Below are 57,671 nucleotides of genomic sequence, written 5' to 3'. Positions count from 1 at the left end.
GTCGATATTGGGGCGCTGGCGCCGGTTGATCGCCATGTCGAGGGCGTGGTCGACATGGTGCTGGACGCGACGGCCCGTTCGGCGGAGGCGGTGACCGAAGCCCGGCTGCGCGGGTGGCATGCGGCGCTTTTTCCGACCGGCTATTCCGGGATGTCGCGGATCACCGTCGGCGCGTGGCGTACGGATGCGAGCGGGCCGATGCAGGTGGTGTCCGGGCCGATCGGCCGGCAACGCATGCATTTCGAAGCGCCGCCTGCCGCGCGCCTGCCGAACGAGATCGAGCGCTTCCTGCGGTGGTTCAATGCGACGCCGGTCGAGCCCTTGCTGATCCGGGCCGGCCTGGCCCACCTGTGGTTCGTCACGCTCCACCCGTTCGACGACGGCAACGGCCGTATCGCACGCGCCCTTGGGGATCTGGTTCTGGCGCGCGCTGATCGGAGCCCGCAGCGCTTCTATAGCCTGTCGGCGCAAATCCAGCGCGAGCGCAATGCGTATTACGACGTGCTGGAGCGCACGCAGTGCGGTTCGCTGGACGTCACGGCATGGCTCGCGTGGTTTCTGGATGCGCTGGGCCGGGCCGTCGATCACGCGCACACGACGCTCGATGCGGTCCTGATCAAGGCGCGCTTCTGGCAGCGATGTGCGGGCCTCGCGATGAACGAACGTCAGGTCAAGGTGATGAATCGCCTGCTCGATGGTTTCGAAGGGAAGCTGACGACCAGCAAGTGGGCCGCCCTCGCGAAGTGCTCGCAAGACACGGCGCTGCGTGATATCGAGCAGCTCGTCGCGCGCGGTGTGCTGCATCGCTCGTCGTCCGGTGGCCGGAGCACGAGTTACGAACTGGTGCCATTCGACGGCTGACGGCTGACGCGTGCTTGCGCTGCCGGCGTTCGCGCGTGTCGCCAGCACGGCGTGCACATGCAAGGCCGAGGCATCGTGCGCGTGATCGGTGTGGATGGCGCGCCCGGTTCGGGTTACGCTTCGGCGGGCGGGGCGAGTGCCGCATGCCGCGCCGGGCATTTTTACCTCGAACGTTGCGGGCATGGCGTTTCTACAGGCCCGCGAACCAGCGACGATCCAGGCCATGACAACCCAGAACCGATCGAGTGCTCGCGCCGGCGAGCGAGGGCAAGCCGCGCTTCGCGGCCGGCATGCGTGGAGCGTGAGCCCGCGAGCCGCCATGATGTTGGCAATACTGACGATCGCGCCGATGGCCGCGCATGCGGCCGGCTTCGACTGCGCGAAAGCCGCTTCGCCGACCGAGAAGACGATCTGCGCGGACGCCGGGCTGTCGTCGCTCGACGGCCAGCTGGCGGCGGCGTGGAAGAAGACGCTCGCGAAAGGCGGCGATACCGCCGCGCTGAAGGCGGCGCAGTTGAAATGGCTCAAGCAGCGCGATCGCTGCGGCAACGATGCGTCGTGCCTGGGCGATCGCTATCGCGAGCGGCTCGCGAGCCTGAACGGCGAGCCGCTTGCGGCCGACCGCTGGCAACAGACGTGGTATCGCGACAGCGACAACCCGTCGTTCGGCGGCGTGCTGACGTTCACCGGCACGGCACCGCGTCTGCACTTCGAACTGAGCGGCAACAATGGCGCGAATACCGGCGGACTCGACGGCGATATCGACCTGCACGGCGAGCGCGGCACGTTTCGCCAGGATCGATGCCGGCTCGATTTCAGCCGCAGGGGCGGCCGCGTCCAGGTCGCGCAGCAGGGCCGCGATGCCGATTGCGGCGCCGGTGCGGGCGTCGTGTATTCGGGCGAGTACGTGACGGCGTCGAACGCGCAGGCGAGCCAGGCGGCTGACCTTGTGACGCTGAAGGTGCTGGCCGACGCGCACCAGAACGCGATCGCGCACACGCTGCTCGGCGCCGACTATCAGACGCTCGTCGATACGATCAACACCAGCGCGGACGAGCAGGATCTTGACGGCCTGAACGCCGACGTGAAGTCGTACTGGGTGCGCGGCATCGCGACGACGAACGCCGCGATCGTGATGCGCCGGGGCACAGAGTTGTGGATCGGGCTGCTCGTGTTCGATGCCCATGACAAGGTGCGCATGCGCTACTACTCGAACGTGCCGGCGTGGAAAAAGACCATGCCGAAGACCATTCGCGCCTGGCACGACAATCTCGACAAGACGCTGCCGATCGATTTGATGTGATCCGGCGGGCGGATGCGCTGTGCGTGACGAGGCCCTGGTCTTGGGCCAACGCGCTTCGCGATCGACGGCCGGCCATCCTGGCGACTGTCTTCAAGCTCGGCCGTGATGCGAGCGGCATCCGGCAAGATGTCCGCACCGGAAGCGATCTACCTCGCTGTCTCGGGGTGGGGCAAATTCGGCGGCGAACCGTGGGTTCACGATTCGCTGATCGCTGACAGCTGCCCGTCATTCGAGCGTATACGTCAGCGTGCCATATCCCAGTTGATCGAAGCCGCCGCTGTTGGGACCATAGTCGCCACCGCCGCCTTCCGGCGCGACCTTGCGGGCAAACGCCTCGACGTCCGGCGCGGAGAGCCCTTTCAGCACGACGTAGTGGTTATAGACGAGTGCCCATACAGGGCGCTCGTTACCGCGCGAATTCGACGAGATGACGGGCTGCGTGACATCGCTGTTCGTGTATTGCGTGTAAGGCACGTCCTTCCCGAGGTTGTATCGAGCGGCGTATTCCGCTGCGCGCAGGAACCGGTTGTCGTCATATCCGTAAAGATCGTCCCCTTGGCTCCAGGCCATCTGGCAGAACGCCCCGAGCAGCGCAATATCGAGCATGGCATGCCCCTGGTCGCGCCCGCTTTCCTGCAGCTGACCCAGCCCGTCCGGATACAACTTCCACACCACGTGTTCGATCGAGCCGTTGCCGGCGCCATGCCTGAAATAGTCGACCGCTTCGGCGTAGATGTCGTGGCGATCGGTCAGGATCCCGATCGCCAGCATGGACGCCATGTTGGCGAGATCCCAGTTGGCCCAGTAGTGGTCGATCCTTGCGCCGTTGTGCCGAACCAGGAAGTCGTGGTTCATCGGATAGAACACGCCGAGCATCATCGACTGGAAACGCCGGAAGTCGTCGGCGCGCCACAGCGGAGACGTGCGCAGGATTTCGCCCGCGTTCGCCAACTGGTAGCCGTAGATACCGGAAGCCAGGAACTTGTCGGAACTGCCGCCGATCGTCGTCAGCGTGCGCGACCACGCGTTCAGGACTCCTATCGCGTGTTGCGCGTAGGCGTCGTCGCCGGTGATCTTCCACCGAAGTGCAAGCGCGTAGGCCGCGGCGGCATCATTGAAGAGCGTCGCGTAATTTTCCGGGTGGTCGGGGTTTCGGCCGCGATAGATGGCCGGCTGCGGATTCGGCTTCCAGTCGAGCGACGCATGCCGATTGGCAACCAGGCGTTGCCAGCCGTCGAACCACGGCTGCCGCCGCGCGGCGACGCTCTCGCGCATGCGCGTGAAATCGCGCTCCGTATGCAGCAGGCCGGGGTGCACAAAAGGCGCGCCGGCCATCCGGGCGCCGGGCACCGTCTTCAGCTGCGTGCCGGTGTGCGATCGAGATGAAACGGTCGCGTCGGCAGGGTGCTGCGCCACGGCGGCGCACGCGCCCAGCATCGCCACGCAAAGAACGCAAAGCGTGGCTGCTGTTCGCAAGGACGGACGAAATGCCATATGGCTCCGATGATGGTCGCGCGGTCTTGCCGAAAAAGAATCGGCATGGATTCGAACCGGGACCGTCGCACGATGAACGGGCAGCCGGGAGAAAGCCGCCTTGCCGAGTATGAACGGTCATCGCGACGCGACGGTTGACAGTAAGCATGCCGTAAAGAATCGTTTGGATTCTTCGCATGCCTTGCGCCCGCCCGCTATCTCTTATGCAACTGCCGCCCCCCTCGAATGTCACATCCTGCGATCGATTTGGCGCGCATTGCATGTATCCGATCGCGGTTCAACAGCTAAGCTGTTACCGCACACCGGACCCCGTCCGGCCATCATCGACTTCTGGTGCACACCCATGGCACGCAACCTCACTTTCTCTCTGGATATCGCATGGCGCACGCTGCTGAAGGACTTCGGCGTGCAGCCCGACCACGTGCTGCGCAGGGCGCGTCTGCCTGAAGACCTGTTTCACCGCGCAGATCGCGGGCTCGACACGGACGAGTACTTCCGCTTCTGGCGCGCGCTGGAGCTGGAAGCGAACGACCCCATGTTTCCGTTGCGCCTCGTCGAGATGGTCTCGGCCGAGGTATTCGATCCGCCGCTGTTCGCCGCCCTGTGCAGTGCCAACCTGATGCAGGCGGTGCAGCGCCTGGCCAAATACAAGCAACTTGTGGCGCCCATGAGGCTCGAGGTCGACGTGGATGAGGCCGGATCGCTGACGGTGTCGCCGCGCTGGTTGTCGGTGCAGACCGAGTTGCCCTATTCGCTGCAGGTGGCCGAGGTCGCGTTCTTCCTGCGGCTGGCTCGCCTGGCCACACGCGAGCCCGTGCAGGCATTGCGGGTGGCTCTGCCACAGCTTCCGCCCGCTAGCTGTGCGCCGCGCTACCAGCGCTTCTTCGGCGTGCCCGTTCAACGTGGCGAGCGTCCGGCCATTACCTTTGGCGCCGCCGATGCCCTGCGCCCGTTCCTGACCGTGAACGAAGGCATGTGGCGCGTGTTCGAGCCCGAACTGCGTCGTCGGCTCAGCGAACTGGACGCCACAGCCACGATGGCCGAGCGCGTGCGTGCGGTGCTGCTGGAGCTGCTGCCCGGCAACACGGCCACCATCGAGAAAGCCGCCGAGCGCCTGGGGCTCAGCAAGCGCACGCTACAGCGCCGCCTCGAAGACGAAGGGGAGAATTTCCGCTCGCTGGTGAACACCACCCGGGAAAGTCTTGCCCGCCACTACCTCGGGAGCACGACGATGACTGCCGGCGAAATCGCCTTCCTGCTCGGTTTCGAAGATCCCAACTCCTTTTACCGCGCCTTCCTGGAATGGACCGGGCAGACGCCGGATACCGCGCGCAATGCCATGCGCCTGAACTGAGAACGACACTCATGACCCTGCAAGAGAAACAACGCAAAGTGCTGCTGGCAGGTGCCACCGGACTCGTGGGCGGCCTGATGCTGAAGGCCCTGCTGGCCGACCGGACTGTCTCGGAGGTCCATGCGCTAAGCCGCCGCCCGCTGGCTGTGCGCGACCCCAGGCTCCAGGTCCACCAGGTGGATTTCGGCCGCTTGCCCACGCTGGCGCAGGTCGACGAGGTGTACCTGTCCATGGGCACCACGATCAAGGTGGCGGGCAGCAAGGAGGCCTTCCGAGCGGTGGACTTCGATGCCAACCTGGCCGTGGCGCAGGCCGCATTTGCGGCGGGCGCGCGGCGCGTGGGGCTGGTCAGCGCAGCAGGGGCGAATGCCCGGTCGTCCATGTTCTATACCCGCGTCAAGGGCGAACTGGAAGATGCGCTCAAGGCCATGCCCTTCACGGCGCTGGTCATCGCGCAACCTTCGCTGCTGCTGGACTACCGGGACGGCCTGGGCCAGGCCACGCGGTACGGCGAGATCATCGCGATCCCCGTCGCCAGACTGCTCGCGCCGATCCTCCCCGGCGCCTACAAGCCCGTACACGCCGAGGCCGTTGCCCAGGCGCTGGTACGAACCGTTCCCACGTCCCGGGGCGTGGTGGTTCTGCCTTCTGCCGAGCTGGCCAGGCTGGGCGCCGCGCAGAATTGAGCGAGATGGGAACGCGTCGGCTGCGCGCAGGCCTGCCTTTGATGCTGGCGATCGACGTGCTGATCGCTCCGCCGATCGCGCCCGCGGGCATGGACGATGCCGAGGGCCGGGAAACGGCACGGCACCTGGGCTACGAGGCTGCCGTCGCGCAGTTGCCTGCCATCCGGTCGGTCTTGCAACGCCACGGCCTGGCAGCCCAGGTTGCACAGGCGCGAACGAAATTGCGCTGAGCCACGTTCAGGCTGGCGCCGATCGCCATCCCTCTGGCGCGCGTGGCGAGTTCGCTGCGCAGCGTGGCCCTCTATGGTGAAGGCATCTTCACTCCATGAGGTTTCGCGATGATCGCCCGACGCAATCTTCTTTCCGCCGCCCTGCTGATTGGGCTGCTGGCCAGCCAGACGACCTTCGCGCAGGACGGCTGGTCGCTCGCCAGGCAGGCCGATGGCATCAGGGTCTACGTGCGCAACGTCGACGGATCGCCGCTGCGCGAATTCCGCGGCGAGGTGCAGATCCGGGCTACCTCCGATGACGTCGTCAAGGTGCTGCGTGACGCCGATGCCTACCGTCAATGGATGCCCGACGTGGCCGCTTCCGAACTGCTCAAGGCCACCGACACCGAGCAGTTCCATTACCTGGACAACAAGGCGCCCTGGCCGGTCTCCAACCGCGACGGCATCTATCACTTCACCTACACGAAGGCCGGCGACGGCGCGGTCACCGTGCGCGTGGAGGCGGTCCCCGACTACCTGCCGTTGCGCGAGGGCAAGGTGCGGATTCCGCAGGCCAAAGGTCAGTGGAAGCTGGTGCCCGACGCGGAGGGTGTGAAAGTCACCTATCAGATGCATGCATCCCCCGGCGGCGCCATTCCCGACTGGCTGGCCAACCGGACAGTGGTGGACACGCCGTACGGGACGCTCAAGGCACTGCGCAGCCGTGTGCAGGAGGCCGGCCGATGACCATCGCGCCCCGTGCGGCGGCGCGGATCGCAAGCCGTTTGGCGCATGACGCGAGGCAAGCGGCCTGCTTTTCCTGAAAAGCTAGCGGCAACTCAACAAACGAGGTGCGGCATGTCCACCACAGGAAAGAGAAAAACGGCTTTGGTCACCGGCGCATCGTCAGGCATGGGCAAGGCCATTGCGCAGCGCCTGATCAAGGACGGCTATCAGGTCTATGTCGCTGCACGCAGTGTCGACAAGATGGACGACCTGGCGCGACTCGGCGCCGAGCCTCTGCGCATGGACCTCTCCAGGGACGACGAGATCGTCGATGGCGTCAAGTTCATCCTGTCCCGGACGGGCGGGGTGGACGTGCTGGTCAACAACGCGGGCTTCGGCCTGTATGGGCCGGTCGAGGAAATCGGCATCGACGAGGCGCGCTACCAGTTCGAGGTCAATCTGTTCGGCGCCGCGCGGCTCACGCAACTCCTGCTGCCGGCCATGCGCGCCCAGCGCTCCGGATACATCGTCAACATCACGTCGATGGGCGGCAAGATGTACAGCATCCTGGGGGCCTGGTACCACGCGACCAAACACGCACTGGAAGGCTGGTCGGACTGCCTGCGCCTGGAAGTGGCCGAGTTCGGCATCAAGGTCGTGATCGTCGAACCCGGCGTGATCGAGACGGGCTTCGGTGATGCCGCCACCGACAGCATCGTCAAGCGCTCGGCCAGCGGCCCGTATGGCCGCCTGGTGCAGATGGTGGCCAAGTCGATCAAGAAGACATACGGACACGGCACCGGTAGCGATCCGCGCGTGATCGCGGACGTGGTCTCCAAGGCCGTCTCCAGTCGCAAGCCGCGCACGCGCTATGCGGCCGGCAAGTTCGCCAAGATGCTGATCCGCATGCGCGTCTGGCTAGGCGACCGCATGTTCGACCGCATCATCCTCAGTCAGACGCGCTGACAGACCGTACGGCTTTTTTCCCCAACATGGAGGTATGCGATATGACATCGAAAGTCTGGTTCATCACGGGCGCCGCGCGCGGATTCGGGCGCATCTGGGCAGAAGCCGCGCTGGCGCGCGGCGACAGGGTGGCTGCAACGGCCCGCAACGCGGGCTCACTGGACGTGCTTGCGGAGCGCCATGGCGACCGCGTACTTCCCCTGGCCCTGGACGTGACCGATGCGCAGCAGGTTGCGGACGCAGTCACGCAGGCGCACCAGCATTTCGGGCGACTCGACGTGGTGCTGAACAACGCCGGCTACGCGTTGGTCGGCGCCATCGAAGAAGCCACGGTCGACGACGTGAAAGCCGAATTCGAGACGAATTTCTTTGGCGCGCTGCGCGTCATCCAGGCGGCGCTGCCTGTCCTGCGCAGCCAGCGCAGCGGGCATATCCTGGGCGTCTCCAGCGTAGCGGGCATCGTGGCCGGTCCCATTTCCGGCTTCTACAACGCCTCCAAGTGGGCGCTGGAAGCCCTGCACGACAGCCTGGCGCAGGAAGTCGCCAACTTCGGCATCAAAGTGACGCTGATCGAGCCCGGTGCCTACGCGACCGACTTCGCGAGTCCCGCGTCCCTGAAGATCTCCGAGGGGCAGGAGGCCTACGCCGCGCTGCGTCAGCAAGCGTTCGCGCGGGGTGCGGCCATGGAATTCGGCGAACCGCAGGCCACGGCGCAGGCCGTGCTGCAGGTGGTCGATACGGACAAGCCGCCGTTGCGTCTGTTCCTGGGCACCGAGGGCATGCCCGTCGTGCGCGCGGCCTACGCGGCGCGACTGGCCGAGTGGGAGCAATGGGAGGCCGTATCGAATGCGGCCCAGGGCGTCTCGATCCGCCAGACCATCGTCACCTGAGGTCATGGCGTGGCCGGTGCCATCGGCATGTCCGGCGGGTGCCGTCCGGCGTATTCGCGGGCTGAGGAGGCCTCGACGCTGCGCTGGCTGGCCCACCGCCGATCGCCAGCTGCTTTGCATGGAAGGGAAAGCCGCGACAGCCCTTTCGTGTGAGATGCCCCGCCGGCCGGCTATGACGCGTTCGTTACGTGACAATTGTCCACCAAATCGAGACAGCCAATCTTGTTGTGACGGATTGATGATTTTCGGTGAGACAGTAGACTGCACCCGTGCTTCGCCAGAACCGCTCCGCAGCGCGCCACGACGGCGCGACCGGACGGATTCTTCGGCAGCGGGCCGGCCGGCCCGCGGTTCGATCGTGCGAGGCGGGTTCGTTGTCGATCCGTGAGTTCGCCGTTGCGGCGGACGTCGGCACCGAATGCGTCAAACCGTCAAATCAAGGTGATTGCTATGCGTTACGTTTCGCTGGAGTCGAAGAAGGACGAGCTGCTGCTGGCGGCTCGCGTGCTGCTGATGATCCTGTTCGTGCTGTTCGGCTGGCAGAAGCTGAACGGCTTCTCGGGCACGGTCGCGTACATGGCGTCGACGGGTGCGCCGTCGCCGGAGCTGTCGGCGGTGATCGCGGTGGCGGTCGAGCTGGTCGGCGGCGCGCTGATCGCGGTCGGCTTCTATACGCGTCCGCTCGCGCTGGTGTTCGCGGTCTATACGCTCGCGACCGCGTTGATCGGGCATCGCTACTGGGCGCTGCAGGGCATGGACCAGTACCTCGCGATGATCAACTTCTACAAGAACATCAGCATCATCGGCGGGCTGCTGTTGCTCGCGGTGAGCGGGCCGGGGCGGTATTCGTTCGACCGGAAGTAAGCAGGCGCGAGAATTCGTGCTGCACGACGGGCCCGGTGCGTGGAAGCGCACCGGGCCCGTGTTTCATCATCCGCCCGTCGTCGACGGGCGAGCGAAATCGACATCGGTTGCCGGTTCTCGTATAGATTGGGGCCCCTCGTCCGCTTTCATCGTTGGCTACCGTGTCGCACCCGACCATCCTTCTCATCGGCGCGTCCGGCCTCCTCGGCCGTGCGGTTGCCGCATCGTTGTCCCGCGAAGCGTCGCTGACGCTCGTCGCAACCATCCGGAATCCGGACACCGCGGGCGCACGGCGCCTCGCATTGCCGCCGGACAACATCGTCCGACTCGACGTGCTCGATCAGCCGGCACTCGAGCGTCTGTTCGACACGCGCCGCCCGGCCGCCGTGATCATCTGCGCCGCCGAGCGTCGCCCGGACGTCTGCGAACGCGACCCCGCGGCCGCGCGCGCGATCAACGTCGACGCGCCGGCCCGCATCGGCGCGCTTGCCGCGCGCTACGGCGCGTGGACGCTCGGCATCTCCACCGACTACGTGTTCGACGGCAAGGCCGCACCGTACCGCGAGGATGCCACGCCGAACCCGCTGAACATCTACGGCCGCACCAAGCTGGAAGGCGAGGCCGCGTTGCTCGCCGCGTCGCCGCTTGCCTGCGTGCTGCGCCTGCCGTTGCTCTACGGCCCGATCGTCGACTGGCGCGAGTCGGCCGTCACGAGCCTCGTGCCGGCGATCGTCGCGTCCGCGCGAGCGGGCGCGGATGCGGTCGGCATGGACGCGTGGGCGATCCGCTATCCGACCTACACGCCGGACGTGGCGGACGTGATCCGCGACCTGACGCTGCGCCAGCTCGCGGGTTCGCCGGTCACGGGTATCCGTCATTGGTCGGGTGAGGAACCGATGACGAAGTACGACATCGCGCAACGGATCGCGGCCGCGCTCGGCATCGACGCCGCGCTCGCGCGAATCGACACGCCGGCCGATGCGACGCCGCGTCCGTACGACTGCCATCTGGATGCATCGCGCGTGCGCGCACTCGGGATCGATCATGCGACGCCGTTCGCGACGGGGCTGCAAGCCGTGTTGCGCGACGCGCCGCCGCTGCCGTAAGCGCGGCGCGCCGCAATGCCGCAACGTGTGGCAGCGGTCGGCGCCGGGGCGCGGCGGGACGTTACACCGCGCAACATTCCCGTTTGGCGGGAAGCGTCCGGGCCGCGAGGCGGCCCGTCCGGTTCGCCGATACCCTGGCGCATTCGAAAAATCACGCGAGCAAGCGAGAGCCGATCGCGGCGCGTCTTCGTATCGGATGCGATCGCGCGCGCGACCTCGTGCGTGCCCGTTCCCTGCCGACTGCTTTCTGGCCGAGTTGCCGGACGAAGCGGAACGTTACGTCATCCATATCGATATCGGCACGTTCCATGCGCCGTGGCTCGGGACGAGCCCGTCTGAATCGGGGTTGATCGTGTCACATGTCATCGTGGTTGCGTCCGCAACTGTGGGTTGCGGACGCAATCGTGGATCGATTCAGCAGTGCCGGCGACGTGCAGAGGATTTCGCGCTTACGACCCTACTGCGATTCGAGCCATGTGGCGACCGCATTGGCGTCGTCGGCATCCAGCGTATGAGCAACGGCTGTCATGACGGGGGAATTGGCACGTGTCTCGTTCTTGAAGAACTCGATCTGCCGAAGCAGATAGTTCACGTGTTGTCCGGCAAGCCGCGGGAACGCGCCGGCACCCTGGCCCTGCGGGCCATGGCACGACGCGCATGCCGGGGTCCCCCGGTGCGGTACGCCATGCTCGAAAATATCTTTCCCCCTGGCCATCAGCGCGGCGTTGCCTGCCTTGCCATGCACCGGTTCCTGATGCGAGTAATAGGCTGCAAGCGATGCAATCGTCGCATCGTCGAGCCGCGACGCAATACCCCACATATACTCGCGCGCATGCGTCTCGCCCCGCGTGTGCTCGCGGAAGCCCTTGAGCTGCACAGTGAGATATTCCGGTGTCTGGGCGCTTAAGCGCGGGAACATGGGTGATTCGCTGTGTCCCCGTGCACCGTGGCAAGTGGCACAGACCTGCCGAGCCAGTTGCTCCCCGTCCTCGGCGCGTGCGTGCGACGGGACGCCGCCGATCGCGATGACGATCGGTAGCAGTGACATTGGCAAGAAAAACATCTTGTTCATCTTTCTTTGCTTCCAGTCGAACCGCGGTACAGCCAAACAGCCGGTATCGGTCGCTTGCGTTGGTATCGATGTCTTCCATGGCGGCCTCATGCTTGCGTAGCGATACTGAATACAGTGTGAGAGCGCCGGAGACGGATATCTTGATTGAAGTCAAATACGAGTGTATTTTGCCGCTCGCCGCGGGTGCTTTGCCGGTCCATCGCAGTCGCCCGTCTTTCACACGATCGCGCTGACGGCGGAGCGCATCCGGACCTCGAAAACCAGGTGCCGGATCGATGACAAGCACGAGCGATTCAGTCGGCAGGGCACCTGTTCGAATCGGCCGACGCATGCCGACTTCGCGCGTTGCCGGGCCGGCACACTCTTTGATCTCCCTCAAGGCCGTCGCGTCGGCACACTTTGATGTCGAGCCGCAGCCGACCAAGATGGAAATTGTGGGCACTGGCTAACGGGCTCGCCGCGCAAGCGAGTCGATCGAGCGATCGCCAGTGCATTCCGCCTGTTTCCGTGAGGTCTGGTATGTCGTCGTTGGGGCCACGGGCCGCGATCACCGTCATCCTCCGTGAGCACGAGCGGCTGTCTGCCGTCGTCGAGGGCATGCGGCGCTATGTCCATCTGCTTGCGGCTGGCAAGCCCGTTCCGGGTCTCATGGTGTTCCGGGCGATGCTCTATTACATTCGAGAGTACCCCGAGCAGATACATCATCCGAAAGAGGAGCGCTACCTGTTTGCCCCATTGCGGGATGTGGCTTCCGAATTCGACGGCGTGATCGACGAACTGGAGACTCAGCACGCGCGAGGCGACGGGATGTTGACCAATCTCGAACACGCGCTGACCCGGTACGAGTTGAAGGGGGCGCCCGCATTAGCGGCACTGGTGGCGCTGGTGGATGAATATGCCGAGTTCTATTCGGATCACCGGTTTACCGAGGAGACGCTGATTTTGCCGGCCGCGAGACGTTTGCTGTCAAACGAGGACTGGGCGGAACTTGATCTCGCCTTCGGAGCCAATCGCGATCCATTCGACGGGGTCAAGCTCGAAGCCGATCTCGGCAAGCTGTTCTCGATGATCGTCAACGCGATTCCGGAAACGGAAGATTAGCGGTTCGCGCGTCAGTCTCGGCCGAGGCTCTCGACCGAGCCAGGATGCCGGCTCCGTGTGTGCGACGCGCTCAGCGTGCGTCGTCTGCAAACAGCCGGTGCTCGGGTTCGGCCTGCTCGGTATCGAGACATTGCACGCGCCAGCGACCGGCATCCGGCGCGTGATGGGCATGCGGGTACCAGCGTGCCATGCCGGATGCGCCGACACTCGGTGCTTTGGCATTGCCGGACGCGAAGCCGTCAAGGACGATGAGCGGACGGCTGGCATCGGGCACGGCAAGCCGGATGCCGTCGCCGGTCCGGGCAAGCGTCCCCCATGATGGCATTGCCATCGCGTAGTGGCCTTCACACGACCACTTTTGCTCGTCGAAATCAAGCCAGACGATCGCATACGCCGACGGGCCGGCATGCGCGAACGTGTCGAGATGAACGGTGATGCGCATGGTGTATTCCTGTGATGAGTGACTGCGACATCCGGTGAGAGGGCATGGGTCCAGTCTAGGTTTGGCCGTGCGCCCGGCCTTGACGCACGTCAACCGGTCAAGCGGCATGACGGCCGTCGGCGATCGCCGGCTCGACGACTTCCGTCGTGGCGCGCATGCGAAGGAGTGCGAGCGGCAGCGACTCGCCGCTGCATCACTGCGCGTACGCGGGCTACGACAAGCGCCGCGGCGGCTGCCGCCTGATCCTGACCAACTGCATCCGCCACGGGCCGGCGTCGCGGAACCGCGCCGCGCATCCGGATTTCCGCGGACATCTGGCCGGACCCGTCGGCCATGCAAGCGCGCCGAACGCCGCGCACGGTGCGAAGCTGCATGCGCGGATCGCGCGGGACGGGTGCCGCTTCGGCACGTGAAACGCCGCGCCGGCGTCGAGGCTCGCGGGCCAAGGCCGGCGAGTGTGCGCCGGACCGCAAAAGTCCTCGAACATGACGGATGCGCACTGCTATCATTCGCGCCATGCCGCGCCTGTGCCAGGGTGCGGCGCCAGGCGGCGAGGAGGTCGCCGCCGAAGGCTCGCCGCGCGTTCGAACGCGGCGCGCCAGGTGTTGCGTGCCGATGTCATGCGGTTTTCGACGATGGTGTTGCGTTCGGCACACTTCGAAACCCTTACAGATGCCGGCAAACGATTCACACATCGCAACACAGATTGGCGGAACTTCGTGATAGGTTCTGCCATCGGAGGTTTTTTGAATAAAAACATGCCCAAAGAGGATGAATACATGACCCAGGCTCTGCAGGAACTCGAAGCACAACTTCGGGACCTGAACATCAAGCTGTCGGAAGCCAAGCAGAAGGAGAAGCAAGCCGCACTCGCGGCATTCAGGGAGCAGGTCCAGCTGTTGGGCATCTCGCAGCAGGAAGTGCTGAGCGCCCTCGGCTACATCGTCCAGCGAAAACGCAAGGCGCCTGCCAAGTATTACGATCCGACGACCGGCCGCTCGTGGTCGGGCCGCGGCCCGCGACCCAAATGGCTCGAAGGCCGGGATCTCGATACGCTGCTCGTCGACCGCGAGGCCAAAACCTGGTGGCCCGGGGACGATCAGGGCTGAGTCAGCACCGCGCCGGCACCGCGCCGGTGCCGTTCGACCCGCGCCGGCCTCACCACTCCCGTTTCATCCCGTTCTTTCGGTGTCCCGGCCTGACTGCGGGATCGCCGGCTTCAACATCTTTCAAATTTATTACCGCCGCTGCCCGCTTCCGTTCCCGGAAGCGGGCAGCGCGGCGCTTTCTGCGTGCGACCGTGCACGGGCCCGTCATGCGCGGGAACAGGCCTTAGAATGTCGCCCGGACATTTCCGGCGGGACACCATGGCATCAAACATGAAATCTTCGGCGCTCGACGATCCGGCGGCGCCGCGCGGCGGGCAGGTCGGGGCGTACGCGTGGAAGGCGCTGGCCGGCTCGGCGATCGGCTACGCGATGGACGGCTTCGACCTGCTGATCCTCGGCTTCATGCTGCCGGCGATCACCGCGGCTTTGCAGCTGACGCCCGGGCAGGGCGGCGCGCTCGTCACGTGGACGCTGATCGGCGCCGTCGCGGGCGGCATTTTGTTCGGTGCCCTGAGCGACCGCTACGGCCGCGTGCGCGTGCTGACCTGGACGATCATGCTGTTCGCGGTCTTCACCGGCCTGTGCGCGTTCGCGCAGGGCTTCCGGGACCTGCTCGTGTATCGCACCATCGCGGGCATCGGCCTCGGCGGCGAATTCGGCATCGGCATGGCGCTCGCGGCCGAAGCGTGGCCGGCGAGCAAGCGGGCGCGCGTGTCGTGCTATGTCGCGCTCGGCTGGCAGGCCGGCGTGCTGCTGGCCGCGCTGCTGACGCCGCTGCTGCTGCTCCATATCGGCTGGCGCGGGATGTTCGTGGTCGGCGTGTTGCCCGCGCTGCTCGCGTGGGTGCTGCGCAACCGGCTGCACGAGCCGGAAGTCTTCGTGCGGCGCGCGACGCGGCCGCGCGCCAACGCGTTCCGGATGCTCGTCGCCGACGCGCGCACCGCGCGCACGAGCCTCGGCATCGTGATCCTGTGCTCGGTCCAGAACTTCGGCTACTACGGGATCATGATCTGGCTGCCGACCTTCCTGTCGAAACAGATGGGCTTCTCGCTGACGAAGTCGGGGCTGTGGACCGCGGTGACCGTCGTCGGGATGATGATCGGCGTCTGGACCTTCGGGCAACTCGCCGATCGTATCGGCCGCAAGCCGACGTTCCTGCTGTACCAGCTCGGCTCGGTCGTGACGGTCATCGCCTACGCGCACCTGTCGGACCCGACGGCGATGCTGTGGGCCGGCGCGCTGATGGGGATGTTCGTCAACGGGATGGTCGGCGGCTACGGCACGCTGATGTCCGAAGGCTATCCCACCGCCGCGCGCGCGACCGCGCAGAACGTGCTGTGGAATATCGGCCGTGCGGTCGGCGGCTTCGGGCCGGTGGCGGTCGGCGCGCTGGCCGCGCGCTACTCGTTCCAGACGGCGATCGCGCTGCTCGCCGGCCTCTACGTGCTCGACATGGTCGCGACGCTGTTCCTGATCCCCGAGCTCAAGGGCGTCGAACTCGCATGACGATGCGCGGCGCGCGGCCGGGTTTCGCATCCCGCTGCCGCGTCGCGGTTCAATTCAACGATTCATCACATCACCGGAATACACGATGCAACGCAACCACCGAACGATCGGCGTGATGGGCTCGGGCAAGGAACCGTGGCTCGCATTCTCCGAGCCGCTCGGCGCATGGCTCGCGCAGGCCGGCTTCAACCTGCTGACGGGCGGCGGCCAGGGCGTGATGCTGGCGGTCGCGCGCGCGTTCGCCGACGTGCCGGCGCGGGCCGGCCGGTCGATCGGCATCCTGCCGACGCAGGCCGATCCGCATGCGGGCTTCGTGCCGCTCGACGGCTACCCGCATCCGTTCGTCGAGATCCCGATCCTCACGCCGCTGCCGCGCCGCGAACCGGGCGCCGATCCGCACACCATCAACCGGAACTACGTGAACGTGCTGAGCAGCGACCTGATCGTCGCGCTGCCCGGCGGGCACGGGACCGCCGAGGAGATCGCGCTCGCGCAGCGCTGGCGCAAGCCTCTCATCTGCCTCGGGCCGGACGGCGCGTTTCGTGAGCTCGCCGCGGGCGCGACGTGCACGTCGTCGCTCGACGACGTGATCCGCTTCATCGACGCAACGTTCGCGGCGGCGTTGCCGCATGCGGAGCCGGCGCAGCGATAGTGCGGCCGCGGCCGGGCGTCAGTCGCCGGGTGCGGCTGCTGACGACTGCTGGTCGTCCAGCCCCGTCGAGCACGGCCCGTTCGGATCGGCCGTCGCGCGTCCGCGGCCGTTTCCCGAAAAGTGGGTGATCGTCGCGGGAGCGGGCGGCGCGTGCTGGCGATCTGTCGGTGCGGCTCGACTGGCCGTCCCGCGCTGGTCAGCGCCCCGTCTTCAGTTGCGCCCACAACCTGTTCTGAAGCCGGCGAATCTCGGGCGGCATCGGCTTGAGCAGCGTCATCTTGCTCAGCACCTCGTCGGCCGGATAGACCGACGGATCGCGCGCGATCGCGGGCTTCACGAACTGGCGCGCGGCCTTGTTCGCGGTCGGGTAGAACACCGCGTTGGTGATCCCCGCGTTGACCTTCGGGTCCTGCAGGTAGTTGATCCACTTCAGCGCGGCATCGCGGTTCGGCGCATCCTTCGGAATCACCATCATGTCGAACCACAGCAGCCCGCCTTCCCGCGGATTCGCGAAGCGGACCTCGTACGGACGCTTCGCTTCCGCCGCACGGCGATGCGCGATGCCGACGTCGCCGGAATAGCCGAACGACACGCACAGGTCGTTGTTCGCGAGATCGTTGATGTAACCCGACGAGTTGAACTGCGTGATGTACGGGCGCACCTTCTTGAGCACCTCGTACGCGGCGCGGTAATCGGCCGGATTCGTGCTGTTCGGATCCTTGCCCATGTACTGCAGCGTCGCGGCGAACACGTCGACGGCCTGGTCGAGAAACGATACGCCGCAGCTCTTCAGCTTCGCCATGTTGGCCGGGTCGAACACCAGCGCCCAGCTGTCGACCGGCGCCTTGTCGCTGAGCGCCTTCTTCACCGCCTGCACGTTGTAGCCGATGCCGTCGGTGCCATACGCCCACGGCACGCCGTACTGGTTGCCCGGATCGGCGTCGGCGACCATCTTCATCAGCAGCGGATCGAGGTTCGACAGGTTCGGCAGCTTCGTCTTGTCCAGCGGCTGGTAGACGTTTGCCTGGATCTGCTTGGCCATGTAGTTCGACGTCGGCACGACGATGTCGTAGCCGGAGTTGCCCGACAGCAGTTTCGCCTGCAGCGTGTCGTCGCTGTCGTAGTTGTCGTAGCGCACGTGCAGGCCGGTCTGCTTCTGGAAATTCGGGATCGTGTCCGGCGCGATGTAGTCGGACCAGTTGTAGATGTTCAGCTCGCCGGCGGCCCGGGCGTGTGGGGTGACGACGGCGGCGATGCCCGCGACGGACATCATGGCGGCGGTTGCGATGGTGCGGCGAAGGGTGCGGAGTTGCATGGCTTGTCGTTCGTATCGGGGGGCTCGGCGGTTGGCTGCTCGCCGCGCCACGGTTCAAGGGATGGACGTGTGCAACCGGCCGGCGCGCGAAACGAACACCGGCGGCGCATGATGATCAGGAGTCCGTTCGGTCTGCGCAGCGAATCGTGCCGACACGCAACGCGAGCCGATCCTGTCGTGAGTCACGCGACACGATGCGCAGGTCGAACGGAACGGAGGGGGGGCGCTAAGGCAGCAGCGACGCCACGTCGTCGGTGTGGATCGCGACGTATGCGCGCGCGGCGACGGCGTTGTGACGGCGGACGGAACGGCGGGACAGGATGGTGTAGATCGACAGATGCAGGCGAGGACTTTGCCGGCGGTCACTGTCGTCGGTGGACGAGATCGATGCACGCACGTTGCGCGCATCGCCTCGTCTCCACCGCACCAGCGGGCCACGGATTCTCACGATTGCTCTCGACCGGGTTGTTGAAAGTATTGAACACCTGGCGACTCGCGGACGCTGGCCGTTTCACGTGTCGATCGTCGCATTTGCCGCGCGGGGGCATCGGGACCGTCAAGCAAAACGAAAGCATGATGCAAAGCGAAATCGCCGAAACATCGCGTTCCCGTGAATCATCAGGTAAATCGCTGTAAGGATGTCTCCGGATTTTCCCTAGTGATTCGCGCGTCGACGGATCGGGTCGTCGAGCGTGAGCGCCGAGGCGTGCGTGACGTGTGCCGTTCGGGATGCGGTCGAAGTGATGAGAATATTCGACAGATTGCCGGCAGCTCACGCGACATGCGCGGTTCGCGGCCGGCGTCGCGCATGTCGGCCGCGGGGCGAAGCAACGCGCGTGCGGTCGTCAGGCGACCCGGATCCCCAGATTCTCGATCAGCATCGCGGCCTGGTCATACGAGATGGTCGCGCCGCGCAGCACGCCCGACGCGAGCAGCTTCGGCGTGCCGCCGAGCTCCACGTCGCGCAGGTCGGCCCCGTCGAACCGGGCGTCGTTCAGATGCGCGTTGCGCAGGCTGCCGCCTTCGAACACGGCGTCGCGAAAGTCCGTGCCGGCGAGATCGGCATCCGCGAAGTCGAGTGCCACGAGCCGCGTTTTCCGGAACGAGAAGCGGCGCAGGCTCGCGCCGACCAGCAACGTGTTCGCGAATTCGATGCCGAGCGACTTGCATTCCTCGAAGTCGGCGCCGGTCAGCCTGCATTCGTCGAAGCGCGCCGAGCCGAGCTTGCTGCGGCGCCAGCTCGTGTTGTTGAGATCGCAGGACTGAAACTGCGCGTCCTCGAGGTCGGCCGACGCGAAGCTCGTCTGGCGCGCGCGGCAGCGAATCCAGGCGGTCTGCGCGAGCGTCGCGCCGACGAACGACGCTTCCGCGAGCGCACAGCGCTCGAATCGCACGCCGCGCAAATCGAGCCGCGACAGGTCCGCACCTTCGAGATCGCAGTCTTCGAGACGAAGCGGCGCAGGCGAGCCTTCGACGAGAAGCAGCAGGTCGGCGCGATCGAGCGTTCGGCCGGAGACGGAAACTCCGCAGGTCGTCATGGGGTAGTCCGGTGTGAGTTGAAATGTTCGAGGCCGGTATCGGATGGTATCGGCCGGGCTGCGCGACATCGCGCGGGCGCCGCCGCTCAGCGCGCGGCCTTCATCCGGGCCGCGACCGGCTTGCCGGCCGGCTCGCGCTGGAACGTCCACAGGATGCGCATCTGCGCGCGCATCGCCTGCTCGTCAGCCGGAACCAGGCAGTACGCGAGCCCGATACGGCTGATCAGCGCGATGATGTCGTCGAGCGCGGGCACCCGAGCGCCGTGCACGGCGACGTATTCACGGTACGGCTTTTCGAGCACGCGCTGCCACATCGGCGCGATGTTCTCGACGATGTAGCCGAATACGTCGGTGGACAGGCTCGTGGCCAGATAGTTGTGGTGAAAGCCGCCGTGATGACGGTCGCGATAGCGCACCGCGAAGCACACGCTCTCTTCGCAGTAGGCCTCGAAGTCGTGCTCGAAGGCGGTGAGCGCGCGCTGCATCTCGTCGAAGAACTCGGCGTTCTGGATGCCGATCACGCCCTGGATCAGCTCCTTTTTCGTGCCGAAGTAGCGGTACAGCGTGCGCCGCGAAATGTTCGCGCGGCGTGCGACGTCGTCGATCGACAAACGGTCGATCCCGTGCTCGATCATCGCGTCGAGCGTGGCGCGCAGGATCGCGCTTCGCCCGTCATTGACGCTGTCCATCCTGCTGGCGTCGCCCCAGCGCAGTTGCCGATCCATACCTTTCCTCGTTGCCGTGCGTCGCGCGGCGTGTGCCGATGAGCCGATCGAATACCTCGGTTCGGAATTTTCGCACACGTTGTCACAAAAATGGAATTTGTGCCATTATGCGTCACAAAATAAGCAGTGTGTGACATAGCGCCGGGTGCATCGACCTGCCCGGTGTGTTCCCGGCACGGTCCGCCACGCAGTGCAGGGCTGCGCCTTTCGACTGGAAGGAGACGATCCATGACCGAATCATCCGCGCCGGCCACCCGGCATCCCGTTCACCGGATTCATGCCGCACCCATCGACGCGCGCTACGCGCGCGGCTGGCATTGCCTCCGGCTCGCCGACGACTACCGCGACGGCCGCGCGCACGGCCTGTCGATCTTCGGCACGCGCGTGGCGGTGTTCCAGGGCGAGGACGGGCAGTTGCGAATCCTCGACGGCTACTGCCCGCACATGGGCGCCGACCTCGGGCGCGGCCACGTCGACGGCAACGCGCTCGTGTGTCCGTTTCACGGCTGGTCGTGGGCCGGCGACGGCGCCTGCACTGCGATTCCGTATTCGCAGCGCATCCCGCCGAAGGCGCGCATCAAGTCGTGGCCGGTGATGGAGCAGAACCGCCTGCTGTTCGTGTGGAACGATCCGGAGGGCAATGGGCCCGATCCGGCGGTCGAGATTCCGCGCATCGACGCGTGTTTCTCCGATGCGTGGAGCGACTGGGCGATCGTCAAGTGGGTGATCGACACGAACTGCCGCGAGCTGATCGACAACCAGTCCGACATGGCGCACTTCGGCCCCGTGCATGGCGCGCCGATCGACTACTTCTGCAACACGTTCGCGGGCCCGGTGGCCTACCAGAAGCTGCGCGGCGGCAGCACGCGGCTGGCCGGCAGCGGCGGGTTGACGGCCGACTCGGCCTACTTCGGCCCGGCATACCACGTCACGCTGATGACGGGTGAAGCGCAGGGGCAGCCGCTCAGGTCGATCCTGCTCAACAGCCACGTGCCGATCGACACGAACAGCTTCGAGCTGCGCTTCGGCGTGATGGTCGAGAAGAATCCGGCGCTGACGGAAGAACGGAATCGCGCGATGGTCGACGGCTACGTGCTGGCCGCGCAGTCGGCATTCCGCGAGGACGTCGCGATCTGGGACCACAAGACGCGCGTCGACAATCCGCTGCTGTGCGAAGGCGACGGCCCGATCTATCGGCTGCGCCAGTGGTACCAGCAGTTCTACACGGACGTGGGCGAGCTGCCCGCGCGGCACGCGAGCGTCGAGGTGCACGAATACCGCGGCGAGCACGGCGCCTGGCGCCAGCTCGCCGACGTGCCGGCCGATGCGGCAAGCTGCCTTGCCACGATCTGAGCGGAGGCGATCATGTACGACGATCGACACGATTCGTTCGGCGACGCCACGTACGACGTGGTGGTGGTCGGTTCCGGCGCGGGCGCGATGACGGCGGCGCTGCGCGCGCATGACCAGGGGCTGTCGGTACTGGTGGTCGAGAAGAGCACCGTCTATGGCGGCACCACGGCGGTGTCCGGCGGCGGCATCTGGATTCCGTGCAACGACCAGATCGCCGCGCTCGGCGGCAGCGATTCGTATGACGAAGCAATCATGTATTTGCGCGACGTGGTCGGCGAGGATTTCGACGCGCAGCGCATCGATGCGTATCTCGACAACGGCCCGAAGATGGTCGCGTATCTCGCGAAGCACGCGCACACGCGGTTCAATGCGGTGCCGCGTTATCCCGACTACTACCCGGACCGCAAGGGCGGCAAGCCCGGCTACCGGACGATGGAGCCGGCGGCGTTCGATGCCGCGCGTCTCGGCGCGCATTTCGACACGTTGCGCGCGCCTTCGCCGGCGACGCTGATCGGCGGGCGCGTCGCGATGACGCAGATCGAGGCGCACACGATCCTCACGAAGGAGCGCGGCTGGCTGCGGCTCGCCGCGCGCCTGATGCTGCGCTATGCCACCGATTTCAAATGGCGGCGCCGCACGCCGCGCGACCGGCGCCTGACGCTCGGCAATGCGCTCGTCGCGAGCCTGCGCGCGGCGCTCGAGCAGCGCGGCATCGCGCTGTGGCTCGCAACGCCGATGCGCTCGCTGCACACCGATGGCGCACGCGTGAACGGTGTGGTCGTCGAGCGCGACGGCCGGCCGTTCGGCATCCGTGCGACGCATGGCGTCGTGCTCGCGTGCGGCGGATTCGAGGCGAACCAGGCGATGCGCGACCAATATCTGCCGAAGCCGACGCGCGCGGAGTGGAGCGCGGCGCCGCCGATCAACACCGGCGACGGCATCCGCGCGGGGCTCGCGCTCGGGGCCGACGTCGCGCTGATGGGCTTCGTCTGGGGCGTGCCGACGGTGCGCGTGCCGGGCGAGGAGAAGCAGCGCGGGCTGTTCGTCGAGCGCTCGGCGCCGCGCTGCGTGATGGTCAACCGGCTCGGGCGGCGCTTCGTCAACGAATCGGCGCCGTATCCGGACGTGATCCACGCGATGTATGCGGACCATGCGAACACGCAGGCCAACGTGCCCGCGTGGCTGATCTTCGATGCCGAATATCGCAAGCGTTATCCGTGCGGCGTGCTGCTGCCCGGCAGCGTGCAGCCGGACAGCAGGATCCCGCCCGGCTGGCTCGACTCCGTCATCTATCGCGCGGGCACGCTGGCCGAGCTGGCCGCGAAGATCGGCGTGGATGCGCAGGGGCTCGCGCAGACGGTCGAGCGGATGAACGGTTACGCGCTCACCGGCATCGATACCGAATTCGGCAAGGGCGGCAACCTGTTCGATCGCTATTACGGCGATTCGTCGTCGAAGCCGAATCCATGCCTCGGGCCGATCGAGCGTGCGCCGTTCTATGCGCTGCGGGTCGACCCGGGCGAGATCGGCACGAAGGGCGGCTTGCGTACCGATGCGCATGCGCGCGTGCTGCGTTCCGACGGTTCGGTGATCGACGGCCTCTATGCGCTCGGCAACACATCGGCGGCCGTGATGGGCAAGACCTACCCGGGCCCCGGCTCGACGATCGGGCCGGCGATGACGTTCGGCTATGTTGCGGCCGATCACATCGCGGCCGCGCGTTCCGACCGCTTCCTCTAGTCGAGGCCTTGACCTTGAAGTCGGGTTGAATCTTAGAGTGCCTGCTGACAGTAGCGAATCAGCAGGCCCGCACGTTGCCTGCGACGATCAATCTTCGACGAGAGGCAACGCAGATGGACAGGCGCTTTACACAGGTCGAATTCGGGCCACACAAGGTCGATGTGCCCGAAGGCGGGTACTACGACCGGTTCCGGATGAATCCGGATCTCGATGCGGTCGCGCGGGATCCCGCCGCGGGGAACATCGATTTTTTCCGTCGGATTCCGAAGCGTCAGGTCGCGTCGCGCGTGGGTCCGACCGCTGATCGACGTGCCGTCGCAGTCGCGGATGGGCACGAATACCATGGTCAATCTCGTCGACGGCATGTGGCACCAGAGTTCGGTGCAGACCAATACGCTATCGTTCGCACAGCGCGTGTTGCCGCGCGGCATCGAGCTGGTGCGGCACGGTGGGCCGCTGAGTCAGCTGCTCGACGGGCTCGGTGTATCCACCATCGTGCGGTTCGACGTGGTCAAGGATGCCCAGCTGGTGCTGAATCTGCCGACGCCATTGGGGAACGTTCAATGAACCCGTTCGATGAATCCGGCTGCTCGTAACCACCCGTTTCGGAGGAAGCATCGATGACCCAGCCGACCCGTGATCTGGATCTCGTCGTATTCGGTGCCACCAGCTTCGTCGGGCAGATCCTGACGCGCTACCTGTCCGAATACCTGTCGGGCAGCGGAGAAACGCTGCGCTGGGCGATCGCCGGCCGCTCCGAGGCGAAGCTCCGGCAGGTCAGGGGCGCGCTGGGCGCCGCATGGCAGGCGCTGCCGATCATCGTGGCCGATGCCGCCGACGAAGCGCGGTTGCTTGCGTTGTGCGAGCGCACGCGCGTCGTCGTGTCGACCGTCGGCCCGTACGCACTGTATGGCGAGCCGCTGGTGCGGATCTGCGCGCAGACCGGCACGGACTACTGCGATCTCACCGGCGAGACGCAGTGGATCAAGCGGATGATCGAACGGTACGAACCGGCGGCCAGGCAATCGGGCGCGCGCATCGTGCATTGCTGCGGTTTCGATTCGGTGCCGTCGGACATCGGCGTCCTGTTCCTGCAGCAGCACGCGCGGCGGCAGTGGGGCCGGCCGGCCACGCAGGTGAAGATGCGCGTGAAGACGCTGAAGGGCGGCGCGTCGGGCGGAACGGTCGCGAGCGTGATCAACGTCGTGCGCGAAGCCGCGGCCGATCCCGCGTTGCGCCGCGAACTGCTCGATCCGTATGCGCTGTGTCCGAACGATCATCGCTTTACGGTGCGGCAGCACGCGGTCCGGTCGGCGGAATTCGATCGCGACGGCGGCACGTGGATTGCGCCGTTCGTGATGGCGGCCATCAACGAGCGCGTCGTGCATCGCTCGAACGCGCTCGCGGACGATGCGTACGGCAGCCGGTTCGCGTATGACGAGGCGGTCATCACGGGCACGGGCTTCAAGGGCCGCCTCGCCGCGCTCGCGATGATGGCCGGCCTCGGCGCGTTCATGGCGGGCGTTCTCGTCAAGCCGGTGCGCAGCCTGATGGAGCGCTTCCTGCTGCCGAAGCCCGGCGAGGGGCCGAGCGTCGCCGCGCAACTGGCCGGCCGTTTCGACCTGCGCTTCTTCGGGCGCGCCGACGACGGGCGGACGCTGCGCGTGAAAGTCACCGGCGATCGCGATCCGGGCTACGGCTCGACCGGGAAGATGCTGGGGCAGGCCGCGCTCAGCCTCGCGCTGGATTGCAGCCGCGACGGCGAGAAGACCGGGCGCGGCGGGGGCTTCTGGACGCCCGCGACGATGTTCGACGAGCGCTTCGTCGAGCGCCTCGTGCGTCATGCCGGGTTGCGTTTCGAGGTGCTTTGAGCGCGTGGCGCACGCGTCCGGGTCGACAGGAATCGACGCGCCGCCATTTTGTCGGATGGCAGGACACATACCCATGGCCTCGATACGCTTGCCGAGGCAAACCGTAACCTTTAAGTGAAGTTCAAGGGCAAGCGTTTTTCGCCTTGCCTTTGCGCGGGCGCGCGTTGCCCATGACGAGGCCCGGAAGTGCCGGTACGGCGCGGAGTGGCTGACGTTCGCGTGCCGCGCGATTTCAGTCGTTCGCGCCGGCGCGCGGCGTCTTGCCGGTCCAGCGCCGGTACGCATGGCGGAAGCTGCGCGGCTCGCTGTAGCCGAGCCGCTCCGCGATCGCGGCGACGCTCAGCGCCGGCTCGTCGAGCAGCCGTACCGCCTCCTGGCGACGCACGTCGTCGAGCAGCGACTGAAACGTGATGCCGTCCTTGTCGAGCCGGCGTCGCAAGGTGCGCTCGGTCAGGTGCAGCGCGTTCGCGAGCGACGTCATCGACTTGAAGCGCGCGAGGTCGCGCGCCATCAACTCCTTCGCGCGATCGGCGAAACGCGTGCCGACCGACGCGGCCCACTGCCGTTCGAGCGCTTCGCATTGCCCGTGCAGCGCATTGAAGCTGACTTCGTTCGCGAGCCGCGGGGCTTCCGTGCCGTTCACGCTCGTGAACACGAGCCGGTTCTCGCCCGCATTGAACGTGACCGGGCAGTCGAAGTGGCGCGCGTAGTCCGCGCCGTTGCGCGGCGTGCGGCGGGCGAGATGCAGCTGCGCGGGCCATACCGGCTTGCCGACCAGATCGGACACGATCAGGCGCAGGCTCGACAGGCACATGTCGGTCTGGAACACCTCGAGGTCGGGTTCGCCGTTGTAGCGGCCGATCGTCACGCTCATCCCGTCCGCGTGCGCGTGCACGCGCACGTCGAAATACAGCCCCATGAACAGCGGAAACTGGCTCATGCACCGGAACGCCTGCATCACGGAGCCGCTGATCAGCATCGCGTACCCGGCGAGGCCGAGCGTCGACACATGGAGCCGCGCGCCGATCGACAGGCCGATCGACGGTACGCCGCTGCAGCGCAGCAGGTTGCGGAAGCAACGCTGCTCCTGGCCGCGATTCACGTGCAGGTTCGGCGACGCGACTTCGGCCGCGCCGAGGCCGGTGCCCTCGAGCAGCGCGGCGCCGTCGATGTGCCGGACGCGGCATTCGTCGAGCGCGACCGCGATCGCGTGCACGGTGGCGGGAATGTCTTCCTGGCGTCCGGCCGGACGCGCGAGGCCGAGCGCCGAACGCAGGCTGCGTTCGGCGCGGCTTTGGGGTCGATGGGACTTGCTGTCCATGGCGAGGGGCGGCAACGGGTTCGCGTAGAACATAGCCGGAATGTCCGCGAAACGCCAGAGGGCACGCATCACCGGGGGGGCGGCCGCCCGCCACGCGTCCGGAAATATCCCCCGATTACGTCCGCTTTTCTCATTCGTCGTCGATTTTTTGGCGCACCACACTCGTTTCCGGATCGCGCAATGCCTGCAGTGCCTGCACTGCCTGCATTGCCGACGAGACGAGTGTTGATGTCATGGACCACGCCACGTGAGGACAGCATGAAAGACACCAGGCCGGAGCAGCGCACGCCCAGCGCCGCGACAGACGACGTGCGGGCACGCACGGACGGGCACGCCGACGCAGGGCCACGCGCCGCGCATTCGCTCGGGCTGTTCACGCTGGTGATCTTCGGCCTCGCATACATGCTGCCGATGACGGTGTTCACGACCTACGGGATCGTCACGCGCGAAACCAACGGACACCTGACGATCGCGTATGCGGTCACGTTGGTCGCGATGCTGCTGACCGCGCGCAGCTACGGCCACATGGCGCGGCTGATGCCGAGCGCCGGTTCCGCCTATACGTTCGCGAGCCGCAACTTCGGCACCTCGGCCGGCTTCATGGTCGGCTGGGCGCTGCTGATGGACTACCTGTTCATCCCGATGATCAGCTACCTCGCGATCGGCATCTACATGAAACAGCTGTTCCCGGCCGTGCCGGCCAGCGTGTGGATCGTCGCGAGCATCGCGCTGGTCACCGGGCTGAACATCGTCGGCATCCGGCTCGTCAACCGCGTGAACCTGATCCTGATCGCGAGCCAGCTCGTGTTCATTGCGGTCTTCGTCGCGGCGGCCGCGCATGTCGCGGCCGGCGAGGGGCTGGCGCCGACGCTCGCGCTGCCGTCGTCGGGCGACGCGCGGGCGATCTTCGCCGGGTCCGCGATCCTGTGCCTGTCGTTCCTCGGTTTCGATGCGGTGTCGACGCTGTCGGAGGAAACGCGCGAGCCGCGCCGCACGGTGCCGCGCGCGATCCTGCTCTGCACGCTCGCGAGCGGCCTGCTGTTCATGCTGATCGCGTATGCGGGGCAGGTGGTGTTCCCCGACTGGCATGCGTTCAAGGATCTCGATTCGGCCAGCCTCGAACTGATGCGGCGCATCGGCGGCGGCACGCTGTCGGCGCTGTTCGTCGCGGTCTACGTGGCCGGCTGTTTCGCGAGCGCGATGGCCGGCCAGGCGAGCGTCACGCGCGTGCTGTTCGCGATGGGCCGCGACCGGGTGCTGCCCGAGCGCGTGTTCGGCCACCTGCATGCACGGTTGCGCACGCCGGTGCGCGCGACGCTCGCGGTCGGCGTCGTGTCGCTGTCCGCGCTGTTCATCTCGCTCGATCTCGCGTCGACGATGATCAGCTTCGGCGCGCTCGTCGCGTTCGCGGTCGTGAACCTGTGCGTGATGCGCAGCTATCTCGGCCGCCCGGAACATCGCCGCTTCGCGGGCTGGATCAGGTTCGGCGCGGTGCCGGCGCTCGGCTTCGCGATGAACGTCTGGTTGTGGTCGGGCCTGTCGCGCCAGACCTTCTACGTCGGCATCGGCTGGCTCGCGATCGGGCTGTGCCAGCTGCTGTGGCTCACGCGCGGCTTCACGCGCCCGGCGCCGACGCTGTCGATGAACTGAATAACCGGCCGGCGGCTTCCGGCTGCGGGCCGCCGGTCTCGAATCCCTGAAGGAGGAATGACCCATGAACGGTATTGACGTCAATCTCGATGCGGACCTGCAGGCGCTCGGCAAGCGCCATCTGCTGATGCACTTCACGCACGCCGATGCGTATCGCGACCACGCGCTGACGGTGTTCGACCGCGGCGAAGGCTGCTGGCTCGTCGATCGCAACGGCAAGCGCTACTTCGACGGGCTCGCCGGGCTGTACTGCGTGCAGATCGGTTACAGCCACGGCGCGGAGATCGGCGACGCGATCCGCGAGCAGATGGTGCGGCTGCCGTTCGCGACCAACTGGGGCTACGGCCACGAACCGGCGATCCGCCTCGCGCACAAGCTCGCGGCGCTCGCGCCGGACGGCCTGAACCGCGTGTTCTTCACGTCGAGCGGCTCGGAGTCGAACGAATCGGCGATCAAGCTGGTGCGCCAGTATCACCAGGCGCGCGGCGAGCCGCAGCGGCGCAAGTTCATCGCGCGGCGCGTCGCGTATCACGGCACGTCGTTCGGCGCGCTCGCGCTGAACGGGATGACCAACTTCCGCAAGCATTTCGAGCCGCTGATGGCGGGCGTGCGGCACGTGAGCAATACGAAGCGCTACGGGCGGCCGGAAGGCGAGACGGAGGCGCAGTTCACGCGCCATCTGCTCGACGAGATCGAAGCGCTGATCGTCCAGGAAGGGCCGGACACCGTCGCCGCGCTCGTCGTCGAGCCGCTGCAGAACGCGGGCGGCAGCCTGACGCCGCCGGCCGGTTATGCGCAGGGGCTGCGCGCGCTGTGCGACCGGCACGGCGTGCTGCTCGTGGCCGACGAAGTGATCTGCGGGTTCGGCCGGCTCGGCGAATATTTCGGGTCGACGCGTTACGGGCTGAAGCCGGACCTCATCACGTTCGCGAAGGGGATCGCGTCGGGCTACGTGCCGCTCGGCGGCGTGATCGCGAGCGACACGGTGGTCGACACCGTGCTCGCCGGCCCGCAGCAGATGTTCCTGCACGGCGCGACCTACGGCGGCCATCCGGTCGCGTGCACGGCAGCGCTCGCGAACCTGGCGATCATGGAGCGCGAAGGCGTGCTCGCGAACGTCCGCGCCAACGAGGCGGTGTTCCGCGAGACGCTCGACGGCCTGCTCGAGCTGCCGTGTGTCGGCGACGTGCGCGGCGACGGCTACCACTACTCGCTCGAGCTCGTGACCGACAAGGCCGCGCGCCGCTGGGCGGCCGGCATCAGCGCGCAGACGTTCGTGTCGACGCTGCTCGCGCCCGCGATCTTCGAAGCCGGGCTGTTGTGCCGCGCGGGCGTCGACCACGAAGGCACGCCGATCGTGCAGTTCTCGCCGCCGCTCGTGATGTCGCGCGACGAGATCGTGTGGTTCGTCGCGAAGATCCGCGACATTCTCGCCGACACTTACGCGCGTGCGACGCGCTGAGCGCGGCAGCACCGTTCGTCATTCCAGGAGCCTTCGATGCGAACCTCACAACAGAGCTATATCGCCGGACAGTGGTGCGATCCGGCCGATGCGCGCGCGATCGACGTGATCGATCCGGCGACCGCGAAGCCGTATGCGCGGCTCGCGATCGGCGGGCCGGCTGACGTCGACCGCGCGGTCGGCGCGGCGAAGCGGGCATTCGACGCGTATTCGCGCTGGACGGTCGACGCGCGCGTCGCGCTGCTGCAGCGCGTGCTCGACATCTACCGGCGCCGCTACGACGAAGTCGCGCGCACGATCAGCCAGGAGATGGGCGCGCCGATCGCGTTCGCGCGCGCGATGCAGGCCGCGGTCGGCACCGCGCATCTCGAACAGACGATCCGCGCGCTGCAGTCGTTCCGGTTCAGCACGCAGACCGATTCGCTGCTGGTGTCGCACGAGCCGATCGGTGTGTGCGCTCTGATCACGCCGTGGAACTGGCCGATCAACCAGATCGTCTGCAAGGTCGCGCCGGCGCTCGCGGCGGGCTGCACGATGGTGCTCAAGCCGAGCGAGATCGCGCCGTTCAGCGCGATCCTGTTCGCGGAGATCCTGCACGAAGCCGGCGTGCCGCCGGGCGTGTTCAACCTCGTGCACGGCTACGGGCATGAGGTCGGCGATGCGCTGTCGCGGCATCCGGACGTCGACATGGTGTCGTTTACGGGCTCGACGCGCGCCGGTGTCGAAGTCGCGAAGGCCGCGGCCGATACCGTGAAGCGCGTGCACCAGGAACTCGGCAGCAAGAGTCCGAACCTGATCCTGCCCGATGCCGACATCGAGGATGCCGTCACGCGCGGCGCGCGCAGCTGCTTCAGCAACAGCGGACAGTCGTGCAACGCGCCGACGCGGATGTTCGTGCACGTCGATCAGCTGGCCGCGGCCGAGGCGGCGGCGCGCGATGAGGCTGCGCGCACCGTCGTCGGCGATCCGCGTTCGCCGGAAACGGGCATCGGGCCGGTCGTCAGCCGCACGCAGTTCGACCGCATCCAGCAGCTGATCCGGAGCGGCATCGACGAGGGCGCGACGCTCGTCGCGGGCGGGCCCGGTCGTCCGGACGGGCTCGGCGACGGCTTCTACGTGAAGCCGACGGTGTTTTCGAACGTCACGCCGGACATGACGATCGCGCGCGAGGAGATCTTCGGGCCGGTGCTGTCGATCCTGACCTACCGGACCGAGGATGAAGCCGTGGCGCTCGCGAACGATTCGGTCTACGGGCTCGCGGCTTACGTGCAGACGAAGGATCTCGAGCGCGCCCGCCGGATCGCGGCGCGCTTGCGCGTGGGCAACGTGCACATCAACTATCCGGCGTGGAACCCGGCCGCGCCGTTCGGCGGCTACAAGCGTTCGGGCAACGGACGCGAGTATGCGGAGTTCGGCCTCGTCGAATATCTGGAGACGAAGGGCACGACCGGTTACGCTTGAGCGACGCGCGCCGCCGCTGCGGTTCGTGCCGGCGCGCGAGCCGGCGCGCGGCGGTGCGATTCGGGCGACGGCGCTGCACTGCGCGTGCCGCGCCGTTTCATCGTTTCATCGATTGCGAGGAATTCGACGATGCGGATGAAGGACACGACAGCGGGCGGCTGCCGCACGGCCGCGAACGCGACGGGCGCCACGCGATGAAGATCCTGATCGCCCGGATGAACCACGAAACCAATACGTTCTCGCCGGTACCGACGCCGCTCGCCGCGTTCGGCCGCAACGGCCCCGACTGGGGCGACGACGCGTATCGCGCGAATCACGGGATGCGCACCGCGATGGCCGCGTTCATCGATGCGGCGGCTCGCGCAGGCGCGGAGATCGTCACGCCGGTGTCGGCGGCCGCGAACCCGAGCGGGCCGGTTGCCGCCGACGCGTATGCGGCGATCTGCGACGCGATCGTCGCGGCCGCGCCCGGCTGCGACGCGGTGATGCTCGACCTGCACGGCGCGATGGTCGCCGAGCAGAGCGCGGACGGCGAGGGCGACCTGCTCGCGCGCGTGCGCGCCGCGCTGCCCGATGCGCCGATCGCGGTCGCGCTCGACCTGCACGCGAACGTCACGCAGAAGATGATCGATCACGCGGACGTGATCGTCAGCTTCAAGACCTATCCGCACGTCGACATGTACGAAACCGGCGAGCACGCGGCGCGTGTGCTGCTCGACCGGCTGCACGGCCGCGCTCGGCCCGTGCTCGCGTGGCGGCAGCCGCCGCTGATGACGTCGACGCTGCGCAGCGCGAGCGCCGAAGGCGCGATGCGGCGCGCGGTGGAGGCCGCGCGCGCGGCCGAAGCCGACGGGATGCTGGCTGTATCGGTGCTGCCCGGCTTCTCGCTCGCTGACATTCCCGCGCCGTGCATCAGCATCGTCGTGGTCGCCGACGGCGACCGCGCGGCGGCCGACGCGGTGGCCGAGCGCATCGCCCGGCAGATCTGGGACGCACGCGACGAATTCGTCTACCGCAGCGCGCCGCTCGCGGAACCGGTCGCGCAGGCCGCGGCGCTGGCGCGCGGTGCGGACCGTCCGGTGCTGATGCTCGATCACGGCGACAACTGCATGTCGGGCGGCCCGTGCGACACGATGGACCTGCTGGAGGAGGCGCTCGCGCAGGGGCTCGACGGGATCGTCAGCGGGCCGCTGTGCGACCCGGATGCAGTCGCGGCGCTGATCGACGCGGGCGTCGGCGCGACCGTGACCGTGCCGGTCGGCAACCGGATGCCGTCGCACGCCGGCGCGCGGCGTGCGCCGTTTCGGGCGACGGGCATCGTGCGCGCGATCACCGACGGCGAATACGTGATTACCGGGCCGACGTATACGGGCCAGCGCGCATACATGGGCCGCGCGGCGGTGCTCGATATCGGCGACGCGACGCTGGTCGTCACCGAGCGCACACAGGAGCCGTGGGATCTCGGCGTGTTCGAGAGCGTCGGCATCGATCCGCGCCGCGCGCGATTCCTGCTGCTGAAGTCGCGGATGTACTGCCGGCCGGTGTTCGTGCCGATCGCGGCCGCGCTCGTCGAGTGCGACAGTCGCGGCGTGACCGGTTCGGACTACGGGCTGTTCCGCTACGAGCGGCTCGTGCGACCCGTGTATCCGCTCGACGACGTCGGCCGGTGGGACAGCGCGGGCGTGCGCACGACCTGAGCGGCGGGCACGAGACGCCGGTTTCGCGCGCTTTCGTGCATCATGCGGTGGCATCGACCCGTCGAGCAGCAGGGTCGTGCCAGTCCTTGCATCCGCAACCGATCCGGAGAACCGACCGCCATGCATTCGAATCGCTTTCGCCTTCGTCGCGCCCGCCTGCTCGCCGCGCTGACGCTCGCTACCACCGCCGTCACCGCGCACGCGGCCGACTGGATCGTGTCCGGCAACGACGGCAAGTATCAGCGCGTCGAAGGGCGCGACACCTATCTCGCGTCGCCGCCCGCCGACACGCTGACGCTGCTCGACGCGAGCGTGTTTCCGCCGAAGGTCGCGCTGCAGGTCGACGTCGAGAACGGCATCCAGGGCCCGCCGCAGGCCGTCGCGATCGCACCCGACGCGAAGCTCGCGCTGGTCGGCGCGCCGACGCGCTACGACCAGACCGCGAAACAGCTCGTGTTCGACACGTTTGTGCAGCTCGTGAACCTCACTGCGTCGCCGCCGGCGATCACGCGCATCGAACTCGGCACGCACCCGCAGGGGATCGCGATCGATCGGTCGGGCCGGCTCGCGCTGGCGGCGAACGTCGACGGCAGCGTGTCGATCCTGCGGATCGACGGAACGCAGGTGACGCTCGACGGCAACCTGAAGATCGGCAAGAAGCGGCTCGCCGGGATCAGTTTCACGCACGACGGCAAGCATGCGCTCGTGTCGCTGCGCGACGAGCAGGGCATCGCGGTGCTGAACGTCGACGACGGCAAGGTGACCGACAGCGGCACGCGGCTGAGCACGGGCGTCGCGCCCTACACGATCGACGTGTCGAGCGACAATCGCTGGGCTGTCGTCAGCAACGTCGGGCTCGCGGGGCTGCCGCGCGATACGGGCACGCTCGCGGGCGATGCCGATTCGGTCGCGCTGATCGACGTGTCGCGCACGCCGTTCCGCACGGTCCAGTACCTGACGGTGCCGTCGCTGCCGGAAGGCGTCGCGATCTCGCCGGACGGAAAGTGGATAGCCGTGCAGGCGATGGACGGCTCGAACCTGACGCCCGACAACCCGGGTCGCCACAAGCTCGGCAAGGTGGTGCTGTTCGAGATCCGCAACGGCCGTGCGGTGCAGACGAGTGAAGTGCCGGGCGGCGAAGCCGCGCAGGGCATCGTGTTTACCGCCGACAGCCGGCACGTGATCGTGCAGTTCAACGTCGAGCGGCAGCTCGCGCTGTATGCGGTGGACGGCGGCAAACTGCGCGATACGGGCAAGCGCATCGCGCTGTCGGGCGGGCCGTCGTCGTTGCGGACGTTGCCGCGGTGATGGGTTGAAGCGTTCGACGGGCTGGCCGACGCGTGCGTCGCGCCGGTCCGGGATGCCGGGCTGCGCACGCAGCCCGAAGTCGCGATGACGGCGACGGTCAGCCGCCATCCGCTAGCCGAACTGCTCGCGCTGCTACGCATCGCGCAGCGCCAGCCGTTCGCGCCCGCGGCTCATTGACCGAGCAACGCCGGCAGGTTGCCCTCATAGAGATGAACGCCCGCGTGGACGGTCTGGAACCACGAACACGCATACAGCTTGCCGCCGCACATCCGCCATTTCTTGCAGAACGACAGATCTTCCGACAGCGAGCGCCCGTCGGGTTCCCTCAGGAATTCGAAATGCTCGTACATGGAGGTCGAATTCGGCGACAGGTTCCGATAGCTCGGCGGAAACTGGACCTGCGTCTCGGGATAGGCCTGCGCCATCGTGTCGAACACGGGGCGCGCGATCATCATCAGGCCGGCGCCGCCCGAGTGGATTTCGGAAACCGAATCGAGCTGGATCCGGGACTGTGCACCGTCCACCGCATACGCGGTCTGGCTGTAATCGGCGCTGAACAACGCGAGCCGCTCGGGCGGCGCCGACGGATCCGAGCGCGCGGCCTCGGCGACCGCCGCCCAGTTGATGCTCTTGGACGGATACAGCCCGAGCATCACGTCGTGCTGCTGTTCGAACATCCGGATCACGTCGCTGCCGCGAAAGCCGATGTCCGCATCGATGAACATCATGTGCGACAGGCCGCTGTGCAGGAAGCGCTCGACCGCGACGTTTCGTTGCTGATGCAACAATGCGGTGCCGCTCAGGTAGAAGTATTCGAACGCGAGGCCGGTGCTCAGGCACGCATGCTGGAGCTCCAGCAGCCCGTTCACGTAGGGCAGGTAACACATGCCGCCGTAGGCGGGCGTGGCGACGAAAATGCCTTGTTTCATGATCGGACGGCCTGCGTGGGCGGTGCCCTGTTCGTGCTGCGCGAGAATGACGACTCCGACCCGCATCTTACCCTGCGTCGCGGCCCGCCGGTCGGCGTTTTTCAGTGCGGCGGCGAAGCGCGTCCGCCGCTGCCGTGCGCGCCGCCGTCGTTACGGACGCAGCAGGTCGAATCCGCCGAACACGACCACGCCGCTGAGCGCAATCATCGCGACCGAATGCTGGCCGAAATAGAGAATCGCGGCCGCGAGCCACGTGGTCAGGCAGAAGGCGCCGATGCGGGCCATCGTGAATTCCTCGAAATGCGTGATGAAGGGGGAGCGTGCCGAAGTCGGCGCGTCGCATGTCGATGCGGGCGCGGGGCTCGCGTTGCGACGGCGCCGGACGGCATCGCGTATCGGGCCCGACCGGACGGGCGCCGACGCGGGGCAGCCCGCGAGGCCTTGCCGGAAGCAGCCGGTGTGCTGCGGCAGCAGGCCAGCCGGCGATTTTACCAGCGTCGACGGCCGGCCAATCTGGCCCCTTCGCGACGATCGGCGGCACGCGCACGGCGCGGGCATCTCTGGGCATCTCAGGGCAGCTGGAAAGGCGAGGCTCAAGTTTCATCCGACGAATACCGTAAACCGGTTGCAAGGTTTCCCCTGTTCAACCGACCCGAGTCGCACACTCACTACGGACCGACACGATGCAGATCGACCCTTCTTCCGCCGCGCAGACCTCGCCAGCCGCTGGCAACGCGACCGCCAACCAGTCCGGCACCGGTGCCGCGTCGACGGCGACGTCCGCCGCGTCGTCGCCGGCGGGTGGTGCCGCGCAGTCGGACGGTGCAGGGCAGACGCCGGGCGCGTCGGGATCCTCGGCCGAGGATCCCGCGGTCAAGCAGTTGAAGCAACTCATCGAGCGCCTGCAGAAACAGCTTGCGCAACTGCAGCAGCAGATGGCGGCGGCCGCGCAGCGCGCGAAGCACGATCCGGCGGCGGCACTCGAGCAGCAGACGCTGGGCGCGGAAGCCAGCACGATCTCCGCCGCGCTGTCGACGGCGATCGCGCAGCTTGCGCAGGCGATCCAGAAGTCGGGTGGCTCGACGTCCGGCGCGCTGGTGTCGACGCAGGCCTGAAGGCACGGCACGGCGCCGCGCCGTCGCGCACCGCAGCGCGTGGACGCGTCGCGGCACGCTGTCGCGCGCATTACAATCGCAAGCTCGTCTCCCTCGCAAGGACGGCAGAACGATGAACGCGGAATTCGCCGACGACGACCTCGTCCGCTTCGACGCGCAAGGCGGCACGCCGCTGCCGGCGGCCGACGCCGAAGGATGGCTGGACCACGACGGCGCGCGCATCTGGCACGCGTCGTTCGGCCAGGGCCCGCCCGTCGTGCTGCTGCACGGCGGCCTCGGCCACGGCGGCAACTGGGGCAACCAGGTGCCGGCGCTGCTCGCGGCCGGCTACCGCGCGATCGTGATCGACAGCCGCGGCCACGGCCGCAGCACGCGTGACGATCGCCCCTATTCCTACGAACGCATGGCCTCCGACGTGCTGGCGGTGCTCGATGCGCTGCGCATCGAGCGCGCACGCTTCGTCGGCTGGAGCGACGGCGCGTGCGTGTCGCTCGTGCTGGCCGCCCGCGCGCCGGCGCGTGCGGCGGGCGTGTTCTTCTTCGCGTGCAACATGGATCCGGGCGGCACGAAGGAAATGGTGCCGAGCCCGCTGATCGACCGCTGCTTCGCGCGGCACCGCAAGGACTACGTGCGGCTGTCCGCGACGCCGGACCGGTTCGACGCGTTCGTTGCCGCCGTCAGCGAAATGATGCGCACGCAACCGGATTACCGCGCGGCCGACCTCGCGGCGATCGCCGTGCCGGTCGCGATCGTGCAGGGCCAGCACGACGAGTTCATCCGCCCCGACCATGCAGCGTATCTCGCGCGCACGATTCCGGGCGCAACGCTGACGATCCTGCCGGGCGTGAGCCACTTCGCGCCGCTGCAGCGGCCGGCGCGCTTCAATGCCGCGATGCTGGCGTTTCTCGACCGCTTGCCGAACTGACACGCGCGGGACCGGTTCACGTGCCGCATAAGATTTTCTTTAGGCTCGCGCAACATATCGTCGATTGTCGGCTGGCGGCCGGCAGCGGATAGTCCTGCTTCGACGGGACGGCTGGCGCGGCGTCCGCGCGGCGCGGCCGAATCCGTTGTTCATGCAACCATCTGAAAATCGAAGGAACCGCACCCATGCGATTCAACGCGATCCGCATCGCCGCGACCCTGTTCGTCGCCGCATGCGCCGCCACCACGGCCGGCCGCGCGGCCGCCGCCACGCAGGACGAGATTCACGACACCGTAACCCGCCACGTCGCACCGCTGATGAAGCAGTTCGCCATTCCCGGCATGGCGATCGGCATCGTCGCCGACGGCAAGCCTTATGTGTTCGACTACGGCGTGATGTCGACGCAAACCGGCCAGCCGGTGACCGGCGACACGCTGTTCGAGATCGGCTCCGTCAGCAAGACGCTGACCGCGACGCTCGCATCCGACGCGCAGGAGGGCGGTGATCTGTCGCTCACGGATCCGGCCGGCAAGTATCTGCCCGCGCTGCGGGGCAAGCCGTTCGGCGGCGTGACGCTGCTCGAGCTCGGCACGCACACGCCCGGCGGGATGCCGCTGCAGGTGCCCGACAGCATCCGCGACGACGCGGGCCTGATGCGCTATCTCGACGCGTGGCGTCCCGCGTACGCGCCGGGCACGCGCCGCACCTATTCGAACGTCGCGATCGGGATGCTCGGGCAGCTCACCGCGAAGGCGATGAATCGCGACTTCGCGGGGCTGATGGAACAGCGGCTGTTTCCCGCGCTCGGGATGACGCACACCTACATCAACGTGCCCGCCGCGCGGCAGGCCGACTATGCGCAGGGTTATACGCAGGACGGCAAGCCGATCCGGATGACGGGCGGCATGCTGTGGCAGCCGGCGTACGGCGTCAGGACGACGGCGGCCGACCTGTTGCGCTTCGTGCAGGCGAACATGGGGCTCGTCGAAACGGCGCCGCGGTTGCAGCGTGCGCTCGAACGCACGCACACCGGTTATTTTCGCGCGGGCCCGTTCACGCAGGACCTGATCTGGGAACAGTATCCGTATCCGGTCGCATTGCCGACGCTGCTCGCGGGGAATGCGCCGCCGATGCTCCACGACGCGACGCCCGCGACCGAACTCAAGCCGCCGCTCGCACCGCGCCCGGACGCGTGGATCAACAAGACGGGGTCGACCAACGGCTTCAGTACCTATGTCGCGTTCGTGCCCGCGAAGCGGCTCGCGATCGTGATGCTCGCGAATCGCAGCTTCCCGATCGAGGATCGCGTGAAGACTGCGTACCGGATCGTCGAGTCGCTGGGCGGCAAGCCGTAATCAGCGTCGTGCCCGCCCGTGCGGAATTGCTTGTAACGGGTGATCAGTCCGGTTTCGTCAATGCGACGCGGCCGGGCTGCACGTCGCGTTCGGCGACAAGGTGATTGGCACGAACCACACGCTGCCGACGGGCAAGGCCGCGCGCTATACCGGCGGCCGGTGAGGCGGCTGGACGATGGGCGCGTTGCCGGGTTCGCCGCAGATCCAGAACGTCGTCCCGACCACGTTCTTCAGGACGACGACATGGGCCGGCCCGTGGCTCGGCGTGACCGGCTCGGTGTCTATCGTCGTCGCGGGCCTCGCATTTCTCGAATGGCGCCGCCAAACGTTGCCTCGGGGCTGCGGGTCCGCGTGGCTTCGACGTCCCGGACCGCCTGCACGAGCAGTAGTTGCAGCGTACGGCGGTGGACGATCAGAACCCGATGTTCGGATGGCTATCGCTCGAGGTCGAAGAGCGCCGTGCCGCGATCCTGTCGCCCCGACGGACGCTCCTTTGAGCCAGCGCACGACGTAGCGACAGCGCACGCGACGTACCCAGATCGGGCGGATCGATGCCGAGTTGCTCGCCGAGATGCGCCATCCACCATTGGCTCAGCGACCGAACCCCTTCCGATGGGCCTGTTCCGTGCTTTGTGGTATACGTCTGAGCTTATGTTGTGCGCTGGGGCGCGGCAGTTCAAATTTGATGCGCCCCCTTTTCCGAGGGCGCACGGGCGGCCCAGCGGCATTTCGCGCCCGGATCAACGGATAAAAAAACAATGCAGAACACGGCACAAGCCCTGAGAGACCTTGCGCTGGGGCCGCAGCACAACCGGCAAGTGCAAATCAACTTTCCGGACGATAACGCGCCTTACAGAATCTTGCTGCCGAACGCATTCGAGGCGGTTGAAGCGCTATCAAAGGATTTCGCGTACAAGATCGAAATCCTGTCGGACAACGACCAGCTCGCGCCGAAGGATTTCATCGGTAAGCGCGTGACGGCCAGCATGGCATGTGGCGACGGAAGCCAGCGCTATTTCAACGGTTATATTTTTGCATTCCGACACATTCGCACGGACGGCGGCTGGGTTTTCTATGAGGCGCACGTCGGCCCATGGCTGCGCTATCTGAAGTACAGCCAGCACAATCGCCTGTTCCTCGATCAGAACCTGCACGACCAGACTGCGACGATCTTCCAGGACTACGGCGCGTTGCCCGAATGGGATTGGCAGGTCGGCGAAGACGATCCGCGTATGACGATGGCCTGTCAGTTCGACGAAGACGATCACAATTACGTGCATCGGCGCTGGGAACACGCCGGCTATCTGTACTGGTACGAGCACACCGCCACGTCGCACAAGCTGACCGTCTCCGATCCGACGCGTCCCGCGCATGCAATCGACGGCAAGCTTCACGAAATCCGTTTCCATAATGGCATGGGTGCCGAGGAATCGGACAGCATTCTGAGCTGGTCCCCGTTCCAGCAGACCACGTCGACGCATGCGGAACTGTCCCGTTTCGATTTCAAGAGCCCGACGCCGACCCATGTTCAAACGAGCCTGTCGAGCATGGAAGCCGCGCTGCCGCAACTCGAATGGAACGAGTACGCCGGCGCATACGGCTATCGGAACATGGAGCATGGCTATCAGCTCGTCAATCGCCGGATGGAGGAAATCGAAGCGACGATCAAGCGCTTCGATGCGACGGGCAACAATCGCTTCGTGCAGCCGGGGCGCTGGTTCCGACTGACGGACCGTTACGGTTCGGCGCTGAGCCGCGATCAGAGCGACGATGAATACCTGATCATCGCGGTTCGTCATGTGGCGACCAACAACTATCTGCAAGACACCGGTGTGCTCGCGGAATACCGCAACGAGTTCACGTGCGTTCCTAGGGCGACGCCGTGGCGGCCCGGGCGCGGCTTCAACAGTGTCGACACGAAGATCCTCGCACCGCAGACAGCGACCGTCGTCGGCCAGTCAGGCACAAGCATCCAGACCGACGAACACGGCCGCGTGCTGGTTCAATTCCACTGGGATCGCGACGGCAAGTATTCGACGTGGGTGCGGGTCGCAAGCGGATGGGCCGGCGGCGGCCAGGGGATGGCGGCACTGCCTCGCATCGGTTCCGAAGTGATCGTGCAATGGCTCGACGGTAATCCGGACCACCCGATCATTACGGGCCGCGTGATGAATGCGCGCAACGTCCCGTCGTGGAAGCTGCCGGACGAAAATGCGCTGATGGGCATTCGCAGCCGGGAACTGAGCGGTGCGGACGGCAACGCGTCGTCCGGTCGCAGCAATCACCTGATATTCGACGATACGGCGAACGCCATTCAGGCACAACTTCGGTCTGACCATGCGGCGAGCCAGCTTTCGCTTGGCAAGATCACTCGCATCGAAGATTGGCAGGGGCGCAAGGATGCCCGCGGCGAGGGCTTCGAGCTGCGTACGGATGAGGTCGGCGCGATTCGCAGCGGCAAGGGCATGGTGATCAGCACAGAGGTGCGTCCCGCCGCGCAGGGGCATCTTTCGGATGTTGGTGAGCCGGTATCACGCCTGACCAAAGCGCAAACGTTACACGGACAACTTGGCAAGCTCGCGCAGCATTATCAGGCTCAGGACAACGGTGGGGACCAGACGCCGATCGCCGACGCGCTGAAATCGCAGGTGGAGGGTATCCAGGGCGCGGGTGCGACGAGCAGCAGCGACAAGGGCGAGTTCCCTGAGCTCAACGAAGCGCACCTGCTGTTGGCCGGCGGAGCTGGCATCGCCGTCACGACGCCCGCGACGGCGCACGTCACGGGCGGGCAGCACGTAGCGGTCACGGCCGGCGATAGCATGTCGGTCGCAACAGGCAAATCGTTCTTCGCGAGCGTATCGGACAAGTTTTCGTTGTTCGTGCACAAGATGGGCATGAAGCTGATTGCGGCGAGCGGCAAGGTGCAAGTGCATGCAGAAAACGACGAGCTGGAACTGCTGGCGAAGAAGGTCCTGTCGATCATCAGCACGACGGACTGGATCAACATCACCGCCAAGCAGGGCATTCGCTTGACGGCCGGAAACAGCCAGTTCGAAGTCAGCGCGAAAGGCATCATGGGCTATACGCCCGGCGAGAACAAGATTCATGCGGGCAGCCACGATACGGTGGGGCCGGAAAGCATCCCGGCGCAGTTCCCTGGATCGGACTTGTGCTCGCAATTGGCTGACGGTGCCGCACAAACCGGCCAAGCGTCGATCGCGCTCACCTGATGGATGACCGAATGAAAACGTCCACGCCCCCGATGCAGGCTGTACCTGATCGTCAGGAGCCGATGACGACTGGATTCCTGTTGGTGGAACCTGCGACCCTCGCGCACGTGCCTGATCTAGCCGCGCTCGACATGCGTGCCTGCACGCCACGCGTACTGGCCCATCGCGAAGAACTGATGCCACGGTTGATCGACCTCGCCGCGCTCGATCCGGAGGGGCAACGGATTGCGACCGAACGATGGCAAGAGGAACCGGAAGTTGAGCGACCGCCCGCAATTTGCGCGTGGATCGACAGCGCCGTGGATGCCGATGCGCTCGCCGAACACATCGCGCGGTATCTGGTCGGTCCTGGAGAGGGCGGGCAGCCGGTGTTCTGGCGGTACTACGATCCGCGTGTCTTGAGCCTCACGCTGGCAGTGTTCGATCCGACCCAGCGACTGGCCCTCTTGGGACCCGTCCGCGAATGGTGCTTCGCTTGGGGCGGCCATCGCTGGCGCAGCGCCGGCATAGGTGCCGAAATTGTGCCGCCGGACGATCAATCGTCGGGCTGGCCGCGCCTTGACCAGTGGCCACGTATCAACCGCAGCGAGATCGCCGACCAGATTCGCCGCCGGCTGCCGGCACTGTCGGTCGATCAGGCAGCGCAGTTGCCGGCAGCGCTCGATGCGGTCTTGCGCTCGGCGGGCGGACAGGATGCGATGACCACCGACGCGCTCGTCGAAGATGCGGTTCAACGTATGCGGCACGCTTTCGCGACCGAATAAATACTGTCACTTCACAACATGAAATTCCGAGGATCAACCCATGCCGACCACTAAGGGCTGTCCGCTTTGCGATCGCCAGTCGCTGCTGATCTATCCCGTCCGATACGCGATCGCGTGCCCGCGTGGCGCATCCAAAGCGCCGGCTCTGTCCGGCAATTTTCGGATCGACGGGCGCGCCCCTCAGGCCGTTGCCACCGCCAAGTACACGCTGCGCGCATTGCGCCCTGGCTATCTGTACACGTACGACGAGAAGCGGAAGAAGCTGGCCGCCTATATGGTTCTCGACGACGGGATCATGTGGAATTTCCCGCCGGACGTGACGCCGCCGCCGGGCGACGCGGAGAACGCGCTTACCCAAGGGTGCGCGATGAACGGAGACTTGGCTTTCGAATCGTTTGGCCGTTGTGTGAGCGTTGAACACACGCCCGGAAGTGACGAGGCGGCCAACCTCTGGATTGGCTGGTCGAATGTGCGATGGACCAAGGACCTCGTACACAACAAAATCAACGATGCCGCTTGGCGCAAGCAGCATATGCAGTGCATCAGCGTTCCCGCGATGCTGGCCGGGGGCGCGACCGATACGGGCGAATTTCAGTCCACCCAGAGCAAGATCGCGCATTTCGCGATGGACGCTCAGGCGATGAAGTCGGCGTTTGGCTTTAGCAACCGCGCGCCCAAGGACGAGATTCGCCTACGTCAGCGCAACGTCGCCAAACGAATCGGTGATGCGATGGCCGAGTCGCCCAACAAGAAAGGTTTTGTGGTCGCGGTCAACGACCCTGTCGGCCTCACTAACGATCTCGCGGAACTGACGGTTCCCAACCTGAACAACGGTTTCGACGAACAGGTGTATTGGAAGTGGACTTCGGCGCAACTGCTCGAACGTGCTGAAGCGGGAATCCGAGCGAATGCGAAGGCCGTTACGGGACTGACCTATGGAACCTCGAAAACCATCGCGGACGCCAATGCAGTCAATATGAAGGTCGGCGCACCAATTGCACCGGATGCGATTGGTTTTTTTCACGTGATGCGCTCCTGGATTAGAACGGGAAGTCTTGAGCAGGCGATGAAGGAAGAGGATCGAAAGACCGAGAACGTTCCCGCAACGCAGGAAGAGGCGGCGAATGAGGCGTGGGAGGACGCAGCATTCAAGGTCGGTCCCGATGGGAAGCGAACCAGCGTGCTCGATGAAGAGGCGTTGAAACGCTTCCCGCAGGAGTATCAGCAAGCGCTCGAAGCCTTCAAGTCGAAGTGGCAACCGCTAGTGCAAGCGCACGCGGATTGGCTCAAGTCGCAATTGCTCGCTGAATGGATGGCTGGTGTTCACGATTCGCAAGATCTTCGGAGCGGCTACGCGTACAGTGAATCGTGCGCACAGGCTATTGGCGCTGCTGTCGGTACCGAGGCTTGCAAGAAAGTGCTCGATGACTGGTTGAACGGTCAAGCTTCGAATATCCGCAATCTGTACGTGCGTGCCCTGATGTTCAATCAGGACACGCTGATGAAAGCGGCGGATGCACAGGTGCACGGTTCTGATATCCAGTATGAGAACTTCCTGAACCTCTACAAGGAAGCGTTCAAAAAGATTGAAAAACTCGGTAACGCGGCCGACCTGCGCGATCGACTCATCGTGACGACCGCCAATCAGATCGTCGGCGTACTCACGAAGGCAACGCGGGGGGCCGCGCTCGGCTTCGTGACCATTCGTTTGGCGATACAGTCAGGTGTTCGACTCAAACCGTCACAAGTCAGCAAGCTTGCCATTCGCGACTGGGCTTTACAGCAAGCCCGGGAGTTGGGCGTCAAACTGGACGGCAACCGGACCGAACAGCGCGCGTCGGCGACCCAAGTCGGGAAGCAGGTTCTGAGGACGGCACCACCGAGTGATCCGAATATCGTCGCCTACGAGATGGACGTCGACGCTCTGGTCCGGGACGGGAAGTTGGAGGCCAGCGCGATCAAGGCCGTTAAAGTTCCGGGAGTGGACTCAGCTAAGAAGTGGCTCAATTCGTCGACCGAGTTCAATTTGGGCGTCGTGACTGTAATCTTCCAGATGACCACGCTCACGTTTGCCACCCTAGATTGGAAGGATCGAGATCAGTTCAATCAGACCGAAACCACTCTGAAGGGCATTGGTGCTGTTGTTGCGATCGTCGGCACTCTCGTCGAATACTCGTCGGAGACCGTAGTGAAAACACCGGCTCATCCTTTGTCAGCATATCTCATGAAAGCGTGGGGCGTCTCCAAGGGAGGCGCTGAGGCGGGGGTAAAGTTTGGCCGTGGACTCGGCGCGGCCGCAGGCATCTTCTTGGCTGGGTATGACATTTTCAAGAACGCGCCTGAGGCTTTCCAAAATCACGAGAAGAAATTGGGATGGCTCTATATCGGCAGTGGAAGTCTTGGCGCGTACGTTGCTATTGCCGCACTTTTCAGTTGGCCCCTATTCTGGCCGGCCCTGATTTTGTCGATTCTGATAGCAATTGCGATTGCAATTTTCAAGGCGTCAGCCCTCAAGGATTGGGTCTCACGTTGCAAATTCAGCAAGGGGGAGCACTACGACTCCCTTGAGGCGGAACTCAAGGCATTTAGCGCGGCGGCGGGAGGCTGACATATGGACGAACGCGTCATGAAGAAGTGCATCGGCAAGCCGATACCAGAGTGGGATCTAGCACATCGCTTGCCGATCGATCGATTTGTCGGTCCGGATGTTCAGGATTGCGGGGCAACATTCAGCATTAACTCGATCTTTATGGATGTGATCGAGCCTTCCTTTCTCGAAAAACAATGGTTTGTCACTGGCGTAGTGTTCGCCTTCCTGTGTATAGGGATCGGGCCATATGTCTATTGGCTCACTCATATTCGCTACCCATACGCGGCTGATTCACTGGGCGATGTTTTTGCGGTATGCATTTCTCTAGGATTTGGTTTCATAGTCTGGAAACTTGGGCGCGGCCTGTTCTTTGGTCTCCGCCACCGCCCGATCCGCTTCCATCGCGAAGCTCGCAAGCTTTTCGCGATTCGCGCGCGGCGGTTTTTCGCGAAACCCGGCGAGGGTGACATCGTTTGGGAAGCACCGTGGACGGAAGATTCGATCTTTTGCCTGCACCGCGAAGACACGTCGTTCGGAACGATCTTCCACATCCGACACTATACGGTCGACGACCACGGCAATGTCACTCGCGTGTTCTCGATCGGTCGGGAATGGACCGGCAAGCGGCAGGTCGAAATGGCGCTCGCGCAGTGGAACTATTGGTGCGCGTACATGAATGACGGCCCGAACGGCTTGCCCAAGCCGATGCTGTTTCACACGCAGCATGAGACGCCGCGCGAGTCGTTCCTGTTTTCGTTGTATAGCTTTGGGATGCGTGCGCCGGTCTTCATTCGTCTGTTGATGATGCCGCTGATTCTGGTTTTCACCGTCATGCGAGTCCTTGCGAATGCAACGTGCCGCGATCCCGTCTGGCCTGCTGCGATCGAGCAAATCTCCGCGATCGCTCCCGACGATCTTTACGCGGAACCCCGCTCCGGAACGCCTGTCGGATGGGGGGACACCGTGCTGGCCCAGCAGCGCGGCGAGTACCCGGATGATCCGAAAGCACGGGTCGAAGACTGGGCGGGAGAACCCGATGGCGGAACGTATGCAGCAGCTTGGCTCGAGAACCCAGATGCCGACATGATGCACGCGGCGACCCGCAGCTAACGATGAATGATGAAGAGGGTTTCCGGCATGATAGAGAGGCGAATCGTAGCGACACTAACCACTACGCTTGCGTTGTTCGTTGGATGCACACCAAGTGCGTTCGCAAAATACGATGCTGCGGAAAAAGCGGTTCGGGCAGCACTGTCCGATGACCAGGACGTCGAGTTTTCCGACTTATATGAAAGCACTCCCGATTTGCGTGGGATAAGTCAAACGCCGAACGACAAGCACACGTTCATTTGCGGTTACGCCACCTACAAAAAACAGGATGGCAAACCAGTTCGAGTACGCTTTATCTATGTGGTCCATTCGGATGATCCGTCTCTCGCCGACTATGGCCCACTCAACCTGGAGAAGCCTGAGTTGAATTACGGCATTCGTGATGAAAGCAGTGGAGGCAGGTATGCGACCGCGTTCGAATTCTCCGGGTGGAATCGCGTTTGCGCCAATGCTCAGCATCCGAAAACTTTTAGCGGAGTCGCTCCGAAGAGCGACGGTTGACCTGGATGCGGTACCGATCGGGTCTCGCTAGTTCAACAGCATGGCAATGCAAACGATACGGAAAGGATGATGAAGGATGAAAACGGACGAGGCGTGATCCGCCTGCACGACAAAACGACCCACGGCGGCGAAGTCATCACCGCGAGCGACGATCTGACAGCGCTTGGTGTTCCGGTTGCGCTGAAGGATCACCTGACATGGTGTCCGAAGTGCGGCGGGCAGTTCAGGATCATTCCGCAAAACAGCACGCGCAACCATCACGGTACGCCAGTCGCCTTTCACGACGATTTGACGGAGTGCGGGGCGCGACTGATTTCGTCGCTTGAATAGAGGTATCGCGCATGAGCGGTTCGGTAGGTCGGGTGGAGAAAGTAACTTTGACGGGTGCGTCGTCTCGCAATCCCGTTTTGATATCCGAGGCTCAGCGTCAAGCGCTGCGCGCCGACATTCGTCAACGGCTCGTGACTGCGCTGATGCGCTCGGGCGACGCCGTCACCGATCCGAAGCTCGCTCGCTTGCCCGGACCGGTTCGCTATCGGGTCACGGGTGCGCTCGCCGCGTGGGACGCGCTGCGAGCTGAAACAGATTGCGTGGCGTCGCCGACCCTAACCGAGATGCTGCGGTCGCACGGCATCCTTCGTTTGACGCGCTATTTCGATCGGTTCACACGGGACCTCTTGCCGCACGGCGCTGACGGCCGCCCGGCCGACGTACTCGCCGGGGTCGCTCAATACAGCGCCGTGTGGCTGGCATTCGAGGTACGCAAAGGAGCTTTTTACGAGCCGACCCCACCGCTGCACCGTCTGCTCGACGCCACCTATATCGCGGAGGATGTGCCGATCGGCATGCTCAAGATGCCAACCGATACGCTGTGCATCATTCCCGAACCTACCCGCTGGAAACAGGCTGGCGACATCGAGGCGATCGCGATTTTCAAGAACGACCGGTCAATCGGGTTTGCGACATGGCTAATGGCTGGCGGTCCTGATGATGGCGCGACGATGGATTCGATTACGCTGCCGCTGGAAGACCCCGACAAGACGATCCGTGAGTTGGTGGACGACTTGTTCCAGCGGCCTGCGGCTGACGGAATGCCCGATCCGCCTGCCGCTCAGCAGTTCTGGCGCGACGCCCTGGACTACGCGATCAAGATGTTGTTGTACCTCAACGTACGCGATGCACAGGTCGTCCATGATCGCGCTTATTCGAACGTGCCGCGACACTTTCCCGGGCTCGGCAAGCGCAAGCGCACGGAACGGCTCGCCGAAATCGAACAACTCTACGATCGCCACGTCGTCGGCCCCGCGATTCTCGACGCCGAGGCGGCCGAATCAGTCCCATCGGACAGCGTACAGCGCGAAGTAAGCGGCCACTGGCGGCGGCCGCACTTCCGGATGCAGCCATACGGCCCACAAGCGGCATTGCGCAAACTTATCTTCGTCGGCCCAACGCTCGTGCGTCCCGATCGACTGGGGCTATAGCTGAATGGATCACCTGCTGTCGCATTACGAATACGAACTCGGGTTGTTCGCGCGGGCGTTGGGCGATTTCGCGATCCGCTATCCGAAGATTGCCGCTCGGCTGGGCATCCAGAGCGGCCGGGCCGACGATCCGCATGTGACGCGTCTGATTCAGACCTTTTCGTTTCTTGCCGCGCACCTCGATTCGAAGCTGGCCGACGACTATCCCGAATTCACCGAGGCGTTGCTTGAGGTTGTCCACCCGCATTATCTGCGCACGGTGCCATCGTGCGCGATTGCCCGATTCGAACCACGGGCGATCGTCGGTCAACTGACAGAGCCGGTCGTCGTGCCGCGTGGCGTGGAGTTGAATGCACGCACGGCCCCGGTGCGATTCCGGTCGGCCTACGACGTGACCATCTCGCCATTACAAATCCGGTCCGCACGGTATGCACCGACGACGCTGGCACCGTCGGCCGTGAGATTGCCCGCCGACGCAACTGGCGTGCTGTCGATCAGTTTTACGTCGGCTGCCGGCCCGTTCACGGCGGCCATTACAGACGGCCCCATACGTGTCTACCTTTCCGGCGAGCGGCCGTTTGTCTCGTCGCTGCTGGATGCTTTGCTGCTCCGTGCCGCCGCCGCGTATGTTGAGGTCGATCAATGTGGGCGCTGGCGGGCCATATCGAAGGTGCCGTTTGAACCGGTCGGTTTCGCAGATGACGACCGCTTGCTGCCGGGTAGCCGAACCACCAGTCGCACCGCGACCACCTATCGCTACTTGCTGGAATACTTCGCGTTTCCCGAACTGTTCGATTTCGTCGATCTCGACATCGGCCGCGTGCGGCGTGCAGCAAGCGCCCCCGATGCTCGGGAGCTGACCTTGCACGTCGTACTGCGCGATACGCCCGCCGATTCGGTCGCTGCGCTGGCGCTCGCGTCGCTCGACGCAACGGCGTTCAAGCTGTTTTGTACGCCGGTCGTGAATCTCTTCTCTCAACCGGCCCAGCCCATTGTGTTGAAGGGGCAGGGCGCCTATCCGGTTCAGCCGATGCGACTGGCGAAACATTCGCCGCTGGGCGTGTATTCGGTCGACGCGGTCTATCTGGGCGAGCTGTCCAAGAAGAAGGACAAGGACGAGGACGTGTCGCTCGACAGTGATCGGCCTAGAACCCTGGTGAGACCCTATCAGGCACTGAGTCACGATCCACGCCCCGATGCGGCGACGGTCTATTGGGTCGCGTTTCGTGATCGCGACGCGGGATCGCCCGATCGTCAAACCATGATGCTGTCGCTGGTCGGACTGGACGGACAGTCGGCCCGGCCAAAGCTGCCTCAAATCGATGTGGTGACGACGGTGACGAATCGCGACTTGCCGGCGCGCTTGTTGATCGGCAATTCGGTGGGCGATTTGCTGCTCGAAAGCAAGGCGCTGGATTGTCCGATTCAGTTGATTACTCGACCGACATTGACGGCCGAGCTGCCGCGCGGCAACGGCGCGTTGTGGCGTGTGCTGTCGACGTTATCGCCGCATCCGCTGGATCTGACGCGGGACGGGCTGCCGGCCCTGAAAGCATTCATGCGGCTGCACGCGGTGCGCACGACGCCGCTCGCGCAGCGCTGCATCGACGCGATCACCGGCCTGGACTACAAGCCGGCGATCAAATGGATGTCGCTCGATAGTCAGTTTCCGTCGTTCGTGCGCGGCATCGAAATCATGCTGTCATTCGACGAGACCGCACTGCGAGAAGTCAGCCTGGTCGTGTTCACGAAACTGCTCGAACGGTTCTTCGCGCCGTACGGGCCGATGAACAGCTATGTTCAACTGGTGGTTCGTTCGGCGCAGACGGGCCGGGAACTGACGCGAGGCGTGACCACGCCCGGCACGCAGCCGCTGATTTGATCGTTGTATGCCAGGCCGCTTACCTGCGGACGCAAGATCGACTACCTGATCACGCAGGTCCCGGTGACGACGCTGCTCGTGTCTGCGATTTCGATCGCGATCGGCATCGCGTCGTTCTACACGTCGCTGTTTCGCGGGCTGCCGCCGCCGATCTTCCCGCCCGGATCAAAACTCTTTTCACGATCCGCCTCTTTCGCCGCGCGCGCGCGGCATCGATACTGACGCTACAGGCCGCGTTGCGCAGGTTCGACGCGCCGCACGGCCGGCATCGACGGCCCGCGCCCATCCGAACACCGGTGCGCGCGGGCCGACTCATTTCCGCGAGGCGCGGGCAGTTTCGCGGCCTCGCCATCGGAGCGGTGGATGAAGGGCATCAAGGTATTCGTGACGGGCGCGGCCGGCTACATCGGCGGCTCGGTGGCCGCACGGCTGGTATCGGAAGGGCATGTCGTCACCGGGCTGGCGCGCGACGGCGGGAAGGCTGCGACGCTCGCGGCGGCCGGCATCATGCCGGTCATCGGCACGCTCGACGACACCGCGTTGCTGCATGCGTTCGCGAGCGACGCGGACTGCGTGATCAACGCGGCGAGCAGTGACCACCGCGCATCGGTCGAGACGATCGTCGCGGCGCTGAGCGGCTCGGGCAAGACGTTCCTGCATACGAGCGGCACCAGCGTGATCGCGGACGACGCACAGGGCGCGCACGGCGACGCGCCGGTGTTCGACGAAGCGACGCCGGTCGTCGCGCCGGCCAAGCCCGAGCGCCGTGCGATCGATCGGCTCGTGATGTCGGCGGCAACGCTCGGCATCCGCTCGGCGGTGATCTGCAACAGCATGATCTACGGCGACGGGCTCGGCATCCGGCGCGACAGCGCGCAGCTTCCGCTGCTCGCGGCGATCGCGCGCGAGGCCGGCGCGGTCCGCGTGATCGGCAAGGGGTTGAACCGCTGGTCGAACGTGCATGTCGAGGACGTCGCCGATCTCTACGTGCGCGCGATGCGGCACGCGGCGCCCGGCGCGCTGTATTTCGCGGAGAACGGCGAAGCGTCGTTCGCGGACATCGGCGCGGCGCTCGCCGCGCGTCTCGGTTTGCCGTCGGTCGTCGAGTGGGACATCGCCGAGGCCGAGCAGGTGCTCGGCCACTCTCGCGCGCATTTCTCGCTGGCGTCGAACAGCCGCGTGAAAGCCGTGCGCGCGCGGCAGGAACTCGGCTGGGCGCCGCAGCATGGCGCGATGCAGGACTGGATCCGCCACGACATGCCGATCGCGGCCTGACGCCGCAGAATTGCTTCGCGGCACGCAGCACGCAGCACGCAGCACGCAGCACGCAACACGCAACACGCAACACGCAACACGCAACACGCAACACGCAACACGCAACACGCGCCCTCCCGGGCGCGTGCGGCCCCGGCCCGCGATCGCATTGATCGGACAATAGTAGCCGCGCATTCTTGAATCTGAATCAACTATGATTCGCGCCGGCTCCCGCTTATCAAACGGGCGCTGCGGCACTATCGTGACGATTCTGAAACCGTCACCGATTCCCGACCATGAAGACCACCCTCGACGAGATGCTCGCATTCGTGACCATCGCCGATACCGGCTCGTTGACGGGGGCGGCGGACAAGCTCCATCAGCCGACGTCGGTGATGAGCCGGATCCTGCGGCGTCTCGAGGAAAAGCTCGACACGACGCTGATCCGCCGCACGACGCGCCGGCTCGAAGTGACGGAAGAGGGCACGCTGTTCCTCGAATACGCGCGCGAGATCATCGCGTCGGTCGAATTCGCCGAGGAACAGCTCGCCAGCCAGCGCGAGAAGCCGGCCGGGCGGTTGCGCATCAACGCGGCGATGCCGTTCATGCAGCACGTGATCGCGCCGATGATGCCGGGCTTTCGCGAAGCGTTTCCGGCGATCGCGGCCGAACTGCATACCAGCGACGAAATCATCGACCTGCTCGAACAGCGCACCGACGTCGCGATCCGGATCGGCGAGCTGCGCGATTCGACGCTGCATGCGCGCAAGCTCGGCAGCAGCCGGCTGCGCATTCTCGCGAGCCCCGCGTACCTGGAGAAGGCCGGCGTGCCGACGCACGTGGCCGATCTCGCGAACCACACGCTGCTCGGCTTCGTGCAGCCCGAAACGCTGAACCACTGGCCGCTGCGCACCGCGGACGGCGACGTATACCGGATCCATCCCGCGCTGCAGGCGTCGAGCGGCGAGACGCTGCTGACGCTCGCGCTGAACGGCGCGGGCATCGTGTGCCTCGCCGACTACATGACGGGCACCCATCGCCGCGATGGCAGCCTCGTCGAGGTGCTGGTCGACGACACGACCGAATTCCGCCAGCCGATTCATGCGGTCTACTATCGCAACGCGACGCTGTCGTCGCGCATCGTCAGTTTTCTGGACTACTTGAGCGCACAGCTGAAGGAAGGCGGCGATATCGACTGAAGGGGCGCGCAAACCGCCGCTCGTCTCGTGCGAAGGGCGACGTGTTCGATCGATATCGGGCACGTCGCCCTTTTTTCATGGCGACCGACCCGACCGATGCGCCGCACCAGCCGCATCGCACCAACCCGCCTACTGCCCGAGCGCGGTCATCAGCCTGACCTGCGCGAGCATCTCGTCGGTGCGCGCCTGCGCGAGCGAATCCTCGGCCGCGAGCAGCGAGCGCTGCACCTCCAGCGTGTCGATGAACGCCGATTCGCCGCTGCGCCACGACCGGTTGATCTGCGCATAGGCATCGCGCGCATTCGACGCCGCGCGTTCGAGGCGCTCGGTCCGGCTGTGATCGCGGGCGGTCGCGGCCAGCGACGTTTCGACGTCGCTGACCGCGCCGAGCACGGCGGAGCGATAGGCGGCGACGGCCTGATCGGCCTGCGCGCGTCGCAACGCGACGATGCTGCGGCGCCGTCCGCCGTCGAACAGCGGCGCGCTCGCGCCGGCGCCGGCCATCCAGGCGAGCGAACGCGCGAGCGTCGCGCCGGAGAAGCCGTCGACGGCCGCACCGATCACGCCGATCAGCTGCAGGTGCGGCTTGAGATCGGCTTCGGCCACGCCGATGCGCGCATACGCGGCGACGACCCTCGCTTCGGCGGCGCGCACGTCGGGCCGGCGGCGCAGCAGGTCGGCCGGCGTGCCGATGCCCGGCGCCGCTGCCGTCCATACCGGCCCCGGCGCGGGCGGATCGAGTTGCGCATAGACGTCCTGCGGCGTCGCCGCGGTGATGATCGACAAGCGGTGAATCGCGGCCTGCCGCTGCAACTGCAGCGCGGGCAACTCGGCGAGCGTGGTTTCCGCCTGCGCGGCGGCGCGGTCGACGTCGGCGATCGGCACGACGCCCGCGTCGAACAGGCGCCGCGTCGATGCCTCGGTGCCGCGCTGACTTTCCGCGTTCGCCTCGACCAGCGCGAGCCGCTGCTCGAGCCCGCGCACCGTCACGTAGGTGCGCACGGTTTCGTCGATCGTCGCGATCCGCACGGCCGCCGCGTCGTTCTGCGCGGACGCGATGTCGGCGTCGGCGGCCGACACGCCCTGGCGGATGCGCCCGAAGATGTCGATTTCCCACGCGACGCTCGCATTCAGGTCGAACGCATTGCCGGTCGTCGGCGTGTCGGTCGGGAACGCCTGCGACGCGGACAGCCGCCGGCGGCCGGCATCCGCATTCAGGTCGAGCGACGGGAACCACTGCGACGCGGCGCCGATCCGTACCGCGCGCGCCGCGTCGATGCGCGCGACCGCCGCCTTCAGGTCGAGGTTGTTCGCGAGCGCGCGATCGACCAGCCGGTCGAGAATCGGATCGTGAAAGCCGTGCCACCACGCGTCGGTCGCGGCGGCAGGGCCGGCGGCGACGAGATCCGCGTTCGCGTAGGTCGCGGCGAGCGGCGGCGGGGCGACGGTGGCGACCGGCGCGCTCGTGCACGCGGTCAGGACGGCCGCCGCGGACAGCGCAGCCACGAGTCGGATGAATTTCATTGCACCACCTCCGCGGCCGCCGCCGCGACGCCGGATTTGCGCGTCGCGAGCCGGCGGACCAGCACATAGAACACAGGCGTGAACAGCAGCCCGAAGAACGTCACGCCGATCATCCCGAAGAACACGGCTGCGCCGACCGCCTGGCGCATTTCCGCGCCGGCGCCTTCGGAGATCACGAGCGGCAGCACACCGAGAATGAACGCGAGCGACGTCATCACGATCGGGCGCAGCCGCTGCACGCACGCGTCGACCACCGCGTCGACCAGCTCCCGGCCGTCGGCCTCGAGCTGCCGCGCGACCTCGACGATCAGGATCGCGTTCTTCGCGGCGAGCCCGACCAGCACGATGAAGCCGATCTGCGTGAGGATGTTCACGTCCTGGCCGAGCGCGCGCACGCCGAGCGACGCGGCCAGCAGGCACATCGGCACGATCAGCAGGATCGACACCGGCAGGCTCCAGCTGCCGTACTGCGCGGCGAGCACCAGATAGACGAGCAGCACGCACAGCGGGAACACGAGCAGCCCCGTGTTGCCGGCCGTGGTCTGCTGGTACGACAAGTCGGTCCATTCGAACGAGATGCCCGGCGGCAGCACCTGCTTCGCGAGCGTCTCCATCGTCTTGATCGCAAAACCGGAACCGAGGCCGGGTGCGGTATCGCCGTTGATCTCGGTGGCCGGATACAGGTTGTAGCGCGGTGCGCGATCGACGCCGAGCGTGTCGTCGATGCGCGTGACGCTGCCGATCGGCACCATGTCGCCGTCGCGGTTGCGCACCTTCAGGCGCCCGAGGTCGGAGGCCGTCACGCGGAACGGCAGGTCGGCCTGCGCGGTGACGCGATAGGTGCGCCCGACGATGTTGAAGTCGTTGATGTAGGTCGAGCCGAAATACGTTTCGACCGCATCGTTGATCTCCTGGCTCGGCACGCCGAGCATCTCCGCCTTCTCGCGATCGAGCTCGACGTGAACCTGCGGACTCGTCGCCGAGTAGGGCGTGTAGACGCCGACCATGCCGGGCGTGCGGTTCGCGGCTTCGACGAGATCCTGCGTCGCCTTCGCGAGCGCGGCCGTGCCGAGGCCGTTGCGGTCTTCGAGCCGCATCGCGAAGCCGCCCGTGCTGCCGAGGCCCTGCACCGGCGGCGGCATCGCGACGACGATCGACGCTTCGGTGATGCCCGCGAGGCGCTTGCGCAGCTCGGCCGCGATCGTCTCGATGGTGAGGCCCTGCGCCTTGCGTTCGGGCCAGGGCTTGAACACCGGGAACAGGCCGGCGCTGTTCGCCGAATTCGTGCCGGTGGCCGCGTTGACGCCGGAGAACACCGGCACGCGCGCGACGCCCGGCACCGACAGCGCGATGTCCTCGATCTTGCGCGCGACCGCGCTCGTGCGTTCGAGCGTCGCGCCGTCGGGCGTGCGTACCAGCACCACCAGGTAGCCGCGATCCTGCGCGGGAATGAAGCCCTTCGGGCTCGATACCAGCAGATAGCCGGTCGCCGCGATCAGCACGACGTACAGCACGCTCATCGCGGGGATGATCCGCACGAGCTTCCTGACCAGCGCGCCGTAGGCGTCCGACACGCGCTGGAACACGCGGTTGAATGCATCCGCGAAACGCTGCACCGCGCACATGAGCGGCGCAAGCAGCGCGGCCGTGCGCGACGTCGACGCCGGCGCATCGTGCGCGGGGTCGTGCGCCTTCAGCATCATCGCGGACAGCGCGGGCGCGAGCGTGACCGACGTGAAGAACGAGATCGCGGTCGACACGGCGATCGTCACGCCGAACTGGCGGAAGAACTGGCCGGAGATGCCCGGAATGAACGAGGTCGGCACGAACACCGCGCACAGCACCAGCGTGATCGCGAACAGCGCGCCGCCGACTTCCTTCATCGTCAGCAGCGTCGCATCGCGCGGCGCGGCGCCGGCCGCCAGGTGCCGCTCGACGTTCTCGACCACGACGATCGCGTTGTCGACGACGATCCCCACCGCGAGCACGAGGCCGAACAGCGTCAGGTTGTTGATCGAGTAGCCGAGCACGGCCATCGCCGCGAACGTGCCGACCAGCGACACCGGGATCGACAGGATCGGGATGATCGAAGGCCGCCAGCCCTGCAGGAACAGCAGCACGACGAACACCACGAGCACGACGGCCTCGTAGATGGTCTTCACGAGTTCGTGGATGCTGTCGCCGATGAACGCGGTCGGGTTGTAGCCGATGTTGTAGACGATGCCCTTCGGGAACGCCTTGCCGAGTTCGGTCATCTTCTTCTCGACCGCGTCCATCGTCGCGACCGCGTTCGCGCCGGGCTGCTGCAGCACCTGCAGCGCGATGGTCGGGTGGCGCAGCATGTAGCTGTCGGTCGCGTACGCGAGCGCGCCGACCTCGATGCGCGCGACGTCCTTCAGCCGCACGAGACGCCCGTCCTGCCCCTGCTTGACGACGATGTCGCTGAAATCCTCGGGCCGCTTCAGGCGCCCTTCGAAGATCAGGTTCGGCTGGAACGCCTGATTCGTGATCGGCGCCTGCGCGACCACGCCGCCCGCGAGCTGCGTGTTCTGCGCGCGCACCGCGGCGATGAGGTCGCGCGGGCTCAGGCCGAACGACGCGACACGCTCCGGGTCGAGCCAGATGCGCATCGAGTATTCGCGCGCGCCGAGCGGGTTGATGTCGCCGACGCCGTCGATCCGCTTCAGCACGTCGGCGACGTTGCGGATCGCGTAGTTCGACACGTACAGCGGATCGTAGCGCTGGTCGGGCGAGTAGATGAAGATCGTGCCGAGCTGCGTCGGCGACGACTTGCGGACCGACACGCCGCTGCGCTGCACGGGCTCGGGCAGGCGCGGCGTCGCGAGCGCGACGCGGTTCTGCACCAGCACCTGCGCCTTGTCGACGTCGGTGCCGGGCTTGAACGTCGCGGTGATGTTCAGGCTGCCGTCGGAGGTCGCCTGGCTGTACATGTACAGCATGTCCTCGACGCCGTTCACTTCCAGTTCGATCGGGGTCGAGACAGTCTGCGACACGGTTTCCGCGGACGCACCCGGGTAGCTCGCCTGGATCACGACGGTCGGCGGCGCGATGTCCGGATACTCGGACACCGCGAGCGAGAAATAGGCCAGCGCGCCGGCGATGGTCAGCACGATCGACAGGACGATCGCGAGCACCGGCTGCTGGACGGACAGGCGGCCGAGGTTCATTGCGCGCTCCCGGTCGCGGTGCTGGACGAAGCGGTTGCGTTCGCAACGTTTTCTGAATTCGTCGCATTCGCCATCTGCGCCGCATCGATCGCGCGCGGCACCGCGTTGACCTGATCGCCGGCCTGCACGCGCTGGAAGCCGTCGACGATCACGCGGTCGCCGGCCTTCAGCCCCGCATCGATTTCGCGCAGGTTGCCGAACAGGCGGCCGGGCGTCACCGGGCGCACCGACACGGTGCCGTTCGCGTCGACGAAATACAGCACGCGGCGCGTCGCGTCGGTCGCGACGGCCGAATCCGGCACGAGCAGCGCCGCGTGCGCGACGCGGCTCGACAGCGACACGCGGCCGAACTGGCCGGGGCTCAGGCGTCCGTCCGGATTCGCGACGCGTGCGCGCTGGCGCAGCGTGCCGGTCGAGTTGTCTAGGCGGTTGTCGACGAAATCCATCGTGCCCGACAGCGACGGCTTCGCGTCGCCCGGCAGCGCGATCGCCACCTGTCGCGACGACGCGCTGCCGCCATGTTGCGCGGCTTCGCGCGTGTAGCGCAGATAGCTTTCCTCGTCGACGTCGAAGTAGATGTCGATCGGGTCCTGCGACACGATCGTCGTCAGCACCGTGGCTTCGCTGTCGCCGCCCTTCACGAGGTTGCCCTCGCTGACGCGCTTGCGGCTGATGCGCCCCGACATCGGCGCGACGATGCGCGTGAACGACAGGTCGAGCCGCGCGCGTTCGAGCGCGCCTTGCGCGCTCGTCACGTCGGCCTGCGCGCTTTGCACGGCCTGGCGGCGCTGGTCGTACAGGCTCTGCGCGATGGTGTCGGTCTTGATCAGGACGCTGGCCCG

At 66.1% G+C, this 57,671-nt stretch carries 49 protein-coding genes and 2 pseudogenes (2 of these 51 cut by a window edge); 38 read left to right on the top strand and 13 right to left on the bottom strand.

Annotation, left to right across the window (positions count from 1 at the left end; all coding sequences use genetic code 11):
- On the top strand, positions 1–861 hold the 3' portion of the coding sequence (locus U5A56_RS30490; protein WP_321926177.1) for a Fic family protein. Its footprint begins 261 nt before the window's first position; only the last 861 of its 1,122 coding nucleotides appear in the window; its start codon lies beyond the left edge, outside the window; the stop codon is at positions 859–861.
- 319 nt (positions 862–1,180) lie between these two features.
- Positions 1,181–2,164: a lysozyme inhibitor LprI family protein gene (locus U5A56_RS30485; protein WP_321926176.1), complete on the top strand. Its 984-nt coding sequence runs from the start codon at positions 1,181–1,183 to the stop codon at positions 2,162–2,164.
- Positions 2,165–2,389: 225 nt separating this feature from the next.
- Here U5A56_RS30485 and U5A56_RS30480 read toward each other — a convergent pair whose 3' ends face one another.
- A complete protein-coding gene (locus tag U5A56_RS30480; protein WP_321926175.1) occupies positions 2,390–3,580 on the bottom strand; it encodes an alginate lyase family protein in 1,191 nt (396 codons plus the stop codon).
- Between the two features lie 421 nt (positions 3,581–4,001).
- Between U5A56_RS30480 and U5A56_RS30475 the strand changes: the two genes are divergently transcribed.
- The 8 genes from U5A56_RS30475 (at position 4,002) to U5A56_RS30440 (ending at position 10,459) form a co-directional block, all read left to right on the top strand.
- Positions 4,002–5,012 (top strand): AraC family transcriptional regulator, encoded by a 1,011-nt coding sequence (locus tag U5A56_RS30475; protein ID WP_321810414.1) that lies wholly within the window; start codon positions 4,002–4,004, stop codon positions 5,010–5,012.
- Positions 5,013–5,023: 11 nt separating this feature from the next.
- The gene (locus U5A56_RS30470) at positions 5,024–5,698 is read left to right on the top strand and encodes an NAD(P)H-binding protein (protein ID WP_321926174.1); all 675 of its coding nucleotides are present in this window, start codon (positions 5,024–5,026) and stop codon (positions 5,696–5,698) included.
- 41 nt (positions 5,699–5,739) lie between these two features.
- Positions 5,740–5,928, top strand: a complete 189-nt coding sequence (locus U5A56_RS30465) for a hypothetical protein (RefSeq protein ID WP_321926172.1) — start codon at positions 5,740–5,742, stop codon at positions 5,926–5,928.
- Positions 5,929–6,036: 108 nt separating this feature from the next.
- Entirely contained in the window at positions 6,037–6,654 is a 618-nt protein-coding gene (locus U5A56_RS30460; protein WP_321926169.1) for an START domain-containing protein, read from the top strand.
- 111 nt (positions 6,655–6,765) lie between these two features.
- Positions 6,766–7,599, top strand: a complete 834-nt coding sequence (locus tag U5A56_RS30455) for an oxidoreductase (RefSeq protein ID WP_321926168.1) — start codon at positions 6,766–6,768, stop codon at positions 7,597–7,599.
- A gap of 41 nt (positions 7,600–7,640) precedes the next feature.
- Positions 7,641–8,489: an SDR family oxidoreductase gene (locus U5A56_RS30450; RefSeq protein ID WP_321926166.1), complete on the top strand. Its 849-nt coding sequence runs from the start codon at positions 7,641–7,643 to the stop codon at positions 8,487–8,489.
- 450 nt (positions 8,490–8,939) lie between these two features.
- The gene (locus tag U5A56_RS30445) at positions 8,940–9,353 is read left to right on the top strand and encodes a DoxX family protein (protein ID WP_044847690.1); all 414 of its coding nucleotides are present in this window, start codon (positions 8,940–8,942) and stop codon (positions 9,351–9,353) included.
- Positions 9,354–9,514: 161 nt separating this feature from the next.
- Positions 9,515–10,459: an SDR family oxidoreductase gene (locus tag U5A56_RS30440; RefSeq protein ID WP_321926164.1), complete on the top strand. Its 945-nt coding sequence runs from the start codon at positions 9,515–9,517 to the stop codon at positions 10,457–10,459.
- Positions 10,460–10,916: 457 nt separating this feature from the next.
- On the opposite strand, the gene U5A56_RS30435 is transcribed toward U5A56_RS30440, so the two are convergent.
- Positions 10,917–11,531 (bottom strand): c-type cytochrome, encoded by a 615-nt coding sequence (locus U5A56_RS30435; protein WP_124488071.1) that lies wholly within the window; start codon positions 11,529–11,531, stop codon positions 10,917–10,919.
- Positions 11,532–12,050: 519 nt separating this feature from the next.
- Between U5A56_RS30435 and U5A56_RS30430 the strand changes: the two genes are divergently transcribed.
- A complete protein-coding gene (locus U5A56_RS30430) occupies positions 12,051–12,632 on the top strand; it encodes a hemerythrin domain-containing protein (RefSeq protein ID WP_124521235.1) in 582 nt (193 codons plus the stop codon).
- A 70-nt stretch (positions 12,633–12,702) separates the two neighbouring features.
- Here U5A56_RS30430 and U5A56_RS30425 read toward each other — a convergent pair whose 3' ends face one another.
- Positions 12,703–13,074, bottom strand: coding sequence for a DUF3564 family protein (locus U5A56_RS30425; protein WP_044847687.1), 372 nt, complete (start codon positions 13,072–13,074; stop codon positions 12,703–12,705).
- 236 nt (positions 13,075–13,310) lie between these two features.
- Between U5A56_RS30425 and U5A56_RS30420 the strand changes: the two are divergent.
- The 4 genes and pseudogenes from U5A56_RS30420 to U5A56_RS30405 form a co-directional block, all read left to right on the top strand.
- A pseudogene (locus U5A56_RS30420) lies at positions 13,311–13,487 on the top strand (RNA-directed DNA polymerase); the annotation flags it as partial.
- A gap of 366 nt (positions 13,488–13,853) precedes the next feature.
- Positions 13,854–14,183 carry an H-NS family nucleoid-associated regulatory protein gene (locus U5A56_RS30415; protein WP_044847685.1) on the top strand — a complete coding sequence of 110 codons (330 nt, stop codon included), beginning with the start codon at positions 13,854–13,856 and terminating at the stop codon, positions 14,181–14,183.
- Positions 14,184–14,441: 258 nt separating this feature from the next.
- The gene (locus tag U5A56_RS30410) at positions 14,442–15,689 is read left to right on the top strand and encodes an MFS transporter (protein WP_321926160.1); all 1,248 of its coding nucleotides are present in this window, start codon (positions 14,442–14,444) and stop codon (positions 15,687–15,689) included.
- Positions 15,690–15,774: 85 nt separating this feature from the next.
- A complete protein-coding gene (locus tag U5A56_RS30405) occupies positions 15,775–16,341 on the top strand; it encodes a DNA-binding protein (RefSeq protein ID WP_321926158.1) in 567 nt (188 codons plus the stop codon).
- Between the two features lie 196 nt (positions 16,342–16,537).
- Here U5A56_RS30405 and U5A56_RS30400 read toward each other — a convergent pair whose 3' ends face one another.
- The 4 genes from U5A56_RS30400 to U5A56_RS30385 all read right to left on the bottom strand — a co-directional run bounded on the left by U5A56_RS30400 (position 16,538) and on the right by U5A56_RS30385 (position 19,919).
- Positions 16,538–17,614 (bottom strand): polyamine ABC transporter substrate-binding protein, encoded by a 1,077-nt coding sequence (locus tag U5A56_RS30400; protein WP_415749244.1) that lies wholly within the window; start codon positions 17,612–17,614, stop codon positions 16,538–16,540.
- A 268-nt stretch (positions 17,615–17,882) separates the two neighbouring features.
- Positions 17,883–18,053 carry a hypothetical protein gene (locus U5A56_RS30395; RefSeq protein ID WP_193759844.1) on the bottom strand — a complete coding sequence of 57 codons (171 nt, stop codon included), beginning with the start codon at positions 18,051–18,053 and terminating at the stop codon, positions 17,883–17,885.
- A 448-nt stretch (positions 18,054–18,501) separates the two neighbouring features.
- On the bottom strand, positions 18,502–19,194 hold the full coding sequence (locus U5A56_RS30390; protein WP_321926154.1) for a pentapeptide repeat-containing protein: 693 nt from the start codon (positions 19,192–19,194) through the stop codon (positions 18,502–18,504).
- 86 nt (positions 19,195–19,280) lie between these two features.
- On the bottom strand, positions 19,281–19,919 hold the full coding sequence (locus U5A56_RS30385) for a TetR/AcrR family transcriptional regulator (protein ID WP_124488064.1): 639 nt from the start codon (positions 19,917–19,919) through the stop codon (positions 19,281–19,283).
- A gap of 228 nt (positions 19,920–20,147) precedes the next feature.
- On the opposite strand from U5A56_RS30385, the gene U5A56_RS30380 reads away from it, so the two are divergent.
- The 4 genes and pseudogenes from U5A56_RS30380 (at position 20,148) to U5A56_RS30365 (ending at position 24,883) form a co-directional block, all read left to right on the top strand.
- Entirely contained in the window at positions 20,148–21,272 is a 1,125-nt protein-coding gene (locus U5A56_RS30380) for a Rieske 2Fe-2S domain-containing protein (protein WP_321926152.1), read from the top strand.
- A gap of 12 nt (positions 21,273–21,284) precedes the next feature.
- The gene (locus U5A56_RS30375) at positions 21,285–23,012 is read left to right on the top strand and encodes an FAD-dependent oxidoreductase (protein WP_321926150.1); all 1,728 of its coding nucleotides are present in this window, start codon (positions 21,285–21,287) and stop codon (positions 23,010–23,012) included.
- A gap of 113 nt (positions 23,013–23,125) precedes the next feature.
- A pseudogene (locus tag U5A56_RS30370) lies at positions 23,126–23,579 on the top strand (hypothetical protein).
- Positions 23,580–23,632: 53 nt separating this feature from the next.
- Positions 23,633–24,883 carry a saccharopine dehydrogenase family protein gene (locus U5A56_RS30365; RefSeq protein ID WP_321926149.1) on the top strand — a complete coding sequence of 417 codons (1,251 nt, stop codon included), beginning with the start codon at positions 23,633–23,635 and terminating at the stop codon, positions 24,881–24,883.
- Positions 24,884–25,115: 232 nt separating this feature from the next.
- On the opposite strand, the gene U5A56_RS30360 is transcribed toward U5A56_RS30365, so the two are convergent.
- A complete protein-coding gene (locus tag U5A56_RS30360) occupies positions 25,116–26,204 on the bottom strand; it encodes an AraC family transcriptional regulator (RefSeq protein WP_044847711.1) in 1,089 nt (362 codons plus the stop codon).
- A 258-nt stretch (positions 26,205–26,462) separates the two neighbouring features.
- Between U5A56_RS30360 and U5A56_RS30355 the strand changes: the two genes are divergently transcribed.
- The 5 genes from U5A56_RS30355 to U5A56_RS30335 all read left to right on the top strand — a co-directional run bounded on the left by U5A56_RS30355 (position 26,463) and on the right by U5A56_RS30335 (position 33,782).
- Entirely contained in the window at positions 26,463–27,854 is a 1,392-nt protein-coding gene (locus U5A56_RS30355) for an APC family permease (protein ID WP_321926147.1), read from the top strand.
- 64 nt (positions 27,855–27,918) lie between these two features.
- Positions 27,919–29,316: an aspartate aminotransferase family protein gene (locus tag U5A56_RS30350; RefSeq protein ID WP_321926145.1), complete on the top strand. Its 1,398-nt coding sequence runs from the start codon at positions 27,919–27,921 to the stop codon at positions 29,314–29,316.
- Positions 29,317–29,352: 36 nt separating this feature from the next.
- Positions 29,353–30,777: an aldehyde dehydrogenase family protein gene (locus U5A56_RS30345; protein WP_321926143.1), complete on the top strand. Its 1,425-nt coding sequence runs from the start codon at positions 29,353–29,355 to the stop codon at positions 30,775–30,777.
- A 194-nt stretch (positions 30,778–30,971) separates the two neighbouring features.
- Positions 30,972–32,474: a M81 family metallopeptidase gene (locus U5A56_RS30340; RefSeq protein ID WP_321926142.1), complete on the top strand. Its 1,503-nt coding sequence runs from the start codon at positions 30,972–30,974 to the stop codon at positions 32,472–32,474.
- A gap of 120 nt (positions 32,475–32,594) precedes the next feature.
- Positions 32,595–33,782 (top strand): beta-propeller fold lactonase family protein, encoded by a 1,188-nt coding sequence (locus U5A56_RS30335; RefSeq protein WP_321926140.1) that lies wholly within the window; start codon positions 32,595–32,597, stop codon positions 33,780–33,782.
- Positions 33,783–33,952: 170 nt separating this feature from the next.
- Here U5A56_RS30335 and U5A56_RS30330 read toward each other — a convergent pair whose 3' ends face one another.
- Complete coding sequence (locus tag U5A56_RS30330) at positions 33,953–34,711, bottom strand: hypothetical protein (protein WP_135801046.1); 759 nt, start codon at positions 34,709–34,711, stop codon at positions 33,953–33,955.
- A gap of 150 nt (positions 34,712–34,861) precedes the next feature.
- Positions 34,862–34,996, bottom strand: a complete 135-nt coding sequence (locus tag U5A56_RS30325; protein ID WP_006750603.1) for a hypothetical protein — start codon at positions 34,994–34,996, stop codon at positions 34,862–34,864.
- Between the two features lie 398 nt (positions 34,997–35,394).
- Here U5A56_RS30325 and U5A56_RS30320 point away from each other — a divergent pair, with 398 nt between their 5' ends.
- The 14 genes from U5A56_RS30320 (at position 35,395) to U5A56_RS30245 (ending at position 52,117) form a co-directional block, all read left to right on the top strand.
- On the top strand, positions 35,395–35,826 hold the full coding sequence (locus U5A56_RS30320) for a hypothetical protein (protein ID WP_321926138.1): 432 nt from the start codon (positions 35,395–35,397) through the stop codon (positions 35,824–35,826).
- Between the two features lie 112 nt (positions 35,827–35,938).
- Entirely contained in the window at positions 35,939–36,751 is an 813-nt protein-coding gene (locus U5A56_RS30315; protein ID WP_321926136.1) for an alpha/beta hydrolase, read from the top strand.
- A 185-nt stretch (positions 36,752–36,936) separates the two neighbouring features.
- Positions 36,937–38,106 carry a class C beta-lactamase gene (ampC, locus tag U5A56_RS30310; RefSeq protein WP_321926134.1) on the top strand — a complete coding sequence of 390 codons (1,170 nt, stop codon included), beginning with the start codon at positions 36,937–36,939 and terminating at the stop codon, positions 38,104–38,106.
- A 758-nt stretch (positions 38,107–38,864) separates the two neighbouring features.
- A complete protein-coding gene (locus U5A56_RS30295; RefSeq protein ID WP_321926132.1) occupies positions 38,865–41,336 on the top strand; it encodes a type VI secretion system Vgr family protein in 2,472 nt (823 codons plus the stop codon).
- An 11-nt stretch (positions 41,337–41,347) separates the two neighbouring features.
- Positions 41,348–42,100 (top strand): DUF4123 domain-containing protein, encoded by a 753-nt coding sequence (locus U5A56_RS30290; RefSeq protein ID WP_321926131.1) that lies wholly within the window; start codon positions 41,348–41,350, stop codon positions 42,098–42,100.
- Positions 42,101–42,140: 40 nt separating this feature from the next.
- Positions 42,141–44,708, top strand: a complete 2,568-nt coding sequence (locus tag U5A56_RS30285; protein ID WP_321926129.1) for a T6SS effector BTH_I2691 family protein — start codon at positions 42,141–42,143, stop codon at positions 44,706–44,708.
- A 3-nt stretch (positions 44,709–44,711) separates the two neighbouring features.
- On the top strand, positions 44,712–45,800 hold the full coding sequence (locus tag U5A56_RS30280; protein ID WP_415749242.1) for a DUF6708 domain-containing protein: 1,089 nt from the start codon (positions 44,712–44,714) through the stop codon (positions 45,798–45,800).
- Positions 45,801–45,809: 9 nt separating this feature from the next.
- Positions 45,810–46,301 carry a hypothetical protein gene (locus U5A56_RS30275; RefSeq protein WP_321926127.1) on the top strand — a complete coding sequence of 164 codons (492 nt, stop codon included), beginning with the start codon at positions 45,810–45,812 and terminating at the stop codon, positions 46,299–46,301.
- A 69-nt stretch (positions 46,302–46,370) separates the two neighbouring features.
- Positions 46,371–46,631 (top strand): PAAR domain-containing protein, encoded by a 261-nt coding sequence (locus U5A56_RS30270; protein ID WP_069220720.1) that lies wholly within the window; start codon positions 46,371–46,373, stop codon positions 46,629–46,631.
- 11 nt (positions 46,632–46,642) lie between these two features.
- Positions 46,643–47,782, top strand: coding sequence for a hypothetical protein (locus tag U5A56_RS30265; RefSeq protein WP_321926125.1), 1,140 nt, complete (start codon positions 46,643–46,645; stop codon positions 47,780–47,782).
- A gap of 4 nt (positions 47,783–47,786) precedes the next feature.
- Positions 47,787–49,664, top strand: coding sequence for a type VI secretion system baseplate subunit TssF (gene tssF, locus U5A56_RS30260; protein WP_321926123.1), 1,878 nt, complete (start codon positions 47,787–47,789; stop codon positions 49,662–49,664).
- Positions 49,665–49,667: 3 nt separating this feature from the next.
- Positions 49,668–49,886: a hypothetical protein gene (locus U5A56_RS30255; protein WP_321926122.1), complete on the top strand. Its 219-nt coding sequence runs from the start codon at positions 49,668–49,670 to the stop codon at positions 49,884–49,886.
- 141 nt (positions 49,887–50,027) lie between these two features.
- Positions 50,028–50,939, top strand: coding sequence for an NAD-dependent epimerase/dehydratase family protein (locus U5A56_RS30250; RefSeq protein ID WP_321926120.1), 912 nt, complete (start codon positions 50,028–50,030; stop codon positions 50,937–50,939).
- 275 nt (positions 50,940–51,214) lie between these two features.
- Positions 51,215–52,117 carry a LysR substrate-binding domain-containing protein gene (locus U5A56_RS30245; protein WP_321926118.1) on the top strand — a complete coding sequence of 301 codons (903 nt, stop codon included), beginning with the start codon at positions 51,215–51,217 and terminating at the stop codon, positions 52,115–52,117.
- A 129-nt stretch (positions 52,118–52,246) separates the two neighbouring features.
- On the opposite strand, the gene U5A56_RS30240 is transcribed toward U5A56_RS30245, so the two are convergent.
- The 3 genes in view from U5A56_RS30240 to U5A56_RS30230 are tightly spaced (each overlapping or abutting the next) and all read right to left on the bottom strand, a layout consistent with a single transcriptional unit that may run on beyond the window.
- Positions 52,247–53,641, bottom strand: a complete 1,395-nt coding sequence (locus U5A56_RS30240) for an efflux transporter outer membrane subunit (RefSeq protein WP_321926116.1) — start codon at positions 53,639–53,641, stop codon at positions 52,247–52,249.
- On the bottom strand, positions 53,638–56,829 hold the full coding sequence (locus U5A56_RS30235; RefSeq protein ID WP_321926115.1) for a multidrug efflux RND transporter permease subunit: 3,192 nt from the start codon (positions 56,827–56,829) through the stop codon (positions 53,638–53,640). The genes U5A56_RS30240 and U5A56_RS30235 overlap by 4 nt, the downstream gene beginning before the upstream one ends.
- Positions 56,826–57,671: the 3' portion of an efflux RND transporter periplasmic adaptor subunit gene (locus tag U5A56_RS30230; protein WP_321926114.1), read on the bottom strand. 390 nt of this gene lie beyond the right edge of the window; 846 of the gene's 1,236 nt are visible here — the last part of the coding sequence; the start codon falls outside the window, past its right edge; its stop codon occupies positions 56,826–56,828. Before U5A56_RS30230 ends, U5A56_RS30235 begins: the two co-directional genes overlap by 4 nt.

Source organism: Burkholderia sp. BCC1998 (genome assembly GCF_905339875.1).
In the GTDB taxonomy this organism is placed as follows: Bacteria; Pseudomonadota; Gammaproteobacteria; order Burkholderiales; family Burkholderiaceae; genus Burkholderia.
The sequence above is the reverse complement of the archived record's forward strand: the minus strand, read 5'-3'. Positions and strand labels throughout refer to the sequence as shown.

Bases quoted from the DNA above. Each gene is read 5' to 3' on its own strand.
- U5A56_RS30400 (WP_415749244.1), bottom strand. From the start codon at position 17,614: ATGATGTCCGTCGCGGGCATCGCCGCCGTCGTCACCCCACACGCCCGG.
- U5A56_RS30245 (WP_321926118.1), top strand. From the start codon at position 51,215: ATGAAGACCACCCTCGACGAGATGCTCGCATTCGTGACCATCGCCGAT.
- U5A56_RS30410 (WP_321926160.1), top strand. From the start codon at position 14,442: ATGGCATCAAACATGAAATCTTCGGCGCTCGACGATCCGGCGGCGCCG.
- U5A56_RS30335 (WP_321926140.1), top strand. From the start codon at position 32,595: ATGCATTCGAATCGCTTTCGCCTTCGTCGCGCCCGCCTGCTCGCCGCG.
- U5A56_RS30450 (WP_321926166.1), top strand. From the start codon at position 7,641: ATGACATCGAAAGTCTGGTTCATCACGGGCGCCGCGCGCGGATTCGGG.
- U5A56_RS30345 (WP_321926143.1), top strand. From the start codon at position 29,353: ATGCGAACCTCACAACAGAGCTATATCGCCGGACAGTGGTGCGATCCG.
- U5A56_RS30330 (WP_135801046.1), bottom strand. From the start codon at position 34,711: ATGAAACAAGGCATTTTCGTCGCCACGCCCGCCTACGGCGGCATGTGT.
- U5A56_RS30430 (WP_124521235.1), top strand. From the start codon at position 12,051: ATGTCGTCGTTGGGGCCACGGGCCGCGATCACCGTCATCCTCCGTGAG.
- ampC (WP_321926134.1), top strand. From the start codon at position 36,937: ATGCGATTCAACGCGATCCGCATCGCCGCGACCCTGTTCGTCGCCGCA.
- U5A56_RS30350 (WP_321926145.1), top strand. From the start codon at position 27,919: ATGAACGGTATTGACGTCAATCTCGATGCGGACCTGCAGGCGCTCGGC.
- U5A56_RS30270 (WP_069220720.1), top strand. From the start codon at position 46,371: ATGAAGGATGAAAACGGACGAGGCGTGATCCGCCTGCACGACAAAACG.
- U5A56_RS30415 (WP_044847685.1), top strand. From the start codon at position 13,854: ATGACCCAGGCTCTGCAGGAACTCGAAGCACAACTTCGGGACCTGAAC.
- U5A56_RS30360 (WP_044847711.1), bottom strand. From the start codon at position 26,204: ATGGACAGCAAGTCCCATCGACCCCAAAGCCGCGCCGAACGCAGCCTG.
- U5A56_RS30385 (WP_124488064.1), bottom strand. From the start codon at position 19,919: ATGGATCGGCAACTGCGCTGGGGCGACGCCAGCAGGATGGACAGCGTC.
- U5A56_RS30390 (WP_321926154.1), bottom strand. From the start codon at position 19,194: ATGACGACCTGCGGAGTTTCCGTCTCCGGCCGAACGCTCGATCGCGCC.
- U5A56_RS30355 (WP_321926147.1), top strand. From the start codon at position 26,463: ATGAAAGACACCAGGCCGGAGCAGCGCACGCCCAGCGCCGCGACAGAC.
- U5A56_RS30375 (WP_321926150.1), top strand. From the start codon at position 21,285: ATGTACGACGATCGACACGATTCGTTCGGCGACGCCACGTACGACGTG.
- U5A56_RS30365 (WP_321926149.1), top strand. From the start codon at position 23,633: ATGACCCAGCCGACCCGTGATCTGGATCTCGTCGTATTCGGTGCCACC.
- U5A56_RS30290 (WP_321926131.1), top strand. From the start codon at position 41,348: ATGAAAACGTCCACGCCCCCGATGCAGGCTGTACCTGATCGTCAGGAG.
- U5A56_RS30275 (WP_321926127.1), top strand. From the start codon at position 45,810: ATGAAGAGGGTTTCCGGCATGATAGAGAGGCGAATCGTAGCGACACTA.
- tssF (WP_321926123.1), top strand. From the start codon at position 47,787: ATGGATCACCTGCTGTCGCATTACGAATACGAACTCGGGTTGTTCGCG.
- U5A56_RS30380 (WP_321926152.1), top strand. From the start codon at position 20,148: ATGACCGAATCATCCGCGCCGGCCACCCGGCATCCCGTTCACCGGATT.
- U5A56_RS30235 (WP_321926115.1), bottom strand. From the start codon at position 56,829: ATGAACCTCGGCCGCCTGTCCGTCCAGCAGCCGGTGCTCGCGATCGTC.
- U5A56_RS30405 (WP_321926158.1), top strand. From the start codon at position 15,775: ATGCAACGCAACCACCGAACGATCGGCGTGATGGGCTCGGGCAAGGAA.
- U5A56_RS30445 (WP_044847690.1), top strand. From the start codon at position 8,940: ATGCGTTACGTTTCGCTGGAGTCGAAGAAGGACGAGCTGCTGCTGGCG.
- U5A56_RS30340 (WP_321926142.1), top strand. From the start codon at position 30,972: ATGAAGATCCTGATCGCCCGGATGAACCACGAAACCAATACGTTCTCG.
- U5A56_RS30315 (WP_321926136.1), top strand. From the start codon at position 35,939: ATGAACGCGGAATTCGCCGACGACGACCTCGTCCGCTTCGACGCGCAA.
- U5A56_RS30470 (WP_321926174.1), top strand. From the start codon at position 5,024: ATGACCCTGCAAGAGAAACAACGCAAAGTGCTGCTGGCAGGTGCCACC.
- U5A56_RS30320 (WP_321926138.1), top strand. From the start codon at position 35,395: ATGCAGATCGACCCTTCTTCCGCCGCGCAGACCTCGCCAGCCGCTGGC.
- U5A56_RS30485 (WP_321926176.1), top strand. From the start codon at position 1,181: ATGATGTTGGCAATACTGACGATCGCGCCGATGGCCGCGCATGCGGCC.
- U5A56_RS30325 (WP_006750603.1), bottom strand. From the start codon at position 34,996: ATGGCCCGCATCGGCGCCTTCTGCCTGACCACGTGGCTCGCGGCCGCG.
- U5A56_RS30240 (WP_321926116.1), bottom strand. From the start codon at position 53,641: ATGAAATTCATCCGACTCGTGGCTGCGCTGTCCGCGGCGGCCGTCCTG.
- U5A56_RS30250 (WP_321926120.1), top strand. From the start codon at position 50,028: ATGAAGGGCATCAAGGTATTCGTGACGGGCGCGGCCGGCTACATCGGC.
- U5A56_RS30285 (WP_321926129.1), top strand. From the start codon at position 42,141: ATGCCGACCACTAAGGGCTGTCCGCTTTGCGATCGCCAGTCGCTGCTG.
- U5A56_RS30465 (WP_321926172.1), top strand. From the start codon at position 5,740: ATGCTGGCGATCGACGTGCTGATCGCTCCGCCGATCGCGCCCGCGGGC.
- U5A56_RS30295 (WP_321926132.1), top strand. From the start codon at position 38,865: ATGCAGAACACGGCACAAGCCCTGAGAGACCTTGCGCTGGGGCCGCAG.
- U5A56_RS30435 (WP_124488071.1), bottom strand. From the start codon at position 11,531: ATGAACAAGATGTTTTTCTTGCCAATGTCACTGCTACCGATCGTCATC.
- U5A56_RS30425 (WP_044847687.1), bottom strand. From the start codon at position 13,074: ATGCGCATCACCGTTCATCTCGACACGTTCGCGCATGCCGGCCCGTCG.
- U5A56_RS30280 (WP_415749242.1), top strand. From the start codon at position 44,712: ATGGACGAACGCGTCATGAAGAAGTGCATCGGCAAGCCGATACCAGAG.
- U5A56_RS30265 (WP_321926125.1), top strand. From the start codon at position 46,643: ATGAGCGGTTCGGTAGGTCGGGTGGAGAAAGTAACTTTGACGGGTGCG.
- U5A56_RS30475 (WP_321810414.1), top strand. From the start codon at position 4,002: ATGGCACGCAACCTCACTTTCTCTCTGGATATCGCATGGCGCACGCTG.
- U5A56_RS30460 (WP_321926169.1), top strand. From the start codon at position 6,037: ATGATCGCCCGACGCAATCTTCTTTCCGCCGCCCTGCTGATTGGGCTG.
- U5A56_RS30455 (WP_321926168.1), top strand. From the start codon at position 6,766: ATGTCCACCACAGGAAAGAGAAAAACGGCTTTGGTCACCGGCGCATCG.